Origin of the sequence: Streptomyces sp. NBC_01334 (assembly GCF_035983595.1) — a bacterium.
Lineage (GTDB): Bacteria > Actinomycetota > Actinomycetes > Streptomycetales > Streptomycetaceae > Streptomyces > Streptomyces coriariae.
Genome location: NZ_CP130718.1, coordinates 1,197,315 through 1,253,194 on the forward strand (window position 1 = coordinate 1,197,315; position 55,880 = coordinate 1,253,194).

At 70.7% G+C, this 55,880-nt stretch carries 50 protein-coding genes and 5 pseudogenes (2 of these 55 cut by a window edge); 24 read left to right on the plus strand and 31 right to left on the minus strand.

Annotated features, from left to right (window positions below):
* The 3 genes from OG736_RS05495 to OG736_RS05505 form a co-directional block, all read left to right on the plus strand.
* Window positions 1–40 carry the 3' portion of a LacI family DNA-binding transcriptional regulator gene (locus OG736_RS05495; protein ID WP_054240731.1) on the plus strand. The gene continues 995 nt to the left of window position 1, outside the view, so 40 of the gene's 1,035 nt are visible here — the last part of the coding sequence; its start codon lies beyond the left edge, outside the window; the stop codon is at window positions 38–40.
* A gap of 127 nt (window positions 41–167) precedes the next feature.
* Window positions 168–518 carry a VOC family protein gene (locus OG736_RS05500; protein WP_327181415.1) on the plus strand — a complete coding sequence of 117 codons (351 nt, stop codon included), beginning with the start codon at window positions 168–170 and terminating at the stop codon, window positions 516–518.
* 93 nt (window positions 519–611) lie between these two features.
* The gene (locus OG736_RS05505; RefSeq protein ID WP_327181416.1) at window positions 612–1,004 is read left to right on the plus strand and encodes a MarR family winged helix-turn-helix transcriptional regulator; all 393 of its coding nucleotides are present in this window, start codon (window positions 612–614) and stop codon (window positions 1,002–1,004) included.
* Window positions 1,005–1,057: 53 nt separating this feature from the next.
* On the opposite strand, the gene OG736_RS05510 is transcribed toward OG736_RS05505, so the two are convergent.
* Both OG736_RS05510 and OG736_RS05515 read right to left on the minus strand, forming a co-directional pair.
* Window positions 1,058–1,456, minus strand: coding sequence for an SseB family protein (locus OG736_RS05510; protein WP_171395427.1), 399 nt, complete (start codon window positions 1,454–1,456; stop codon window positions 1,058–1,060).
* Window positions 1,457–1,921: 465 nt separating this feature from the next.
* On the minus strand, window positions 1,922–2,551 hold the full coding sequence (locus tag OG736_RS05515) for a MerR family transcriptional regulator (protein ID WP_327181417.1): 630 nt from the start codon (window positions 2,549–2,551) through the stop codon (window positions 1,922–1,924).
* Window positions 2,552–2,684: 133 nt separating this feature from the next.
* On the opposite strand from OG736_RS05515, the gene OG736_RS05520 reads away from it, so the two are divergent.
* Together OG736_RS05520 and OG736_RS05525 are read left to right on the plus strand one after the other, a co-directional pair.
* Entirely contained in the window at window positions 2,685–3,086 is a 402-nt protein-coding gene (locus tag OG736_RS05520) for a DUF3291 domain-containing protein (protein ID WP_327181418.1), read from the plus strand.
* A 118-nt stretch (window positions 3,087–3,204) separates the two neighbouring features.
* A complete protein-coding gene (locus tag OG736_RS05525; protein ID WP_327181419.1) occupies window positions 3,205–4,650 on the plus strand; it encodes a glyceraldehyde-3-phosphate dehydrogenase in 1,446 nt (481 codons plus the stop codon).
* A 60-nt stretch (window positions 4,651–4,710) separates the two neighbouring features.
* Here the strand turns inward: OG736_RS05525 and gndA are convergent, their stop codons facing one another.
* The 3 genes from gndA to OG736_RS05540 form a co-directional block, all read right to left on the minus strand.
* Entirely contained in the window at window positions 4,711–6,150 is a 1,440-nt protein-coding gene (gndA, locus tag OG736_RS05530; protein ID WP_054240726.1) for an NADP-dependent phosphogluconate dehydrogenase, read from the minus strand.
* A 187-nt stretch (window positions 6,151–6,337) separates the two neighbouring features.
* Window positions 6,338–6,844, minus strand: a complete 507-nt coding sequence (locus tag OG736_RS05535; protein WP_327181420.1) for a MarR family winged helix-turn-helix transcriptional regulator — start codon at window positions 6,842–6,844, stop codon at window positions 6,338–6,340.
* A 245-nt stretch (window positions 6,845–7,089) separates the two neighbouring features.
* A complete protein-coding gene (locus tag OG736_RS05540) occupies window positions 7,090–8,820 on the minus strand; it encodes a cellulase family glycosylhydrolase (protein ID WP_442817003.1) in 1,731 nt (576 codons plus the stop codon).
* Window positions 8,821–9,115: 295 nt separating this feature from the next.
* Between OG736_RS05540 and OG736_RS05545 the strand changes: the two genes are divergently transcribed.
* A complete protein-coding gene (locus tag OG736_RS05545; RefSeq protein WP_327181422.1) occupies window positions 9,116–10,606 on the plus strand; it encodes an aldehyde dehydrogenase in 1,491 nt (496 codons plus the stop codon).
* Window positions 10,603–11,312 (plus strand): annotated as a pseudogene (locus OG736_RS05550) (gamma-glutamyl-gamma-aminobutyrate hydrolase family protein). Before OG736_RS05545 ends, OG736_RS05550 begins: the two are co-directional and overlap by 4 nt.
* A gap of 138 nt (window positions 11,313–11,450) precedes the next feature.
* Here the strand turns inward: OG736_RS05550 and OG736_RS05555 are convergent.
* Both OG736_RS05555 and OG736_RS05560 read right to left on the minus strand, forming a co-directional pair.
* Window positions 11,451–12,023 carry a MarR family winged helix-turn-helix transcriptional regulator gene (locus OG736_RS05555; protein ID WP_327181423.1) on the minus strand — a complete coding sequence of 191 codons (573 nt, stop codon included), beginning with the start codon at window positions 12,021–12,023 and terminating at the stop codon, window positions 11,451–11,453.
* Window positions 12,024–12,115: 92 nt separating this feature from the next.
* A pseudogene (locus OG736_RS05560) lies at window positions 12,116–12,445 on the minus strand (F420-dependent oxidoreductase); the annotation flags it as partial.
* Between the two features lie 60 nt (window positions 12,446–12,505).
* Here OG736_RS05560 and OG736_RS47225 point away from each other — a divergent pair.
* Window positions 12,506–12,760, plus strand: a pseudogene (locus OG736_RS47225) (SDR family NAD(P)-dependent oxidoreductase); the annotation flags it as partial.
* Window positions 12,761–13,027: 267 nt separating this feature from the next.
* Here OG736_RS47225 and OG736_RS05565 read toward each other — a convergent pair.
* Window positions 13,028–13,771: a GntR family transcriptional regulator gene (locus tag OG736_RS05565; RefSeq protein WP_327181424.1), complete on the minus strand. Its 744-nt coding sequence runs from the start codon at window positions 13,769–13,771 to the stop codon at window positions 13,028–13,030.
* Window positions 13,772–14,473: 702 nt separating this feature from the next.
* On the opposite strand from OG736_RS05565, the gene OG736_RS05570 reads away from it, so the two are divergent.
* Window positions 14,474–15,133 (plus strand): YceI family protein, encoded by a 660-nt coding sequence (locus OG736_RS05570; protein WP_327181425.1) that lies wholly within the window; start codon window positions 14,474–14,476, stop codon window positions 15,131–15,133.
* Between the two features lie 16 nt (window positions 15,134–15,149).
* Here the strand turns inward: OG736_RS05570 and OG736_RS05575 are convergent, their stop codons facing one another.
* The 3 genes from OG736_RS05575 to OG736_RS05585 are packed head-to-tail and all read right to left on the minus strand — an operon-like array spanning window position 15,150 to window position 18,314.
* Window positions 15,150–15,929: a carbohydrate ABC transporter permease gene (locus OG736_RS05575; protein ID WP_327187527.1), complete on the minus strand. Its 780-nt coding sequence runs from the start codon at window positions 15,927–15,929 to the stop codon at window positions 15,150–15,152.
* Window positions 15,930–15,979: 50 nt separating this feature from the next.
* Window positions 15,980–17,035 carry a carbohydrate ABC transporter permease gene (locus OG736_RS05580; RefSeq protein ID WP_327181426.1) on the minus strand — a complete coding sequence of 352 codons (1,056 nt, stop codon included), beginning with the start codon at window positions 17,033–17,035 and terminating at the stop codon, window positions 15,980–15,982.
* 1 nt (window position 17,036) lies between these two features.
* Window positions 17,037–18,314 carry an extracellular solute-binding protein gene (locus OG736_RS05585; RefSeq protein ID WP_327181427.1) on the minus strand — a complete coding sequence of 426 codons (1,278 nt, stop codon included), beginning with the start codon at window positions 18,312–18,314 and terminating at the stop codon, window positions 17,037–17,039.
* Between the two features lie 369 nt (window positions 18,315–18,683).
* On the opposite strand from OG736_RS05585, the gene OG736_RS05590 reads away from it, so the two are divergent.
* A complete protein-coding gene (locus OG736_RS05590) occupies window positions 18,684–19,442 on the plus strand; it encodes a DeoR/GlpR family DNA-binding transcription regulator (protein ID WP_327181428.1) in 759 nt (252 codons plus the stop codon).
* Between the two features lie 745 nt (window positions 19,443–20,187).
* Here the strand turns inward: OG736_RS05590 and OG736_RS05600 are convergent.
* Complete coding sequence (locus OG736_RS05600; protein WP_327181429.1) at window positions 20,188–20,748, minus strand: TetR/AcrR family transcriptional regulator; 561 nt, start codon at window positions 20,746–20,748, stop codon at window positions 20,188–20,190.
* A 113-nt stretch (window positions 20,749–20,861) separates the two neighbouring features.
* On the opposite strand from OG736_RS05600, the gene OG736_RS05605 reads away from it, so the two are divergent.
* Window positions 20,862–21,548 (plus strand): SDR family oxidoreductase, encoded by a 687-nt coding sequence (locus OG736_RS05605; protein ID WP_327181430.1) that lies wholly within the window; start codon window positions 20,862–20,864, stop codon window positions 21,546–21,548.
* A gap of 40 nt (window positions 21,549–21,588) precedes the next feature.
* Here OG736_RS05605 and OG736_RS05610 read toward each other — a convergent pair whose 3' ends face one another.
* On the minus strand, window positions 21,589–22,089 hold the full coding sequence (locus OG736_RS05610) for a PaaI family thioesterase (RefSeq protein WP_327181431.1): 501 nt from the start codon (window positions 22,087–22,089) through the stop codon (window positions 21,589–21,591).
* 91 nt (window positions 22,090–22,180) lie between these two features.
* Between OG736_RS05610 and OG736_RS05615 the strand changes: the two genes are divergently transcribed.
* The gene (locus OG736_RS05615; protein ID WP_142268908.1) at window positions 22,181–22,648 is read left to right on the plus strand and encodes a winged helix-turn-helix transcriptional regulator; all 468 of its coding nucleotides are present in this window, start codon (window positions 22,181–22,183) and stop codon (window positions 22,646–22,648) included.
* Here OG736_RS05615 and OG736_RS05620 read toward each other — a convergent pair.
* Together OG736_RS05620 and OG736_RS05625 are read right to left on the minus strand one after the other, a co-directional pair.
* Window positions 22,608–24,137, minus strand: a complete 1,530-nt coding sequence (locus OG736_RS05620; protein WP_327181432.1) for a flavin-containing monooxygenase — start codon at window positions 24,135–24,137, stop codon at window positions 22,608–22,610. The two genes, OG736_RS05615 and OG736_RS05620, sit on opposite strands and share 41 nt — an antisense overlap.
* A 1-nt stretch (window position 24,138) precedes the next feature.
* Window positions 24,139–25,125, minus strand: a complete 987-nt coding sequence (locus tag OG736_RS05625) for a patatin-like phospholipase family protein (protein WP_327181433.1) — start codon at window positions 25,123–25,125, stop codon at window positions 24,139–24,141.
* Window positions 25,126–25,286: 161 nt separating this feature from the next.
* Here OG736_RS05625 and OG736_RS05630 point away from each other — a divergent pair, with 161 nt between their 5' ends.
* Window positions 25,287–25,880, plus strand: coding sequence for a TetR/AcrR family transcriptional regulator (locus OG736_RS05630; RefSeq protein ID WP_327181434.1), 594 nt, complete (start codon window positions 25,287–25,289; stop codon window positions 25,878–25,880).
* Between the two features lie 55 nt (window positions 25,881–25,935).
* Here OG736_RS05630 and OG736_RS05635 read toward each other — a convergent pair whose 3' ends face one another.
* Window positions 25,936–26,655, minus strand: coding sequence for a DinB family protein (locus tag OG736_RS05635; RefSeq protein ID WP_327181435.1), 720 nt, complete (start codon window positions 26,653–26,655; stop codon window positions 25,936–25,938).
* A gap of 235 nt (window positions 26,656–26,890) precedes the next feature.
* Between OG736_RS05635 and OG736_RS05640 the strand changes: the two genes are divergently transcribed.
* The 4 genes from OG736_RS05640 (at window position 26,891) to OG736_RS05655 (ending at window position 30,309) form a co-directional block, all read left to right on the plus strand.
* The gene (locus OG736_RS05640) at window positions 26,891–27,301 is read left to right on the plus strand and encodes a hypothetical protein (protein ID WP_327181436.1); all 411 of its coding nucleotides are present in this window, start codon (window positions 26,891–26,893) and stop codon (window positions 27,299–27,301) included.
* A 126-nt stretch (window positions 27,302–27,427) separates the two neighbouring features.
* Window positions 27,428–28,285, plus strand: a complete 858-nt coding sequence (locus OG736_RS05645; protein WP_327181437.1) for an SDR family oxidoreductase — start codon at window positions 27,428–27,430, stop codon at window positions 28,283–28,285.
* 156 nt (window positions 28,286–28,441) lie between these two features.
* Complete coding sequence (locus OG736_RS05650; RefSeq protein ID WP_327181438.1) at window positions 28,442–29,200, plus strand: nuclear transport factor 2 family protein; 759 nt, start codon at window positions 28,442–28,444, stop codon at window positions 29,198–29,200.
* Window positions 29,201–29,313: 113 nt separating this feature from the next.
* On the plus strand, window positions 29,314–30,309 hold the full coding sequence (locus OG736_RS05655; RefSeq protein ID WP_327181439.1) for a macro domain-containing protein: 996 nt from the start codon (window positions 29,314–29,316) through the stop codon (window positions 30,307–30,309).
* Window positions 30,310–30,339: 30 nt separating this feature from the next.
* Here the strand turns inward: OG736_RS05655 and OG736_RS05660 are convergent, their stop codons facing one another.
* Complete coding sequence (locus OG736_RS05660; protein WP_327181440.1) at window positions 30,340–31,251, minus strand: helix-turn-helix domain-containing protein; 912 nt, start codon at window positions 31,249–31,251, stop codon at window positions 30,340–30,342.
* A 159-nt stretch (window positions 31,252–31,410) separates the two neighbouring features.
* On the opposite strand from OG736_RS05660, the gene OG736_RS05665 reads away from it, so the two are divergent.
* Entirely contained in the window at window positions 31,411–32,277 is an 867-nt protein-coding gene (locus OG736_RS05665) for an SIR2 family NAD-dependent protein deacylase (RefSeq protein ID WP_327181441.1), read from the plus strand.
* A 168-nt stretch (window positions 32,278–32,445) separates the two neighbouring features.
* On the opposite strand, the gene OG736_RS05670 is transcribed toward OG736_RS05665, so the two are convergent.
* From OG736_RS05670 to OG736_RS05680, 3 genes are all read right to left on the minus strand, one after another.
* Window positions 32,446–33,963, minus strand: a complete 1,518-nt coding sequence (locus OG736_RS05670) for a glycoside hydrolase family 43 protein (protein ID WP_327181442.1) — start codon at window positions 33,961–33,963, stop codon at window positions 32,446–32,448.
* A 214-nt stretch (window positions 33,964–34,177) separates the two neighbouring features.
* Entirely contained in the window at window positions 34,178–35,044 is an 867-nt protein-coding gene (locus tag OG736_RS05675) for a GNAT family N-acetyltransferase (RefSeq protein ID WP_327181443.1), read from the minus strand.
* Window positions 35,045–35,160: 116 nt separating this feature from the next.
* Window positions 35,161–35,931 carry a response regulator gene (locus tag OG736_RS05680; RefSeq protein WP_327181444.1) on the minus strand — a complete coding sequence of 257 codons (771 nt, stop codon included), beginning with the start codon at window positions 35,929–35,931 and terminating at the stop codon, window positions 35,161–35,163.
* A 109-nt stretch (window positions 35,932–36,040) separates the two neighbouring features.
* Here OG736_RS05680 and OG736_RS05685 point away from each other — a divergent pair, with 109 nt between their 5' ends.
* Complete coding sequence (locus tag OG736_RS05685) at window positions 36,041–37,648, plus strand: sensor histidine kinase (RefSeq protein WP_327181445.1); 1,608 nt, start codon at window positions 36,041–36,043, stop codon at window positions 37,646–37,648.
* An 8-nt stretch (window positions 37,649–37,656) separates the two neighbouring features.
* On the plus strand, window positions 37,657–38,850 hold the full coding sequence (locus OG736_RS05690) for a PP2C family protein-serine/threonine phosphatase (RefSeq protein WP_327181446.1): 1,194 nt from the start codon (window positions 37,657–37,659) through the stop codon (window positions 38,848–38,850).
* A gap of 30 nt (window positions 38,851–38,880) precedes the next feature.
* On the opposite strand, the gene OG736_RS05695 is transcribed toward OG736_RS05690, so the two are convergent.
* The 3 genes from OG736_RS05695 to OG736_RS05705 all read right to left on the minus strand — a co-directional run bounded on the left by OG736_RS05695 (window position 38,881) and on the right by OG736_RS05705 (window position 41,444).
* Window positions 38,881–39,483, minus strand: a complete 603-nt coding sequence (locus OG736_RS05695; protein ID WP_327181447.1) for a dihydrofolate reductase family protein — start codon at window positions 39,481–39,483, stop codon at window positions 38,881–38,883.
* Complete coding sequence (locus tag OG736_RS05700; RefSeq protein WP_327187528.1) at window positions 39,480–40,424, minus strand: metalloregulator ArsR/SmtB family transcription factor; 945 nt, start codon at window positions 40,422–40,424, stop codon at window positions 39,480–39,482. Before OG736_RS05700 ends, OG736_RS05695 begins: the two co-directional genes overlap by 4 nt.
* A gap of 201 nt (window positions 40,425–40,625) precedes the next feature.
* Window positions 40,626–41,444 (minus strand): VOC family protein, encoded by an 819-nt coding sequence (locus OG736_RS05705; protein ID WP_327181448.1) that lies wholly within the window; start codon window positions 41,442–41,444, stop codon window positions 40,626–40,628.
* Window positions 41,445–41,668: 224 nt separating this feature from the next.
* On the opposite strand from OG736_RS05705, the gene OG736_RS05710 reads away from it, so the two are divergent.
* From OG736_RS05710 to OG736_RS05720, 3 genes and pseudogenes are all read left to right on the plus strand, one after another.
* Window positions 41,669–43,432: an immunity 49 family protein gene (locus tag OG736_RS05710; RefSeq protein WP_327181449.1), complete on the plus strand. Its 1,764-nt coding sequence runs from the start codon at window positions 41,669–41,671 to the stop codon at window positions 43,430–43,432.
* A 220-nt stretch (window positions 43,433–43,652) separates the two neighbouring features.
* Window positions 43,653–44,282 (plus strand): DUF1345 domain-containing protein, encoded by a 630-nt coding sequence (locus tag OG736_RS05715; protein WP_327181450.1) that lies wholly within the window; start codon window positions 43,653–43,655, stop codon window positions 44,280–44,282.
* A 209-nt stretch (window positions 44,283–44,491) separates the two neighbouring features.
* Window positions 44,492–44,842: pseudogene (locus tag OG736_RS05720) on the plus strand (FdhF/YdeP family oxidoreductase); the annotation flags it as partial.
* Between the two features lie 546 nt (window positions 44,843–45,388).
* Here the strand turns inward: OG736_RS05720 and OG736_RS05725 are convergent.
* A complete protein-coding gene (locus OG736_RS05725; RefSeq protein ID WP_327181451.1) occupies window positions 45,389–47,194 on the minus strand; it encodes a RecQ family ATP-dependent DNA helicase in 1,806 nt (601 codons plus the stop codon).
* Window positions 47,195–47,676: 482 nt separating this feature from the next.
* Window positions 47,677–48,915, minus strand: coding sequence for an MFS transporter (locus OG736_RS05730; RefSeq protein WP_327181452.1), 1,239 nt, complete (start codon window positions 48,913–48,915; stop codon window positions 47,677–47,679).
* A 440-nt stretch (window positions 48,916–49,355) separates the two neighbouring features.
* Between OG736_RS05730 and OG736_RS05735 the strand changes: the two genes are divergently transcribed.
* Window positions 49,356–50,138, plus strand: coding sequence for a sulfite exporter TauE/SafE family protein (locus tag OG736_RS05735; RefSeq protein WP_327181453.1), 783 nt, complete (start codon window positions 49,356–49,358; stop codon window positions 50,136–50,138).
* Window positions 50,139–50,871: 733 nt separating this feature from the next.
* Here OG736_RS05735 and OG736_RS05740 read toward each other — a convergent pair.
* From OG736_RS05740 to OG736_RS05765, 6 genes and pseudogenes are all read right to left on the minus strand, one after another.
* A pseudogene (locus OG736_RS05740) lies at window positions 50,872–51,275 on the minus strand (transposase); the annotation flags it as partial.
* A 393-nt stretch (window positions 51,276–51,668) separates the two neighbouring features.
* Window positions 51,669–52,607 carry an ABC transporter substrate-binding protein gene (locus tag OG736_RS05745; protein ID WP_055634690.1) on the minus strand — a complete coding sequence of 313 codons (939 nt, stop codon included), beginning with the start codon at window positions 52,605–52,607 and terminating at the stop codon, window positions 51,669–51,671.
* A 10-nt stretch (window positions 52,608–52,617) separates the two neighbouring features.
* Window positions 52,618–53,361 (minus strand): ABC transporter permease, encoded by a 744-nt coding sequence (locus tag OG736_RS05750; RefSeq protein WP_327181454.1) that lies wholly within the window; start codon window positions 53,359–53,361, stop codon window positions 52,618–52,620.
* Entirely contained in the window at window positions 53,358–54,011 is a 654-nt protein-coding gene (locus tag OG736_RS05755) for an ABC transporter permease (protein WP_327181455.1), read from the minus strand. Before OG736_RS05755 ends, OG736_RS05750 begins: the two co-directional genes overlap by 4 nt.
* Window positions 54,008–55,222: an ABC transporter ATP-binding protein gene (locus OG736_RS05760; protein WP_327181456.1), complete on the minus strand. Its 1,215-nt coding sequence runs from the start codon at window positions 55,220–55,222 to the stop codon at window positions 54,008–54,010. Before OG736_RS05760 ends, OG736_RS05755 begins: the two co-directional genes overlap by 4 nt.
* Window positions 55,219–55,880, minus strand: the 3' portion of a protein-coding gene (locus tag OG736_RS05765; RefSeq protein ID WP_266396734.1) for an IclR family transcriptional regulator. The gene runs 49 nt beyond the window's last position; 662 of the gene's 711 nt are visible here — the last part of the coding sequence; its start codon lies off the right edge, out of view; the stop codon is at window positions 55,219–55,221. The genes OG736_RS05760 and OG736_RS05765 overlap by 4 nt, the downstream gene beginning before the upstream one ends.

Sequence of the window (55,880 nt, forward strand, 5' to 3'; positions counted from 1 at the left end):
GATCCTGCCGACGGAGCTGGTGAAGCGGGAGTCGACGTAGCGGACCGGGCGGTGCGCACCGAACCGGTCAGGATCGGAGAAGCCGTCAGCCGCTCCCCGGCCTAGCGTGGGCGGTGCGGGAACACGGACCCGTTCCCGCACCGCCGCACAGCACCGAGGAGAACGCCATGAGCGCCGGCATGCAGACGATCATCTACCCCGTCAAGGACCTCGCCCGGGCGAAGGCCCTGTTCAGCGCGCTGCTGGAGGTCGAGCCGTACGCCGACGAGGCCTACTACGTCGGCTTCAAGGCCGCGGGGCAGGACGTCGGGCTGGACCCGAACGGACACGCCAAGGGCATGACCGGACCGGTTCCGTACTGGCACGTCACGGACCTGCGCGAGCGGCTCGCGGCGCTGGTCGCGGCGGGGGCGGAGCTGCTCCAGGACGCGCAGGACGTCGGCGGCGGCAGGCTGATCGCCTTCGTGAAGGACGCGGACGGCAACCTGGTGGGGCTGCTCCAGGACCCGGCCGCCTGAGGCGCCCGAGGCGCCCGAGGCACCTGAGCAACCGCTTGCACCCGCACTAGTTGCACACTCAATGAATCGCCGTATCGGTGTTACCGTGCACATATGGCAGCGAAGACGGCCGGGGCGGGCCTCGAAGAGCGGTGGCGGGACATCCTGTCGGTGCACGCGCGCACGATGTGCGAGATCGATCGCGCGCTGCACCCGCACGGTCTCGGGGCGAGCGACTTCGAAGTGCTCGACATCCTCGCCTCCGAGGCGCCCCGGGAGGGCGACCAGTGCCGGGTGCAGAACCTGGTCGGACGGGTGCACCTCAGCCAGAGCGCGCTGTCCCGGCTCATCGGCCGCCTGGAGAAGGAAGGCCTGGTGGAGCGTTCCGTCTGCGTGGAGGACCGGCGCGGGGTATGGGTCGCCCTCACCCGCAAGGGCCGCGACCTGCACACCGAGGTACTGCCGCTCCAGCGGGCGGTGCTGGGGCGGATGCTGGCCGAGGCCTAGGCCTCCCGGCTCCCCCGGTCCGCGGGGGAGCCCGATTCGGAAGCGTCCGTGGGTCAGCGGGCCAGCAGCGTGCGGACCCCCTCCGAGGTGAGCGTCAGCGGGTGGTCGCCGGCCGCGTCGATCGACAGGGACAGCTCGCCTGTCGGCCACTGCGCGGCGAGCGCGCCGAGCGGCACGAGTCGGTAGCGGGCGACCTCGGGCAGCAGGTCCGCCATCTCCGGCTCGGAGGTGAACACCGGCACCACGGGCGCGCCACCTGGCTGTTCGAGGACGGGCAGCGCGACCGTGGCCGGGTTGGTGACGTCCTCGTCGATGGCGTCGTCGGGCACGGGCACCAGGACGTCGCAGTGCGCGAGCGTGTCCAGTGCGGCGGTGTTCTCGGTGTCCCGGGCCAGCGCGTCCAGCGCCAGCGCGGCGGGGTTGTTGATGCGGTCGTGCGCGGGTGTCTCCATGACGGTCTCCCCTGGTAGCGGCGGTCCGGCCACGCGTACCCGACCGTCAGACGCTCAATCCCCCGCCGGTCACCGGGGGGCCGACCACCACATGCCCAGCACAGATCCGGACGATCCGTGCGATCCGTGTGATCCATGGAGAGACGGCCCTGAGCCCGCCGGGAATCGGTTACCCAGGCCGTTCCCGTGAGGGGATCCCCCGCCGTTTCCTGAGGGGTTCCCCCGGCCGGCCCGGAACGGGTTCCCTCGACCGGCCCGGAGACGCCCGAACGCCGACGCCGGCCGCGCGACAGCCCTCGCTGCCCGCCGCCACCCTCGCCGCGCACCTCCCCGCGACTCACGGTCCCGGCGCTTCGAGCACCCGGTGGCGCCCCCGCGGCGACGTCACGCGCTCGTCGCCGGGCGCTCGGCGCGGTGACGCGGACCACGCGGCAGCCCCGCCACCAGGTCGGCGAGGGTCCCCGGTCACAGCAGGTCCCGGGAGGGGTGTCGGCGGGCCGACTCGTTCTCCTGCGCCATGCGCCTGAGCGCCATGAGTGCGGGCTCCAGCAGGACGGTCAGCAGCAGCGCGCGTTCGGCGGCCTCCAACGGATCGGCGAGGCCGTCGAGTTGGTCGAGATCGAGGACGGCGGTGCGCTCGGCGAGCCGCGCGTACGGCAGCAGGGTGCGCCGGTCCAGCGGGACGCCGAGGGAGCGCAGCGAGGACAGGGTCTCGGCGAGGGCGGCCCGGGCGGGCGCCGACTCGTGCACGTCCCAGCCCAACTCCTCGACCAGCGCGGCCACTTCGGCGGCCTCCGGGGTCTCCTCGGCGGGTTCGTCGTCCACCCGGAGCGAACCCAGGGCGAGGCCGAGCAGGCGGTGGGTGTCGCCGGTGTGCTCCGCGAGGGCGTCCAGCACCTCGCGGGTGGTGCTGACGGACAACCCCCGGACGCCGGTCAGGGCGCGGATCAGGCGCAGTCGGCGCAGGTGTTGGTCGTCGTACTCGGCCTGGGTCGCCGCCGTCTGCCGGCCGGGCTGGAGCAGGCCCTCGCGGAGGTAGTACTTGATCGTCGTCACGGAGACGCCACTGCGGCGGCTCAGTTCGGAGATGCGCATGCGGTTCGGCTCCGGTTCCTGCGGTTCGGTTTCGGTTCGGCATGGGCCTTGAAAACTGGATACCTTCACTGTCTAACATAGATAGTAGAGGTATCCAATATTCCTTCGCGTCATCGGAGAGAAGGCAACAGCCATGCCCACCCTGCGCTGGACCACCGTCGACACCCCCGCTCCGGACACCGAGGCGTTCGTCATGGCGTCCCGGTTCGAGGTGCGCTCGCTCAAGGACGTGCCGCGCTTCTTCGCCCAGTCCCTCAGGGCCTGGAAGCAGGTCTCCGGCGCGCCCGGCGCCTATGGGGCCTCACTGATCGCCCAGCCGCTGAAGCGCACCTTCTGGACCCTGTCGGCCTGGGAGGACAAGGCCGCGCTGTACACATACGCGCGGACCGAACCGCACAAGTCGATCATGCAGGGGCTGCGGCCCACGATGAAGGGCTCGGTCTTCACGTTCTGGGAGGCACCGACGGCCGACCTGCCCATCGACTGGACGGAGGCCCGGCGGCGCCTCGCCGACCAGGAGCGGGCCGACACCTGAAAACCCTCCCCACGAGGCCTCCCGCCACGGGGGTGCACAGCTGAGCGCGGGCCCGCTTGAATGATCGAAGAACCGGAGGGTTAGCATATGAGCGCCACCTAGCTCGAAAGATAGGCCCGTGACGCTCAACGACGATTCGTTCACCAACTGGAAGAACCGCGAGGAGATCGCGGAGTCGATGATCCCGATGATCGGGAAGCTGCACCGCGAGCGGGACGTGACCGTCCTGCTGCACAGCCGCTCCCTGGTGAACAAGTCGGTGGTCAGCATCCTCAAGACCCACCGGTTCGCCCGCCAGATCGCGGGCGAGGAACTCTCGGTCACCGAGACGCTGCCGTTCCTCGAGGCCCTCACCGCGCTCGACCTCGGCCCGTCGCAGATCGACCTCGGCATGCTCGCCGCGACCTACCGGACCGACGACCGCGGTCTGTCGGTGGCGGAGTTCACCGCGGAGGCCGTGGCCGGCGCCACCGGCGCGAACAAGATCGACCGGCGCGAGCCGCGCGATGTCGTCCTGTACGGCTTCGGCCGCATCGGCCGGCTCGTCGCCCGTCTGCTCATCGAGAAGTCCGGCTCCGGCAACGGCCTGCGACTGCGCGCCATCGTGGTGCGCGGCGGCGGCGAACAGGATCTCGTCAAGCGCGCGTCCCTGCTGCGCCGCGACTCGGTGCACGGCCAGTTCCAGGGCACGATCACGGTCGACGAGGCCAACAGCAGGATCATCGCCAACGGCAACGAGATCACGGTGATCTACGCCGACGACCCGAGCCAGGTCGACTACACGGCGTACGGCGTGCGCAACGCCATCCTCATCGACAACACCGGCAAGTGGCGCGACCGCGAGGGCCTCGCGAAGCACCTGCGGCCGGGCATCGACAAGGTCGTGCTGACCGCGCCCGGCAAGGGCGATGTGCCGAACATCGTGCACGGCGTCAACCACGACACCATCAAGCCGGACGAGCAGATCCTGTCCTGCGCCTCCTGCACCACCAACGCGATCGTCCCGCCGCTGAAGGCGATGGCCGACGAGTACGGCGTGCTGCGCGGCCACGTGGAGACCGTCCACTCGTTCACCAACGACCAGAACCTGCTGGACAACTACCACAAGGCCGACCGTCGCGGCCGTTCGGCGCCGCTGAACATGGTCATCACCGAGACCGGCGCCGCCTCCGCCGTCGCCAAGGCGCTGCCCGACCTCAAGGCGCCGATCACCGGCAGCTCGATCCGTGTGCCGGTGCCGGACGTCTCGATCGCGATCCTCAGCCTGCGGCTCGGCCGGGAGACGACCCGCGAGGAGGTCCTCGATCACCTCCGTGAGGTGTCACTGACCTCGCCGCTCAAGCGCCAGATCGACTTCACCACGGCGCCGGACGCGGTCTCGATGGACTTCATCGGCTCGCGCCACTCCTCGATCATCGACGCCGGCGCCACCAAGGTCGACGGCGACAACGCGATCCTCTACCTCTGGTACGACAACGAGTTCGGCTACTCCTGCCAGGTCGTCCGTGTCGTCCAGCACGTCTCCGGGGTGGAGTACCCGACGTACCCGGCGACGGGCGTCTGAGACCGACCGCGCGAAGAAGGAGTGGGGCGCCCTGGGCCGAGGGCGCCCCACTCCCGTGTGTCAGGCCGACGTCTCCGGGCGGTCGGCCTCGGCCCAGTGGGTGTGGAAGGCGCCGGGACGGTCGGTGCGCTGGTAGGTGTGGGCGCCGAAGTAGTCGCGCTGGCCCTGGAGAAGGGCGGCGGGCAGGCGCTCCGCGCGCAGGGTGTCGTAGTGGGCGAGCGCGGCCGAGAAGGCGGGCACCGGGATCCCACGGCGTGCGGCGGAGGCCACGGTCTCCCGCCAGGGCACCTGCGCGTCCGTGATCTCCATGGCGAACTCCATCTCGCCGAGCAGGCTGACCAGGTCCGGGTCGGCTGCGTACGCGGCGCGGATGCGGTCCAGGAACGAGGCGCGGATGATGCAGCCACCGCGCCAGATCCGGGCGACCGCACCGAGGTCGATCTTCCAGCCGAACTCGCCGGCCGCGTCCTGGATCATCTTCCAGCCCTGGTCGTAGGCGATGACCTTCGAGGCGTACAGGGCGTGCTCGACCTGCGAGGTGAAGCGGGTGGCCTCGGTACGGCTGAGCGGGGGTGTGGTGCCGCCGGGGAGGCCGGCGTAGGCGGCGCGCAGTGCGCTCTGCCCGGAGGCGGCGCGCGCGAAGGTGGCCTGGGCGATGGCGGTGACCGGGGAGCCCAGGTCCAGGGCGGTCTGCACGGTCCAGCGGCCGGTGCCCTTCTGACCGGCGGCGTCGGCGACGATGTCGACGAAGGCCAGGCCGGTGGTGGCGTCGGTGTGGCCGAGGACGTCGGCGGTGATCTCGATCAGGTAGGAGCCGAGCCGGCCCTCGTTCCAGGTGCGGAAGATGTCGGCGATCTCCGCCGGGGTGTAGCCGGCGACCTGGCGCAGCAGGTCGTACGCCTCGGCGATGAGCTGCATGTCGGCGTACTCGATGCCGTTGTGCACCATCTTGACGAAGTGCCCGGCGCCGTCGGTGCCGATGTGCGTGGCGCAGGGCTCGCCGCCGACCTTCGCGCTGATGGACTCGAACATCGGGCCGAGGACGTCGTACGACTCGGTCGATCCGCCGACCATGACGGCCGGCCCGTTCAGCGCGCCCTCCTCGCCGCCGGAGACGCCGGCGCCGACGAAGTGGAGACCGCGCTCGCGCAGGGCCTCCTCGCGACGGCGGGTGTCGGCGTAGTGGGCGTTGCCACCATCGATGATCATGTCGCCGGGCTCCAGGAGCGGGGCGAACTCGTCGATGACCGCGTCGGTGACCGCACCCGCCTGCACCATGATCATCAGCCGGCGGGGGCGTTCGAGCGCGGCCACGAAGTCCGCGGCCGACTCGGCGGGGACGAAGGCGCCCTCGTGGCCGAACTCCTCGACGAGCGCGCGGGTGCGACCGGCGGAACGGTTGTGGACGGCGACGGTGTAGCCGTTGCGGGCGAAGTTGCGCGCGAGGTTGCGGCCCATCACGCCGAGGCCGGTGACGCCGATGGCGGCGGTTGCGTTCACGAGGTACGTCCCTAGGATCGGTGGCGTGGTCGGAGGGGCGGGCGGCCCCCGGTACCCCCAGGTACGGACCGTCGGCCGGTTCTTCTCGATCCGTCACCGATTCCTTGCGACGATCAGCGATTCCGTGAGCCGGTCAGGCCCCGTCGAGCCGTCCCGACCGGCGGGACCGACCGGGTCGCCCGACTCCCTACCGGCGTCGCCAGGGCAGCCCCGCGGGGTCGGCCTCGGTGTTCTCGGCCCGCACCAGGGCCTCGCTGATGGCCTCGCCGATGTCCGCGAACTGGCGCACCTGTTCGGGGGTGAGGGCGTCGAACACCGCCCGGCGGACGGCCTCCACATGGCCCGGGGCGACCTCCTCCAGCAGGGACCTGCCCTGGTCGGTGAGGAAGGCGAGCTGGCCCCGGCCGTCGGCGGGATCCTCCCGGCGATCCACGAGACCGACCTCGCGCAGCCGGTTCACCGCGTGGGTGAGCCGACTGCGGGTGATCTTCAGACGCTGCGCGAGCTCGGACATGCCGAGGGTGCCGTCCGGGGCCGCGGAGAGGTGGGCGAGCACGCTGTAGTCGGCATGTGTCATACCCGCGTCGCGTCGCAGCTGCCGGTTGAGGTGGTCGGCCAGCAGGGTCGAGAACTCGATGTAGGCCAGCCAGGCTCGTCGTTCGTCGGCGTTGAGCCAGCGGGGCGTCGTGGACATGGGCACACCCTACGGGGTGGGCACCTGACCGCCCGGAGAGCCGGAACGGCCGGACCAGCCGGAGGGCGGAACGGCCGGACGAGCCGAACGGCCGGACCCCTTCGTCGGAGCGCGCCGCAGGCAAACGGGGAGGCCGATCTTCGGCAGACCCTTTCCCTGTACGGAACACCGGTACGGAACACCGGCAAGGAACACCGGCCGGCGGAGGCGCCGAAGCCCTCCGCCGGTCGGCGGGAGCGGGCCGGTCAGGTGGTGGCGCAGGCACTGCCGTTGAGCGTGAACGCGGTCGGTGCGGTGTTGGTGGCGCCCTTGCTGCCGATGAAGCCGACGGTGACCGAGCCGCCGGCGGGGACGGTGGACGTGTACGAGGCGGGGGCGACGCTCACCGAGCCGCCGCTCTGGGTGGCGGTCCCGCCCCACATGTTGGTGACGGTCTGGCCGTCGGCGAAGGCGAAGGCCAGCTTCCAGCCGCTGATGGCGGTGGTGCCGGTGTTGCGCAGGGTGATGTCGCCCTGGAAGCCGCCGGGCCACTCCCCCACGACGCGGTAGCCGACGGAGCAGGCCACGGCGGGCGCGCTGCCGGTGGTGACGTTCACCGAGGCGGAGCGGGCGGAACGGTTCCCGGCGGCGTCACGGGCGTAGACGGCGAAGGTGTACGCGGTGTTCGCGGTGAGGCCGGTCACGGTAGCCGAGTTGGTGGTCGAGGCGGCGACACCGGTCTCGGTGGTACCGCTGATCCGTACGACGTCATAGCCGGCGACGCCGACGTTGTCCGTGGCGGCCGTCCAGGAGAGCGTCGCGGAGGTGGCCGTCACCGAGGCGGCGGTCGGGGTACCCGGAGCGGTCGGGGCCTGGGTGTCGCCCGGGGAGCCGCCGCCGAAGATCGTGGCCTCCTCGGCGGTCTGGGCGATGCCGTTGACGCCGCTGAAGATGCGCTGCCCCCATGAACTGAGCTGCGCGGGATCGAAGTTGATCGTCAAGTCGAGGATCGGGTCGGTGTTCCCGCTCCAGGACCAGGCGAGGTAGCCCAGGTCGAGCTGCTGGGCGGTGGCCATCATGGTGTCCTCGTCGGGGTCGCCCCACTGGTCGGCGGGGCCGCCGAACTCGCCGATGAGAATCGGGAGTCGGGCGGAGACGAAGGCGTTCAGATAGTCGGTGATCTCCGCCGCGGTGTCGAAGACGCTGTACATGTGGATCGAGAAGATCAGGTTGCCGGTGGTGTCGGCGGCGTACACGGACTGGGCGTTGGCGCGCATCACGCCCTGCCAGTCCTGACCCCAGTTGGGCGCGTCCACCATGATCGTGTGCTGGAAACCGGCGTTGCGCAGCTTCTTGATCGCGGCGATGGTCGGATCGGTCCAGCCCGCCGGATCCGTGTTGCCCCAGGGCTCGTTGCCGATGTTCACGATGATGTAGTTCTCCTGGCCGGCCAGGACGTCCTTCAGGCCGATCCAGTAGTCGGCCGCCTGGTCCAGCGTGCCGGCGGCGGTGTCCTCGCCGTACCCGGTGGTGTCGTGCACCTCCAGTACGCAGATGAGCCGGTTGGCCTTGCACTGCGCGACGACGGTCGCCACGTCCGACGCGCTGTTCGCGCTCCAGCGGTGGCCGTCGGCGAGGACGACACGCACCGCGTTGGCGCCCATCGCCTTGATGTCGGCGAGGGACTGCTGCGTCCGGCCCGGGTACCAGGTGTGGGCGTGGTTCACGCCGCGCATGACGAAGTCGTTCCCGTTGCTCTCGACCAGCCGGCCGTCGCTGATGTGCAGGCCCGTGGCGAGAGCGTCGGGCGATCGGGTCTGGGCCTGGGCGGCGGCCGGGCAGAGGGCACCGACGAGGACCAGGCCGAGGAGGGCCGCGAGTCCGGTCGACAGCGTGCCCACGGGGTGCGCTCGCGACGCGCTCCGGGTCGTGCTCCTTGCCGTGCGCGCAACCGCACGCACAGCCGTGCCCGTTGCCGTGCGCACAGCTGCGCGCATTGCCGTGATTCTTCTCGTGCTTGTCTTCGTGCTCCTTGTCGTGCTCGGTGTCGTGCTCCTTGTTGTTCTCACTGCGACTCCAGGAGTGAGGCCAAGAAACTCAGGCGGCAGAGGGGGTGGGGGGTGCGGGGGATGGCATGTGGGAGCGCTCCCATGAAGCCACTGCGTCAAGTACACGTCAAGCCCTCGTGCAGGGTCCCGCCGGATGCGGGGAGGCTCCCGAGCCTTGTGGGGAGACCCGCGAGGGCATATCGTTTGACATCAAATGATGCCTCGCGGAAAGGGAAGACCTGGCGTGCCGGACCTCACCCACGACGAGTGGCTGTGCCGCGCCAAGACCCTTGAGGTGTCCGGCGCCCATCACCTCGACGGCGCAGACGAGAGCAGTGGCGGAGCCACCTTCGCCGCCGTCTCGCCCCGGGACGGCCAGGTACTGGCGCGCGTCGCCGACGGGGGCGCCGCCGAGGTGGACGCCGCCGTGGCCGCGGCTCGCCGGGCCTTCGACACCGGCCCCTGGCCGCGCCTCGCACCCGCCGACCGCGGCCGGACGCTGCTGCGGATCGCCGACCTGCTCGAGGAACAGCGTGCGGAACTCGCGCTCACCGTCACCCTGGAGATGGGCAAGCCCGTCACCGACGCGTACGGGATCGAGCTGCGGGCCCTCATCAACACCTTCCGCTGGTACGGGCAGTTGGCGGACAAGCTCACCGACGAGGCCCCGCACACCGCTCCCGACGCGCTCGCCCTGGTCACGCGGGAGCCGGCCGGGGTCGTCGGCGCGGTCGTGCCCTGGAACTTCCCGCTCACGCTGGCGGGCTGGAAGGTCGCCCCGGCGCTGGCGGCCGGCTGCACGGTCGTGCTCAAGCCGTCGGAGAACTCACCGCTGTCCGCCCTGCTGCCGGGCCGGATCGCGACCGAGGCCGGGCTGCCGGCGGGCGTGCTCAACGTGGTCAACGGCCAGGGGCCGGTGGCGGGCCGTGCCCTCGGGCTGCATCCGGACGTCGATGTCCTGGCCTTCACGGGCTCCACCGCCGTGGGCCGCCAATTCCTGCACTACGCCGCCGACTCCAACCTCAAGCGCGTCTGGCTCGAACTGGGCGGCAAGTCCCCCAACATCATCCTGCCCGACGCCCCCGACCTGGCGAAGGCCGCCGCCACCGCGGCCTGGGGCATCTTTTTCAACCGGGGCGAGATGTGCACCGCGCCCTCTCGCCTGCTGGTGCACTCCTCGATCGCCGAACGCGTCACCGAGGCGGTCGTGGCCCGCGCCCGGGAGCTGCGGGTCGGCGACCCCCTCGACCCCGCCACCGAGATGGGCGCGCTGGTCGGCGAGGCTCATCTCGACCGGGTGCGCGAGCATGTGGGCACCGGACTGGCCGAGGGCGCCCGGCTCCGGGCCGGTGGCGAGCGGGTCCTCGCCGACACCCGCGGCAGCTACGTGGAGCCGACGGTCTTCGACCGGGTGGACCCGGAGATGCGGCTGGCCCGTGAGGAGATCTTCGGACCCGTCCTGACCGTGCTCGCCTTCGACGACGTCGACGAGGCGGTCCGCCTGGCCAACGCCACCGAGTACGGCCTCGCCGCCGGTCTGTGGACCTCCGACCTGTCCACCGCCCACCAGGTCTCGCGCGCGCTCAGGGCGGGCACGGTCTGGGTCAACTGCTACGAGGAGGGCGACCTGACCGTCCCCTTCGGCGGCATGAAGCAGTCCGGCAACGGCCGCGACAAGTCCGCCCACGCCCTGGAGAAGTACACCGAAGTGAAGACCACCTGGATCCAGCTGTGACGACGTCCGTACGCCCGCTCGTCGCGATCCCCGCCCGCTTCTCCGCCACCACCTCCGCGCTCCGGTACGCCGCCGAGGTCAGCGCCCGGGCCCTGATCGAGGCCGTGTGGCGAGCGGGCGGCGAACCGGCGACCATCCACCCCGCGGAGGGCGACGTCGCCTCCCGCCTCGACCGCTTCGACGGCGTCCTGCTGCCCGGCGGCGGCGACCTCGCCCCGCACCGCTACGGCGTCGCGGACACCCACGGCAGCGTCTACGACGTCGACGACCTCCAGGACACCTTCGACTCGAACTCGCCCGGCGGACCCTCGACTCGGGCCTGCCCCTGCTCGCGATCTGCCGAGGCCTCCAGGTCGTCGACGTCGCCCTCGGCGGCACCCTGGAACAGGACATGGGCGGGCCCGGGCGCGAGCACCGGCATGTCGTGCACCCGGTGGGGGTGCGTCGCGGCACGTTGCTGGAGCGGGCCACCGGCGCGCAGAAGGTGGAGGTCTCCTGCTACCACCACCAGCGGGTGAGCGGCATCGCGGCGGGGCTCACGGTCACCGCGCGAGCCGCCGACGGCACCGTGGAAGGACTCGAACTCCCCGGCGCGCGAGGCTGGTTCACGGCCGTCCAGTGGCACCCGGAGGACACCGCGCACAAGGATCCCGCGCAACAGGGACTCTGCGACGCACTGGTCCGGGCCGCCCGCGACAGCCGCTGACACGCCCGCGTCTCCTGGACCGCCCGTGGCGGTCGGGCAGCGCGGGCGGGTGCCCTGGCAGGCCGTGCGGGCGGATGGTCCGGGCGCGCGCGAACCGTGCCGGCGGCTCCAGCGGGCGGGGTCAGGACCTCGGCGAGGTCAGGCTTTCGGGCGGCGGCCGCTGCGGCGGGGGGCCGGGGCGGCTCCGTCGAGCAGGGCCGTGCGGCGCTCCTCGCCCTTCTCCTCGACCTGACGCACGACGCGGCGCAGCCCGTCGGCGACGCTTCGGCACTCGTCGTCGCTGAGCCGGCTCGCGACGAACGCCTCCTCCTCGTTGAAGGCCGGGAACAGGCGCTTCATCAGCGCCTCCCCCTCGTCGGTGAGGCTGAGCAGGACCAGCCTGCCGTCGGCGGGATGTCCGGCCCGCCGCAGCAGCCCTCGGCCTTCGAGCGTCCGCGCGACGCCGGTGAGCGTGCCCTTGGAGATCCCGGCCTCCTCGGCGACGTGCCGGGTCTCCGACTCTCCCCACACCCACACCACCCAGAGCACGACGAACGCCGTCCACGTCAGGTCCGAGCCGCGCAGCACGGAGTTCTCCAGGTGCTGCCGTACCGCCGAGGCGGCGCGGTAGATGTTGGCGACGACGGTCATCTGCTCCCGCCGCAACGGGATGCCGCCGAGCTTGGCCTCGGCGAGCTTCTCGGCTTCGGCGATGGATCGCTGGCCGGGCATCGGCACACTCCTTCGGCCACGTGATGCGTGGGTCGTCGTGTTGTTCGGGCTCAAATTGTACGAAACGACAGGCCCACCGGGAGTGCGCCTCCTCAGGCGGTGAGTGCCTCGACGCGGCGCATCACCTCACGGCAGAACGCGCCGACGGCGGACGCGTCGTCGATGAACTGGTTGGGCTTGACGCAGAAGGTGGTGAAGCCCTGTTCCAGCTGTTCCGGGATGCACGCGAGCGCCGCGCCGAGGTCCGCGGTGGAACGGTCGTCGGGGAAGACCGCCCGGGTGCCGCCGATCATCTCCAGGTCGGCGATGTCCCGGCCGGCCGCGGCCATGGCCTCCCCGAGCGTCCGCAGGTCCTGCGGTGTCGGCCGTCCCAGCGGATGGAAGCCGTGGCCGTACCGTACGAGCCTGCGCAGGACGGGCCCGCCGGCGAATGCCACGGCCGGATCGACGTCCTGGTGACGGCGGGGGCCATCGCCCCGCACATGGCCACGGCCGCCGAGACGGACTTCGGCACGCAGTGGTCGCCGACCCTGCGCGGCGAGGTGGACGTGGTCTTCCTGCCCGTACAGGCCGCGTGGTCGCACATGGCGGCCTCGGGTGGCGGCTGGATCATCAACTTCGCCTCGGTGAACGCCTTCCGGGGCAGCGCAACCTTCGGGATGGTCGCGCACTGCGCGGTCAAGTCGGCCGTGCTCGGCCTGACCCGTCAACTCGCCGTCGAGGGAGGCCCGTCGGGCATCCGCGCCAACACCATCTCGCCCGGCATGGTGCGGACGCCCGCGACCGAGTCCGCCGGGCCCACGACGGCGCGGCCCGGAAGGCACTGCCGGCCCGGATCCAGCCGGCCCGGATCCCGCCGGCCCGGGTCGGGACGCCCGCGGACATCGCCCGGTGCGCGTCTACCCGGCGTCGGAGGAGTCGGCCTGGGTGACGGGTGGCGACTTCCCCGTGGACGGCGGAGTGCCGGCCAAGTGCGGTGCGCTCAGGGGGTGTTGCAGCGGGGGTTACGAAGCGGCGCGACGGCCGCGTGCGGGTTTGCGTCCGCGTGCCCCGACGTCCTGCTCCAACTGCTCCTCCACGACCCGCTGCGCCCGTACGGTCGCCCCCGCGATCAGGGCGGAGGCCAGCTCCCCGTCCCGCTCCTCACAGGCCTGGAGCAGCCGTTCCTGGTCGTCGACGCTGTGCGCGAGCCGGCCGGCCCGGGTCAGGCTCAGGTGCCGCAGCATCAGCGTGCGCAGGGCCAGCGAGTCCAGGATCTGCTTCAGCGTGGGGTTGCCGACGATCTCGGTCATCCGCTCCTGGAGCAGGACGTGGTTCCAGAAGTACCCGTCCACGTCACCGCCGTCGGCGAGCTTGCGCATCCGTTCGACCCGGGTGCGCAGCTCGGCCAGTTGCTCGTCGTCGGCCCGCTCCACCAGCAGCCCCGCCAACATCGACAGGAGGTTCTTGCGCACCTGGTAGATGTCCCGGATGTCCTGCGGGGTCGGCGCGGCCACCCTGGGGCGGCGGCGCGCCTTCATCTCGACCAGGCCCTCCTGCTCGAGGAGCATCAGCGCCTCGCGGACGGGCGTGCGGCTGGTCTCGAACCGGCGTGACAGATCGACGCTGTTGAGGTCCTGTCCGGGCTCCAGCCGGCCCTCGATGATGCCCGCGCCGACCCATTCGGCGATCTGCGCGACCAGCGGTTCACGCCGGTCCCGCAGCCGCAGGAGGCGCTCCAGCACGAGGCGCGTGTCCTGATCGGTCATGCGGCACTTCTCCCTGCCTGTCCGGGCTCACAGCCGACACAACGGTGTCGACACTATCTCAACTCCAGGGTGGCCCCCACCGGAGATCCCCCGCTTGCTGTCGACAGACAGGCCCCATACCGCAGTTCGACCCGGAAGTGAACGGAAACGTCGGCAAAAAGGACGGCAGAAAAGGCGCCGGAAAGGTCGACGAAAACGTCGACCGAACGTCGGCGCAGACCCGAATCACCGGAGAAGCAGTCACCGGAGAAACGGGGAGACATGAGGCGAGTCCGCACGAATCCACCGGCCCTCACCAGACGTTCCGAAGAGCATCGCCTCGGTGCCGGTGAAGGCCGGCCACCGCGGCAGCGCTCCCCCGTTCGGGTCGCCCGCCTCGACGAAGCGCGCCCAGGCGTCCGCCATGGTGCGCGCCGGCTCACGGTCGGTTCCGGGCCACGGCCAGGGCCGGCAGTCCAAGGTGTCGAGGGTCTAGGGGAGTTCGGCGGTGTGATGGACGCCGCACGCGGGCAGTCCGTCGCGCGGTGGCGTCAGGTCCAGGCCGTCCGTGGATTCACTTGACCATCGAGTGGCGGGCATGTGTGGGTTCTGTATCCGCCGGTCATTCCGTGACGGTGTATCAGCCTTTCGGTACGGATTCATCCGCCGCCGCTCCCGAGGAAGGCTTGCGGCGATATCTGCGGTGCAGTAACTACGTGAACCATGAACCTGTTCACCCGCGGCGCATCCTCTCGACGCCCGGCTCCCCCCACAGCTCCGCAACGCCCCGCCGACTCGCCGTCCCGTCCCTCCGCCGGCCTGCCGAATCCCGCCCTCGCGGCGCTGACCGGCGACTGGATGATCGACCCGGCGCACAGCCGTATCGGCTTCTCCGTCCGGCACGCCCTGGTGACCACCGTGCGCGGTGCTTTCACGGAATACCAGAGCCGGCTCTACTTCGACGGGCGCAACCCGGCCCGTTCACGGGCCGAGATCGTGTTGTCCACCGCCAGCGTCGACACCGGCGTGGAGCAACGCGACGCGCATTTGGCCGGCCGTGACTTCCTGGACGCCGCGACCTATCCGCGTATGCGTTTCACCAGTACCGCCGTACAACTCGCGGGCCCCGACGTCTACCGCATGACCGGCGACCTCACCATCAAGGACACCACTCGTCCCGTAGCCCTCGAACTCACCTACATAGGACATGTCACCGACCCGTTCGGCTATGAACGGGCCGGTTTCGACGGGACCACCACCATCGACCGTTCCGAATGGGGCCTGACGTACAACGCGCGACTGGCCGAGGGCGGCGCCATGGTGAGTGAGAAGGTGCGCCTCCAGTTCGACATCGCCGCCATTCGCACCACCCCCGCGGGCTGACCGGCTCGGGGGTAAGTCAGCGCAGGGCCCCCTTGGTCGCGTCGGCGATGAACCCGCGGGCGAAGAAGGTGAACACCAGCACCAGCGGGATGACCGACAGCAGCACCCCGGCCATCACCATGCTGTAGTCGGTGGAGTGTCCGGCGTACAGCTGGGCCAGCGCCACCTGGAGGGTGAGACGGCTCGGGTCGACCAGCATCACCAACGGCAGGATGTAGTCGTTCCAGGCGGCGATGAAGGTGTAGATGCCGAGGAACGCCAGCGCCGGGCGGACGCACGGCAGCACCACGTGCCAGTACAGCCGGAAGAACCCGGCGCCCTCGATACGGGCCGCGTCGAGCAGTTCGTCGGGAACGCTGGTGGTGGTGTACTGGCGCATCCAGAAGATGCCGAAGGCGTTGGCTGCGGCGGGCACGACGAGTGCCTTGAGCGTGCCGAGCCAGCCCAGCTGGACCATGATCTCGTACTGCGGGATGATCGCCAGCTGGGTCGGCAGGATGTACATCGACAGCAGCACGCCGAACAGGAACTTCTTTCCGGGGAAGTCGTACTTGGCGAAGGCGAAGGCGGCCAGCGAGTCGAAGAACAGCACCAGCACCGTCGTGGAGACCGCGACGATCACCGTGTTGGACAGCGAACTGAAGAAGGCCATCCGGTCGAACAGGTGCTGGATGTTGGTGAGCAGATGGTCGCCGAACCACAGCTTCGGCGGATAGCGGTAGATGTCCTGCGAGGTGTTCGTCGCCATGACGACGATCCAGTAGAACGGGAACACCGAGATCACGACGCCCGTCATCAGGACGAGATGGACGCTGAGCCCGCGCAGGCGTTTACGGTTCCGGCTGTTCACGACCGTCGCTCCTTACGCTGCACCAGTCGCCAGTTGACGACGACGATGAGCAGGATCAGCAGGAAGAAGGCCCAGACGATCGCGGCCCCGTAACCGAAGTCGTTGTTGTCGAAGGCCTGGTGGTAGAAGTACAGCAAGGTGGTCAGGCCCGCCTGGCCCGGTCCACCGGAATTGGGGTTGGTGGCCGCCTCGCTGCCGAACAGCACCTGCGGTTCGGTGAAGCTCTGCAGTCCGGTGACCGTGGAGATCACCACGGTGAACAGGATGATCGGCCGCAGCAGCGGGATCGTGATGGAGCGGAAGATCCGCACCGGTCCCGCCCCGTCCATCCTGGCGGCCTCGTAGAGCTCCGAGGGGATCGCCTGAAGGCCGGCCAGGTAGATGATGGCGTTGTAGCCGGTCCACTGCCAGGTCATCAGCGCCGAGATCACCAGCTTGATCGTCCACTCGTTGCTCATCCAGGGCACGGCCGACAGATGCAGCGCCCGCAGAATCGCGTTGATCAGGCCGAAGTTGTTGCTGAAGACCGCTCCGAAGAAGATCGCGATGGCCACCAGCGAGGTGATGCTGGGGATGAACAGGGCGACCCGGTAGAAGGCCGTGAGACGTTTGGTGGAGTTCACCAGCACCGCGAGCACCAGGGCCATGAAGAGCATCGGCACGGTCGACAGCACCCAGATGACCAGGGTGTTGCGGACGGACAGCCAGAACACCGGGTCGTCCCAGAGGAAGCGGAACTGCTGGAACCCGACGAAGTGCATGTCCCCGATGCCGTCCCACTTCTGGAAGGCCAGGAACACGGTGTAGAGCACCGGGAAGAGCATGAAGACCGTGAAGATCACGTAGTACGGCGAGATGGCCAGGTACTGCGGCCAGTACCTGGCGACCCGTCGGCGCGGCCCGCGCCGGGCCCCGGCGGACACCGGCTTGATCCGGGGGGCGCGCCGTCCCGGACCGTTGGGACGGTCCGGAGCGTGCCGTCCGGTGGCGCCGGTGCCGGTTCCGGAGGTCGGTCCGGTGGGTGCCGGGCCGGCTACCGGGCTTGACGACATGTCACTTCACTCCCTGCCGCTGGGCGATCTGCTCGGCCTGGGCGACCGCGTCCTTCCAGGCCTCGTCGGGGTCCTTGCCCTTGGCCTCGATGCTGGTCAGCTCGCTGTAGAAGGGCGCGGAGACCGCCGCGTCGGCGGGTGCCTCGTAGGCCGCGGGGATCTTCTCGGCCGCCGGGCCGAATATCTCGATGGTCCGCTGGCCGCCGAAGAAGGCGTCGCCGCCGGTCAGCGCCGGCAGCTTGTACGCGGCCGGCGCGGTCGGGAACAGGGCGGCGTCGGTGAAACCGCGGGCCTGGTTCTCCGGACCGAGGATCCAGCTGATGATCTTGAAGGCCTCTTCCGGATTGCCGCTGGTCGCGGGAACGGCCAGGAAGGACCCGCCGAGGTTGGACGGCCCGCCGGGCAGGCTCGCCACCCGCCACTTGCCCTTGGTGCCGGGGGCCGCGTTGCTGATGTCCAGCGCGTGCCAGGCGGCGCCGATCTCGGTGCCCAGGGTGCCGCCGCTGACGGCCGCGTTCCAGGTGTTGTCGTTGATCTTGGCGTCGATGCCGAGGGTGTAGGGCTTCACGGCGGTGGTCCAGGCGGTCCGGATGTGGTCCTGGTCGCCGATGAACCTGCCGTCCTCGTCGATGAACCGCTGGGTGCCCTGGCAGACGACCATGGTGAAGACCGAGCCGATGTTGTTGACGAGGAAGGTCTTGGGCACGGCCTTGCGCAGCTCGACGCCGGCCTTGAAGTAGTCGTCCCAGGTGGCGAGTTGCGCGGAGACCTCGGTGGGATCGGTGGGCAGGCCCGCCTGCGCGAAGAGGTCCTCGCGGTAGAACGTGGCGCACGGGCCGATGTCGATCGGGAAGCCGATGAGCTTGCCGTCCTGAGTCGTGGCCTGCTTCAGCTTCCACGACAGGTACTGCGGGACCAGCTTGTCCGCGCCGACGGTCTTCAGGTCGACGAAACGGTCCGCGTTGGGCAGGAAGGAGGCGATGTCCTCGCCCTTGATACCGGTGATGTCCGGGGCGGACTGCGCGGCCCGCAGGCCGGTGAGCAGCTTGGTCTTGAAGTCACCGCCGACCACGGAGGTCTTGAGGCTGATGTCGGAGAAGTGCTTCTTGGCGTCCGCGACGACCTTGTCACTGAGGCCTCCGGACCAGTACCAGAGGGTCAGGTTCTTGCTGTCCTTGGCGCCGCTCGATGCGGAGCCGCCGCCGCACGCCGCGGTGGCGCCGGCCGCGGCGGCCGTCAGCACGGCGGCCTGAAGGAACCGTCTGCGGGAAAGGTCCACGATCTTCTCCTGGGTTTCGGCGGGTTCGGCTGGTGCGATGTGTCCGTCATGTCCGACAGGACCTGTGCGAGTCAGGGCCGCGCAGGGGACGCGGCGGGAGGCCGGGCGGCTGAAGAGCATCGGCGTGAGGGGGAACCCTTCAGCCACCCGGGGTGTGTGACCTGGTCCTCTCAGACGGTGCCGACGCGTCCGTGACGGCGGAATATGCCGTTCATCCGCTTCGGCCGACCGGAGTGGGGTCCGGGCCTGGCTCCGAATTACGCAAGAGAGTGCACCCGGTGCGCAGCTTTGACAAGAGTCAAGCGCGGATCGAGACATCCATGCTCGACTTTGCTTGAGTTTGGCGCGTTGGCGCGTAGGGTCTGCCGCATGCTCGCGGACCGAAGACATCAGCTGATCCTGCGCGCCCTGCGCGCGGACGGGCCCACCACGGTGACCGACCTGGCCGAGAGGGTCGGGGCGAGCCAGGCCACGATCCGGCGCGATCTCGCGCAACTGGAGGACGAGGGACTGCTCAAGCGGGTCTACGGCGGTGCCGCCCCTGTCATGGGTGAGGACGATCCGTTCGCCGACGTGGCCGGCGTCCGGGTCGAGGCGAAGGACGCCCTGGCCGCCTGGTGCGCGGACCTCGTCAGGGACGGCGAGACCGTGCTGCTCGACATCGGCACCACGGCCCACCGGGTGGCCCGCCGTCTGCACGGCCGGCCCCTGACCGTGATCACCAGCAACCTGGCCGTCTACGAGGAACTCCAGGACGACAAGGCCGTTCAGCTGATCCTGCTGGGCGGCGTGGTCCGGCGCGACTACCGGTCCCTGGTCGGCTTCCTCACCGAGGACAACCTGCGCCAGGTCCACGCCGACCGGCTCTTCCTCGGTACCAGCGGGGTCCGCCCCGACGGGCAGGTGCTGGACACCACCGCCGTCGAGGTGCCCGTCAAGAGAGCCATGATCGCCGCCAGCGCCCAGGTGATCCTGGTGGCCGACGCGGGCAAGTTCCCCGGCACCGGAATGGCCCGGGTGTGCGGTCCGGAGGATCTCGACGTGGTGGTGACCAACGCGCCCGGGGACGAGAAGAGCTGCACTCGGCTGCGCGAGGCGGGAGTCGAGGTGGTCGAGGTACGAGCCTGACGGTCCCGGGCGACGGGGGCTTCCGGGTCCCGCTGGCCCACCGACGGGGCCTTCCGCGTCCTGCTGGTCACCGGGCACTGCTGGGTGACCGCGCCACCCGAAGGTCGGCCGGGCGGCGCGCGGTCATCAGGACGGGGCTGGGGGCCGGCCCGGCACGCTCGGCCCGGTCCTCGACACGGCTGCGCTCTGGACGACCCGCTGTCCGGACGCCGTAGTCGAGGAGCTGCGGACACGGCCCGCCGCGGCGTCGACGTGACGCGGTTGGCCGGGGCGACCCAGGTCCCGCGCTCCGTCGCCGTGGCCAGCGCGCCCGCGGCCGCGTACACGAGCTGCCCCTCGGTGTGTGAGTGAGGGTCGAGCCGGTATCCGTGCGGAAACCACGCTGCTCCTTGCAGCGTCGGTTTCCGGGATTCCGAGAGGGCCGTCGGCGCCTGGCCGCCTTCGGCACAAGGCGACAGGTTACCGGTGGCCCGGCAGCGGTCCTGAAGCCGAGAGTGGGCGCATCAGCTTCAGGATCGCCGCTCGCAGCCCGGCGCCCCGGCCCTGCAAGCGGCGGGACAGGCTCCATACGTGGCACGTCGAGTCGGTCGCCCTGCGCCTCGACGCCGTCCGGGCAGGCGTGCGGGCCGCCCGCGGGGAGTCCGGTGCGGGCGGCTCCCACAGCCGTGTCTGCACGCGTCGGGCAGGCACCCCGGCCCGCATGCGCACTCCGTTCGTCACGAGATCCGCCGCGAGCCGGGCGGTATCAGTCCGCTTCGGTCAGGGCCGCCCGCGCGGCGGCGAGGATCTCCTCGGAGAGGGGCGAGTCCTTGGTGGCCCGGGCCAGGACGAGTGCGCCGAGCATCGTGCACAGTCGGGCGATGCCGTCCTCGTCCTCGGTGGCGAGCCACTCGGCGAAGTCGCCCACGCCCTCGGTGTAGACGCGATGAGCGCCGTCGGCGCCGGGTTCACGGGCCATGTCGTGGGCGAGCGCGGCGGTGGGACAGCCCTCCGCCGGGTTGTCGCGGTGCTCGACGGACAGATAGGCGTCGATCAGCGACCGCTGGGCGGCGGCGCGCTGTCCGGTGCCCTGCTCGAGGGCGGCGGCGCGGCGCTGGGCGAGTTCCCCGAAGGCATGGGCGGTGGCTTCGTCGATGAGCGCGTCCTTGGACGCGAACTGCTTGTAGAAGCCGCCGTGCGTCAGCCCGGACGCCTTCATCAGGTCGGCGACGCTGATGTGCGTGCCCTGCTCGCGGAACAGCCGGGAGGCGGTTCGCACGACCCGCTCGCGGTTCTCCCGCGCCTGCGCCTGTGACACACGACCCATCGGCCCTCCTCGGTTGAATGTCGGTTGCCATCTATTCTATGCTCGGTTTAGATTACAAGCGTAATCTAAATACGGAGCCCCTCCCCGGGGTCCGCACAGCACTGGGAGCAGACATGGAACTCAAGGACGCCGTCGTAGTGGTCACCGGCGCCAACCGCGGACTGGGCCGCGAGCTGGCCACCCAGCTCCTGGAGCGCGGCGCGAAGGTGTACGCGGCAGCGCGCCGCCCGGAGACCGTCGACCTGGCCGGCGCGACCCCGCTCCGCCTGGACGTCACGGACGAGGAGTCCATCCTGTCCGCGGCCCGCGTGGCGTCCGACGCGACGCTGCTGGTGAACAACGCCGGCATCTCCACCGGCACCCCGCTCATCGCCGGCGGTCTTGACGCGGTGCGACTGGAGATGGCGACGAACTTCTTCGGACCGCTCGCCGTGACCCGCGCCTTCGCCCCGGTCATCGAGCGCAACGGCGGCGGCGCCGTACTCAACGTCCTGTCCGTGCTCTCCTGGATGCACCCGGCCGGTCTCGGCTCCTACGCGGCGACCAAGGCCGCCGCCTGGGCGCTGACGAACGCGACCCGGGAGGAGCTGGCACCCCGCGGCATCACCGTGTCCGCGCTGCACGTCGGGTACATGGACACCGACATGGCCGCCGCCGTACCCGCCGACCAGAAGGCCGACCCCGCCGACGTCGCCGCCCAGGCGCTCATCGGCCTCGAGCAGGGCCTGCCCGAGATCCTCGCCGACGAGACCACGCGGTACGTCAAGCAGGGACTGGCCGCGGCGCCGAGCGCAGCATGAGGCCGCCCCGCCGGATGGCCCGGTCCCGCACGGAGCCGGGTCATCCCTGAGGGCGAGGCACCGGGAAGAGCAGACAGCTGCTGGTGGCGTGGGCGAGCAGACGGTCCGTCGCGTCGAACAACTGCGCCTGGGCCAGGGCCGTTTGGCGGCCGGCGCTGACCACCGTACCGATGGCACGGACGGTGCCCGTGTCGGCGGTGATCCGTCGCAGGAACTTCACCGTCAGGTCGAGCGAGGTGTAGGCCGTGCCCAGCGGGAGGGTGGACTGGACGGCGCATCCCGCCGCCGAGTCGAGCAGGGTGGCGAAGATGCCGCCGTGGACGCTGCCGATCGGGTTGTAGTGCTCCTCACCGGGCGTCAGGGAGAAGACGGCCCTGCCGGGCTCCACCTCGTCCAGCGTGAAGTCGAGGGTGTGACTGACGGGCGGTCCCGGCAGTCGTCCCGCCTGCAGCTCGCGCAGGAAGTCGAGACCGGCCATGCGTCCGGCGGCGTCCGCCAGGATCTCCGGATCTTCCCACTGATACGTACGTGTTCGTCCCACAGTCCAGTGCCTCCATCTGACTTTTTGAAGTGAAGCTAGCCTCCCCGCCAGCTGACTGTCAATGACGAAGCCAGGGCCCTAGGATGGCGGGATGAAGTGGCTTGAGGCGAGCACGGAGAACTGTCCCGTCCAGCGCACGCTCGACGTGATCGGGGAGAAGTGGACCTTGCTGATCCTGCGCGACGCCGTCAACGGAGTCCGCCGCTTCGACGACTTCCACCGCCATATCGGCCTGTCGGAGGCCGTCCTCAGCGACCGCCTCCGCAAGCTGACCGCGGCCGGCGTCCTGAGGACCGTCCCCTACCAGGAGCCGGGCAGCCGCCCCCGCAACGAGTACCGACTGACCCGCAAGGGCTGGGACCTGTGGCCCGTCCTGATGGCACTGAGCCAGTGGGGCGAGGCGTACACCCTCGACGCCGAGGGTCCCGTGCTGGACGTCCGCCACACCGACTGCGGCGCTCCGCTCCGCGTCGTCGTCGAGTGCTCCGCGGAACACTCCGCCCTCGGCCCCGGGGAGGTCACCGCCCGGCTGGGGCCTGGCGCCCGACCCCGGTCGTGAGCGTGACGTCGTAGGCCTCCGGGTCGAACCCGGCCAGCCGTCGGCGCATCCGGCCCGTCGACCAGGGCCAGCTGAAGCTGTTGCGGCCGTTGTCGTCGAGGTAGTAGCTCGAGCATCCACCCGCGTTGTAGACGGTGGGCGGAAGGGCCTGCTGCACCTCGGCGCTGAAGGCTGCCTGGACTTCGGGACGGACGTCCATGGCCGCCCAGCCGGCCGAACGGAAGTGCCGCACCGCGCCCGCCAGATACTCCAGTTGGGCTTCGAGGACCATGAAGGCCGAGGAGTGCCCGGTTCCGAGATGCGGCCCGAGAAGGATGAACGCGTTCGGGAATCCGCTCACGGTGGTGCCCAGATACGCGTCCGGGCTGCCCTTCCAGTGCTCGTCCAGGCAGACGCCGTCGGCGTCGAACACCCGCTGGGCGATGGGCATGTCCAGGATGTGGAAGCCCGTGCCCAGGATGATCGTGTCGACGTCGGCGCCGGTGCCGTCCGCGCCGACGACCCGGTTGCCGCGGACTGCCTCGACCGCCGTGGCGTGGACGGTGACATTGGGCCGGGTCAGTGCCGGGTAGTACGTGTTCGACAGCAACAGCCGTTTGCAGCCGAGCGTGTAGTCGGGGGTCAGCGCCCGGCGCAGCCGCGGGTCCCTCACCGTGGCTGCGAGGTGGAGGTTGCCCACCTTCTGCACCGCTCGCAGGAGAGCAGGATGCCGGAAGCCGAGGCCCAGGGTCTCCATCGCCGCGTACTCCGCGCTCCGCAGGGCCCGTTGCGCGGCCGGAAAGCGTCGCAGGAGCCGGCGTTCGGCCCCCGGCACATGGTGGTCGGGCTTGGGAAGCACCCACTGCGCGGTCCGCTGGAACAGGTCCAGCCGGGCCACCCGCGGCTGGATGGCGGGCACGAACTGCACAGCCGACGCCCCACTGCCGACGACGGCCACCCGCGCGCCCGCCAGTTCGTGGTCGTGGCGCCAGCGCGAGGAATGGAAGACCTCACCGGGGAAGTCCGCCAGCCCGGGTATCTCGGGAATCAACGGCTCGTGCCAGGGCCCCGCGGCCGAAATGAGGAAGCGCGCCGTGTAACGGTCACGGCTGGTCTCGACGTGCCAGCGCGATTCGTCCGCGTGCCACTGTGCGCGGAGGACCTCGGTGCCGAAGCGGATGAGCGGGGTGATCCCGTACGTGGCCGCCGTGCGGTGCAGATAGGCGCGGATCTCGGGCTGGGCGGCGAAGGCCCGCGTCCACCCGGGGTTGGGCGCGAAGGAGTAGGAGTACAGGGCGGAGGGGACGTCGCAGGCGCAGCCCGGGTAGGAGTTGTCCCGCCAGGTGCCGCCCGGTTCGTCCGCCTTCTCGAGGAGGACGAGGTCGCGCAGACCGGCTTCACGCAGCTTGATCGCCGCTCCGATGCCGGACAGGCCGCTGCCGATGATGAGCGCCTCCACCTCGCGGGTCTCGCGCGTGACGGTCGCGGTGGCGCCTTCGGGTCGGGACATGTCAGCCTCCTGTACGCGGGCGGGGACTCGGCACGGGCTCTGCCAGACGGTCACGGACCGTCGCCCGCGTCGTACGAAGAGAGGTCTCCAGCACGGCCGGACGACGGCGCGGATCCATGAGGTTGCCGCCCATCGCGGCCAGGTCGGCGGCCGTGGGCTCGATGCGGACCACGCGGGTACCCGCGGCCCTCAGCGCGGCGCACTCGGCGCTCAGGATGCGGGTCATGACACGGCGCAGTACCGCTTCGGCCCGGCCGAGTCCGCTGCGCCGCCCGGGAGCCGACGAACTCATCGGCGCCACGACGTACACCTCGTCCAGCGCGCACGGCACCAGCAGGTCGGCCGAGGTCGGGGAGCTGATGCCGCCGTCCGCGTAGCGTCGGCCGCCGATACGCACCGGCGGAAACCAACCCGGGACCGCCCAGGACGCGCGGAGCGCGTCCCGCAGGGCGACCGGCGGGGTGTCGGGATGCCCGAAGGGCGTGCGCCTGCCCGAATCGAAATCGGTCGCCATCAGCCAGGTCGCGGGATGTGGCACCCACTTTCCGTCCGGTGCCAGGACGTCGGCGGCGGCCGCCAGCCAGGTGGCGTCGCCCCGGCCCCGCGGCAACAGGCCGGACAGACCGGTCAGCGCGGGCAGGGCGCCGCCCAGTGCCCGGCGGGCGAGTCGTGGTGATCCGAGGAGGGCCGCCGGTCGTGGCGGTACTCCTCGGGGCGGCGTCGCGAAGTGGCGCGCCAGTTCGGGACGGGAGTCCTCGCTCCCGAGCAGTGCGGCCAGCAGATCCCGCACACCGATGCCGCTCCCCAGCATGGCGGCCAGCTCGGCCCCCGCCGAGGTGCCCACCAGGACGTCCGCCTCGCGCGGATCCCAGTGCAGGGCCTCCTGGAGCGAGTGCAGGGCGCCGATCGTCCAGGCCGCGCCGAGCGTTCCGCCACAGCCCAGCACCAGCCCTCGGGAAGGTGTCGCTCGCCTGCCGGTCGTGGTCAATGCAGTCTCCGCCCCTCTGCGATACCGCCGAGATCCGGATACTAGCGGTATCTGAAATCGAGGAACAGGCCCCGCGGGGATAGGATCCGAGAGCCTCTGAACCTCGCGGGACAGCCGCACGGGACGGACGCCGCACAGGACGGACAAGGGGAACGGAAAACATGGCCCGCCTCAGCCGCGTCGAGAGCCAGGAACGCACTCGTGAACGGCTCGTCACCACCGCCCGGGACCTGTTCCTGCGCAACGGCTACGCCGCCACTTCCCTCACCGACGTCGCGGAAGCAGCCGGGTTCTCCAAAGGAGCCGTCTACTCGAACTTCCGCAACAAGGACCACCTGTGCCTCGCCGCCATCGACGACATCCGCGCCGAGCAGCTGAGGCTGCTGACGGACTCCGTCAGCGGCGACGACCGGTTCGAAGTCCGCCTCGCGGCCTTCTCGGCCTGGGGCGAAGCGCACATCGGCGACGAGGCATGGACCACGCTCGAGGTCGAGTTCCTCACGCGCGCCCGTCACGACGACGAGCTCCGGCGTGAGATCACGGCGCGCGCCACGGCCGTCCGCGAAGTACTGGCCCAGCTCCTGGAGGCGCTGGCCGAGGAACTGGGAACCGGCCTGGCCATGCCCGCCGACCAGGCCGCGATGACCCTGCTCAGCCTGGGTATCGGCCTGGGCATCCAGCGGGTGGCCGACCCGTCGGTTCCCACCACGGTCCTCACGGACACACTGCGGCTCGTTCTGAACCTGCGGCCATGACCTGAACCTGCGGCCAGGACGCCGCGGCGCCCGCACGGGGCGCCGGGCGCCCGGCCTAGCCGGCGGTGGTGAAGCGGGACCGCCACAGGTCGCGGAGCAACGCGATCTCGGCCATGTGGTGGATGAATTCGAGGTTGGCCGACGCGAGCACACCGATGTACGGGTAGTCGCGGTCGTTGCTGTACGGGTACCGCGAGAACCCGACCGTGTCGAGCTGCTCGTCGGTGACGCCGGCGACGCTCTCCCGCCAGCGGTCGATCACCGCCCAGAACCGCTCCAGGGTCGGGGCGGCCGAGGGCGAGAAGTCGACCATCAGCTTCGGGTCCTGCCGCCGTTCACCGAAGGTCCACTCCCACATGCCCGCGAACTCGAAGTGCAGGTGCCCCAGCCGCCACGCGATGGTCGTGATCGGCGTCGCGTCGGGCTCCGGGGCGCCGGTGTGGGCGAGGATCTGCTCGACCCGCTCGACACTCACGCTCCAGTCCTCGGCGATCTTGGCGACGGACATGCCGTCGGCGGCCTGCCGGGCGACCTCGGCGTACTCGTTCGCCGGGACGTCCGCGGCACCCAGGTCGAGCACCCACTCCCCGGGACCGAACGCCCTGGGCGTCGCCGCTTCGCCCCGGCGCCGGAGCGACCAGCAACCGGGCACCGGCTCCCACAGATACTCCTCGTCACCGAGCCCCGTCAGCCGTACCTGGGCCGTCTCCCTGGCCTGGTCGAACTGGTCGAGCAGTGGACCCAGTCGGTTGGGTCGCGCGCCCTCGGTCTCCATGCGTGGCTCCCCTCACGGTCGCGCCTCGTAACTCACCGCGCTCAGGCGGAAGTTAATCTCTCGCCTCACAGGACGCCACCGAATTCCCCGCCCCCCGGGGCGGCAGGTGGTGTAGCGGGCTACACCATGGGTTCGGGAGGCCGGTACCTCGTGGCGGCGGGCGGACGACGGGATCGTGGTCGTCAGAGATCGCAATCGCCAGACAACCACGTCCCCCGGCCTGAAGGAACACCCCGTGAAGACGCTGCTCGCCACCGTGAAGTCGTTCGTCGCCAACCTGCTGCTCTGGTCGTTCTTCGTGGGCGGCCTCGTCGCGAGCACCGCCTCCGGTGCCGTCCTCGACGGCACAGAGAAGAACGTGGCCACCTACACCGGTATCGCCGTCTCGCTGCTGGCGGGCTCACGCATCGCGAAGAAGCCGAAGATCAAGGCGTTCCTGTCGAAATCGTCCACGCTCTGGTTCCTGTTCCTGTTCAACGGCGGCGTGGCCGCGTTCTGCTACCTGACCATCGACGGCGTGAAGGGCGTGGCGACCGCCGCCGGTATGGGCCTGGTGTCACTGGGCGCGGCCGGCGGCCTCGTCGGAAACCTCCGCAGGCCGACCCCGAACCACCCGGAACCGACCGCGGACCGGTTCCGGGCCTGATCATCGGCTTCGCCCCCTTCCGCCGCAACGCGCCCAGGGCGCGCGCCTGCTCGTCGACGGGCTCGACTCCGGTTTCAATACACCGGCGTCAACCACCCGCACCGACCTGAGGGAAGTGATGTCAGCATGACCGGATCACCCCGACCGACCCTGGTGGTCACCGGAGCCACCGGCCGACTCGGCGGTCGCGTCGCCCGTCGCCTGGCCGCGCGGGGAGTGGCCCAGCGGATGCTGGTCCGCAGCCCCGAGCGGGCACCCGAACTGCCCGGCGCCACACCGGTCCAGGGCGGTTACGGCGACCACGACGCAGTCCTTCGCGGTCTGGACGGCGCGAAGACCGTGTTCATGGTGTCCGCCTCGGAGAGCCCCGACCGGCTCGTCCAGCACCGGACCTTCGTGGACGCCGCGGCGGAGGCGGGCATCGAGCACCTCGTGTATCTCTCCTTCTTCGGCGCCGCGCCGGACGCCGGCTTCACCCTCGCCCGCGACCACTTCCACACCGAGGAACACATCCGTGCGCGCGGCCTGTCGTACACGTTCCTGCGCGACAACCTCTACGCGGAGTTCGTCCCCGACCTGGCCGGTGAGGACGGTGTCATCCGTGGTCCGGCCGGGCACGGACGTGCGGCGTTCGTCTCGCAGGACGACGTCGCCGACGCCGCCACCGCCGTGCTGACCCACCCGGCCGAGCACGCCGACAGCGTGTACGACCTGACCGGGCCCGACTCTTTGAGCTTCGCCGAGGTCGCGGCGATCCTGTCCGAGACGCAGGGCCGCACCGTCACCTATCTGCCCGAGACGGTCGAGGAGGCGTACGCCTCCCGCGCCTCCTACGGCGCCCCGCGCTGGCAGCTCGACGCCTGGGTGTCGACCTACACGGCCGTCGCCGCCGGTGAGCTCGACGGGGTCAGCGAGGCCGTGCCCCGCCTCACCGGCCACCCCGCCACCCCGCTCGCCGACGTCGTCCGCGCGAGCCGGGGCTGACCGACGCGCGGCCCTTCCGTCGACGTCGCCCGCGCCGCGGACCGAAGTGATGTCACTTTTTGACCATCCCAGGTCGCCAAAAGGTGACGGCGACCTTTCCATGTCGGCCTAGTTTGAACACATCACCCCGCGCAACCGCCGACAAGAAAGACAGTCATGAGCAACAACAAGAACACGGTCCTCCAGGCCGCCACCGAGCTGTTCGGCGACAAGGACCCCTCCGCCGTGGACCGCTGGGTCGCCGCCGGCTACACGCAGCACAGTTCCCTCGCGGCCGACGGTCCGGAGGCGCTGCGCGGGCTGGTCGCCGGTCTCGGCGCCGACTTCCGCTACGAGAGCGCCCGGGTCATCGCCGACGGCGACCTGGTCGCCCTGCACGGCACCTACCACGGCTTCGGCCCCGACCCGCTCGTCGGCTTCGACATCTTCCGGGTCGCCGACGGCAGGCTCGCCGAGCACTGGGACGCACTGACCCCGTACGTCAGGGACACCGTCTCTGGCCGCTCCCAGACCGACGGTCCCGCCGAGTCCACCGACGCAGACCGGACCGAGGCCAACCGCGCTCTGGTGACGGAGTTCGCGGCGAAGGTGCTCGTCGGCGCCGACTACTCGGTCCTGACCGACTACATCTCCACCGAGACGTACCACCAGCACAACCCGGAGGCCGCCGACGGGCTGGACGGCTTCGGCGCGGCCGCCGCGCGATGGGCCGAGCAGGGCAGGAACCTCGTCTACACCGAGGTCCACCGGGTCATCGCCGAGGGGGACCTCGTCCTGGTGCAGTCCGAGGGCGAGTTCGGGGTGCCGGTCGCCTACTACGACCTCTTCCGCGTCGCCGACGGAAAGATCGTCGAGCACTGGGACGTCATCGCCCCCGTCCCCGCCGAACTCCCCCACGCCAACGGCCTGTTCTGACGGGGGTCCGCACCGACCGCCGGCCTGGGCGCACCGTCGCGCTCATGCCGGGGCCGGGCACTCCCCCGCCGCTGTCCCGCCCACCGATCCGCCGCCCCACCCGGAGCCGTTCCATGACCACTTCCCGGCCGCGGTTCAGCGATCCCAGCGAGGGCCGCCCCTCGGCGTTGCCGCTGGCCGCCTACCGCAAGGCCGTCGCCTTGGACGAACCCTTCCGACCGTCCGCGGCCCCCGTCCCGGCCGATCAGCTGGACGAGCACGTGCGCACGGCGCTGCGCCTGCTCGGCACCGACCCGGCCATGTCACAACCGGTCCTGCGAGCCGGCGCCCTGCGGGATCTCCGGCACGCCGACGCGGCCACTGCGCGCCGGCTCCTGCGTGCCGTGCTGACCGTCCGCCCTCCCGGACCCCTGCCCGCGGGCGCCGAGGAGGCCGTGGACCGGGTCCTCGGTACGGAACGCCGCCTGCGGCCCGGTGTCCCGGCCGGTCATCTGCCCACGATCGCGGAGGAGTTCCCCGGCACGGCCTTTCCCGCGGCCCGGCACACCGCGCTGTGGCGGGGCGACATCACCGCCCTCGCGGCGGACGCCGTCGTCAACGCCGCCAACCATGCCCTGCTCGGCTGCTTCCACCCGCTGCACGCCTGCATCGACAACGCCATCCACCACGCCGCCGGGCCCCGGCTGCGCGACGACTGCCACACCGTCGTCACCCTGCAGGGCGACACCGAGCCGACCGGCGGCGCCAAGATCACTCGCGGCTACCATCTCCCCGCCCGCCACGTCCTGCACACCGTCGGCCCGATCGTCGACGGCCGGCCCCGTGCCGGTGACGCGCGGGCACTGGCCTCGTCCTACCGCGCCTGTCTGGACCTGGCGGCCGAGGTCGGGACGATCCGCACCCTGGCCCTGTGCGCGGTGAGCACCGGCGTCTTCGGTTACCCCAAGGACGAGGCCGCCCTCGTAGCCCTGCGAACGGTCGCCGACTGGCTCGACGAGCGCCCCGGCAGGTTCGACCGCGTCGTGTTCACCGTCTACGAGGACGCCGACGAGACCGCCTACCGCCGCGCCCTCGCCCGACGGACCCCGCCCTCGGACGCACCCCGGTAGGGCGCCGAGCCCGACGGGACGCTTCTCCGCTCATCGCGGCCCGTGCTCCTCGGCACGGCCGCGGACCACGTCACGGAAGTCGATCGGGGACCGACCGACCCGGTGCAGGAAGTACTTGCTGAACTGGGACGGATGGGCGAAGCCCAGCTGATCCGACACCTGGGCCGCGGTCCGGTCGCTGTGCGCGAGCAGCCGTTTGGCCTCCAGGACGACCCGGCGGTCCACGAACTCCTTGGCGCTGAGCCCGGCAGCGGTCAGGGTGGCCCGGGCCAGCGTGCGCGGGGAGTAGCCGAGCATGCGGGCGTAGTCCTCCACGCGGCGGGTCCGCGTGAAGTGCCGCTCGACAGCGTCCCGGAACCGCAGGTAGGTCTCGTCCGGCTCCGGCGCGGGGCTGCCGACCGGGACCGTGAGGTGGGCCAGACGCAGCACGAGGACCGCCAGGAGATGGCGGAGGGCGGCCAGATGGACGTCCAGGGGCAGGTGGCCGAGTGCGCGGAACTCGCGGCTCAGGTGCTCGACCGCGAGGTCGAGCGCCTCGGAGTCCTCGGCGACGGGGGTGCTGACGACGGGTGCGTGCGGGTCGTCGATGCGGGCCGCCGTCGCGGTGGCCGCGTCGAGGAACTCCTGCCGGAAGAGGATCAGGGTGCCCTCCGCCCTGGTCAGGTCGCCCCACTGCTGCACCTGCCCGGGGCGCACCCACAACCAGGAGCCCGGCCGCAGGACATGACCGGCGAAGTCCACCGTGTGCCGGAGGTCTCCCGACGTCAGGGCGAGCAGATGATGGAAGTCGGGGCGCTGCGGCTGGGTGAGGACGCGGTCCGGTACCCGCCCCCGCAGGTCGGCCAGCGACATGACCTCGACACCGGCGGGCGTCCCGGCCGGCGCGGCGAAGGGGACCTCGGGAATCTCTCGCGAGGAACGCTGTCGGTTTTTGGCCATCATGAGTCAGAAGTGTATCCCGATGACACCCTCACTTCCTCGTACGTTGGAGGTGGCCCGCAGGCAGAGATGCCTTCGAGTGACGGAAAAAGACAAGGTCACGAGGAAGGCCGCGAAGCAGGCCACCAAGAAGGCCACGAAGCAGGAAGGAACGCCGCAGTCGTGAGTACCACGAGCAAGCTCCCTCTCTCCGCAGTGCGGGCGGCCGAGACGTTCCGCGCCTGGCTGGGAGAGGCGGACCGGATCCTGGTCGCGGCCGGTGCCGGCCTGAGCGCGGCCGCCGGCTACGACTACGGCGATGCCGAACGCTTCGGACAACTGCTTCCCGCACTGCACCGCCTCGGCCTGCGCTCGCGCTACCTGCTCGGGGTGCCCCTGCCGAGGGACATGATGTGGGGCTACTGGGCCGTCCACATCGACGACATCCGCTACAGCACCGGTCCGAACCCGCTCTACCAGCGGCTGCGGGAGCTGGTCGGCGACCGCGACCACTGGGTGACGACGTCGAACGTCGACGCGCTGTTCGTCCGCAACGGCTTCGCGGCGGACCGCGTCTTCACCCCCCAGGGCGACTACGGCCGTCTCCAGTGCACCGTGCCCTGCACGCGGGAGACCTGGTCCAGCAAGCCGTTCCTCGACGCGGTCCTCGCGGCGTACGACCGGGAGAGCGGTCGCGTGCGCGACGAGGGGGCCCTGCCGCGCTGCCCGCGCTGCGGCGCGGAGGTCTTCCCCAACGTCCGGGTCGGCCCCGAGTTCGTCGACGACGCCCATCTGCCCGCCGGCCGGCACCTGGCCCGCTGGCTCGAGCGGTACGCCGACGACGGCAACCTGCTCGTCGTGGAGATCGGTGCCGGATTCAACACCCCCGGCGTGATCCGCCGCCCCATGGAGAGCCTGGTGCGCCGAACGCCTCGGGCCCGACTCGTCCGGGTCAACCCCGAACACTCCGAGGTCCCCGCCGACCTCGCCGGACGAGCACTGTCCGTCCCTCTGGGCGCGGACCGGCTCCTGCACGAACTCCTCGTCTGAGGCGTCTCGGCCCCGGGGCGGTTCCGGTCCTCGCGGTCAGCCGGTCCGGTCCGGATGTCCGGGGCGGCGGCGGCCATGAAGGCGTTGCCGCCGTCGATGCGTGAAGCCCGCGCCGGCCTCCTGCTCCATACCGCCGACGCCGGCGCCGGCCCCCTCGCACGAGGCGGGTCAGCGATCGACCGGCTCGTACTCGAACCAGTCGAAGTGGACGGTGCCGCCGCCGGCGAACATGCCGATCACCCGGCCGGTGAAGCCGCCGGCGACCTCCGTGGAGAGGTACTTCCCGTCCAGTGAGGCCAGTTCGACGAAGGTGCCGTCCGGCTCCTCGATGCCGAACGTGACGGTGTCCGGGCCGGTGCGGGCATCGTGCACGGCGTGCACCGCGGCCACCTCGACGCGGAGGACCACGGGACCGGGGGGTGTCGACCGGGATGCCACCACGGTGTCCGACGGACCGATGCGGGCCCGCACTCGCACCTCACCGGACGAGGCCTCGATGTCGTAGTGATGCTGCTCGTCGAGGCGGACGGCAAGCCCCCCGCAGCCGTCCGCGACGTCGGCCAGGACGCGCACCCGGCACGACATGTGTTGCTGGCGCCGGCCGACGAACGTCACGTCGGTGTCGTCGAGCGATCCGCCGCGGGCACGCAGGGTGAGCCAGCCGGGCTTCTCCTTCGTCGTGCACGCCTCCACCGGCCGGTGTCGCAACGAGACCCAGAACGGGGCGAGTTCACTCAGCTCGAAGTCGTCCCGGTCCGGCACCGCAGGCTGCGGCACCAACGGCCAGGGGGGTGCGGGCATCGAGGTCGACAGTTCGCCGACGACCGGCCAGCCGTCCACCCAGTCGACCGGCACCAGATACGTCTCCCGGCCCAGTACATGCCACCCCGGGGTGCCACCACCCGGCCGCACGCCGAGCAGCACCATCCACCACGAGCCGTCGGGCGCCTGCACCAGGTCCGCATGACCGGTGTTCTGGATGGGGTGGTCGGTGCCCCGGTGGGTCAGGATCGGGTTGGCCGGGCACGGCTCGAACGGGCCCGTGGGTGTGCGGCCGCGGGCGATCGAGACGCTGTGGCAGCGCTCGGTGCCGCCTTCGGCGATGAGCAGGTACCAGTAGTCGCCGATCCGGTAGAGGTGCGGTGCTTCCGGGGCCTTGGCGCCGGGGCTGCCGGACCAGAGCCGGCGCTGCGGCCCGAACGTCTCCCCGGTGTGGGGATCGATGCGGATCTGCCCGACTCCGGCGGTGGTGCACCAGCAGTTTCCGTCCTCGTCCCAAGCGAGGTCCGGGTCGATGCCGTGCACTCCGGGCAGCCGGACGGGATCGGACCAGGGGCCGGCCGGGTCGGTGGCCGTGAACAGCAGATTGCCGTCGGCGCTCACGTTCGTGACGATCAGCCAGAAGCGGCCGTCGTGGTGGCGGAGCGTGGGGGCGTAGATGCCGCCCGAGGACGGGGTGTCGAGCGGCAGGCGCAGCTGACTCGGCCGGTCGAGGGCGTTCCCGATCTGCGTCCAGTGCACCAGGTCCCGACTGTGGAAGATCGGTACTCCCGGGAAGTACTCGAAGCTGGAGCAGGCCAGGTAGTAGTCCTCCCCGACCCGGCAGACGGACGGATCGGAATGGAAGCCCGGAATCACCGGGTTGTCGATGGTCTCGGCCTTCTCGGGCTTGCTCGACACGCTCATCGAGTCCTTTCACTGGTGTGACCCGCCGGGAACACCGGCGGTGCCGGTCCGGTCGGTTCAGCGGCGGAGCTGGACGATCACGATCGAGTAGGCGTGGCGCGCTGCGTCCTGTCAATTTCTCCGCCGCGTACCGAAAGTTTCCGTCGCCGAGAGAATCGCCGATCTCACCGCCGGGACTCTCCCGATGCCGCGCCGGACGGTCGCGAGACGCGGCTCAGGCGTCCCGGTACAGGTCCCGGGTCTCGGGCAGTTGCCGGAAGCCGGCCGACCTGTAGGTGGCGACGGCGCCCACGTTCGCGCTCGGGGTGCAGACGATCGCGCTCGACGAGCCGAGTTCTCGGAGTGCGGCCGCCGCGGCGACGGTGATCGCCTTGCCGTGGCCGTGACCGCGATGTTCCCGGTGCACGCCCATCGGCTCGAGCAGGCCGGGCTTGCCCGGCCCGGCCGACCACACCGTCACTGCCGCCACCGCGTTGCCCCGGGCGTCGTACCCGACCAGACACCGGGCGTCGGCGTACGGCGATCCGGCCGCCATCGCGTGCCAGTGCGCTTCCGTGAACGTCGACCTGTCGAACGCCGCCCGCTGTACGGCGGCCCGCGCATGTGCCTGCTCCGGCCCGGTCACCTCGATCCGTATGCCTGGATCCTTCACGGGCCGCGCGAGGTCGCGGCGCAGCGGCGTCCACGGTTCGCCGGCGTTCCAGCCGCGCTCGGGCAGCAGATCCTGGAGCAGAGCGTCCAGCGGCGCCTCGACGGACACCTTGCCCGCCGGCAGGACGCCGCGCTCGGGCCCGGTCAGGTCCTCGAGCAGCTGCTGCGCCAGCTCCTCGTCCCGCCGAGCGTCCGGGGCGATCGTCAGCCGCAACAGCCGGGGCTCGTCCAGCAGCCCGACGGCGAGAATCCGTCCGTCCCGGCTCCAGGTCCGGACCGCCGCGGCCGTCGCCTCCGCACCGAACCGCCCGAACCAGCCCAGGTCCCCCGGATGCAGTTGCGTCGGCGCCCCGTCGTACTGCCACTCCCGCAGCACGCCCACGGCCTCGCTCAGCCCGTCGACTTCCGGCTTGCCCAGCACCATCGCCATACCCCGATGACACACCACCGCGCCGACCGCCCGCACCCGAATTCCGGTGGGCGGGGGTGCGGCGCGGGCGGGGGTTCAGAGATTCAGGGGTTCGAGGATTCGGGGGTTCGGGGGCTTCAGGGGCGGGGCCGGGTGGCGGTGTCGAGGTAGAAGGCGTCGATGCTCTGGACGGCCTGCTCGAACTCGTCCAGGTTGACGGGCTTGGTCACGTAGGCGTTGGCGTGGCTGCTGTATGCGTCGGTCACGTCACCGGGGGCGGTGGACGTGGTGAGGACGACGACGGGGATGGTCTGAAGGTCTTCGTCGCTCTTGAGTACCTTCAGCAGCTCGCGGCCGTTCATGCGCGGCATGTTCAGGTCGAGGACGATGAGGTCGGGGCGCGGGTTGCCCGGGGTACGCAGGTGTTCCAGAGCGGCGACTCCGTCGGTGACCTGGACCAGGTTGCGCGCTCCACGCTCGGAGAGGGCTTCCTCGATGAGCATCGCGTCGGCGACGTCGTCCTCGACGAGCAGGACGTCGAACGGGCGGGCGGGGGTGGTCATCATCGGATGCTCCGTGGGTGTCTCGTCAGAGTGGTGATAGAGCCCCGGCCAGCGGCGCCGGGCGCCTTGGCGGGTCAGGCCGCAGGCGGCGCCGAGCTGCGGGTAGCCCGCTCCCGCGCGGGCGGCAGCCACGGCTGCTTCCCGCTGGAGCCGTTCGGCGGCCTGTTGGAGCTGGTCCAGCAGGTGGAGCAGGGCCAGGGCCTGTGCCGGGTCGTCCGGTGCCGGGTCCGGGGGGCTTTCCAGCAGCCGGTGGGCGAGGCGCTGGGCAAGGTTGCCGACCACGGCGTCCGCGATGACGGCCGTCTCCTGCGGACTGGTCCGCAGATCGAAGTTCTTGCCTGGCATACCTGGCACTCTATGGTCCGGGAGGAGCTCGCGACAACAAGCGTTGTCGCCGTCTAGAGTGTGCCGACCGTTGCCTTCGGGCAAGTGTTCGCAGCGAGGAGTCCACAGAATGACCGGCAGCGAGAGACCACCGCGTACGCGGTGGCTTTCCACGTGGACGACCCGGCGGTGGCTTCGCGTGGGGGCGGCCGCGTCCCTGGCGGTTCTGGCTCTTCTCGGGATCACGGGAGCATGGGTCCTGGCGCGGACCGAGTCGATCAGCAGGGACCTCGTGGACGTGCGGTCTCCCGCGCTGACCACGGCGATCCGGCTGGAGTCGGCTCTTCTCGACCAGGAGACCGGGATCCGCGGCTACGGGATCACCGGCACGGCGGAGTTCATCGCTCCTTACCAGGAGGGCCTCACCGAGCAGAAGACGAGCATCGCGCAACTCACCGAGCTGCTCGCCGGCGACCGGGCCGGCCTGGCCGACCTGAAGACCGTGCAGGACACGTTGGCCACGTGGCAGGAGAGGATCGCGCGGCCGATCGCCGCCGCACCGGCCGGATCGCCCTCACCGCTGGCCGCCGAACGGGCCGCGGAGGGCAAGAAGGCCTTCGACGAGGTACGTGCCGCCCTGAGCGCACAGCAGGAACGGCTCCGCGCGGAGCGCGTCCGGGCGAGGGACGACCTGATGTCCACGCTGGCCCTGCGCAACGTCGTGTTCGGCGCCGCCGCCGTGCTCGTCGTCGTCCTCACCGCTTTCGTCTTCGAAGGACTGCGCCGCGGCATCACCCGGCCGCTGGACCAGCTCGGCGCGGACGCCCGCACCATCGCCGACGGCGACTTCGCCCACCCCATCACCCCGACCGGCCCCGCCGACCTGCGGCGCCTCAGCGGTGAGATCGAGTTCATGCGCCGCCGTCTCGTACGGGAACTCGCCTTCAGCGAAGAGGCGCGTCAGCGTCTCGACGCGCAGGCCGCGGACCTTCAGCGCTCCAACGCGGAGTTGGAGCAGTTCGCGTATGTCGCCTCCCACGACCTCCAGGAGCCGCTGCGCAAGGTCTCCAGCTTCACGCAGCTCCTCCAGCGGCGCTACGGAGGGCAACTCGACACCCGGGCCGACCAGTACATCGACTTCGCGGTCGACGGCGCGAACCGCATGCAGGTCCTCATCAACGACCTGCTCGACTTCTCCCGGGTCGGGCGGATGCACAACACCCACCAGAGCGTCGACCTGGACACGGTGCTGGAGCGCACCCTGTCCGCGCTGAGCGTCGGCATCGAGGAGGCCGGAGCGACGGTCACCCACGATCCGCTGCCGACCCTGGTCGCCGACCCCACCCAGATGGGCATGCTCTGGCAGAACCTGATCGGCAACGCCGTCAAGTTCCGCCGCCCCGGCGAAGCGCCGCATATCCATGTCACGGCGGCCCGGGACGACGAACTGTGGCGGTTCACCGTCACCGACAACGGCATCGGCATCGCTCCGGAATACGCCGACAAGGTCTTCGTGATCTTCCAACGGCTGCACACCAAGGACGCCTACTCCGGCAGCGGCATCGGCCTCGCGATGTGCAAGAAGATCGTCGAATTCCACGGCGGCACCATCAGCGTCGACACCGCCTACCAGGACGGCACCCGCATCGCCTTCACCCTGGCACCCGAGCCGCCGGCGAACCCCGGCCCGTCCACCCTGCCGGAGGCCGACCGCGCCGGCACCGAGCAGACACGATGACGACAGCGATGACAACCGGTCCCGAAGCGGCACCCGACGAGCCGATGTACCGCATCCTTCTGATCGAGGACGACAAGGGCGACGCCCTGCTCGTCGAGGAGCTCCTGTACGACACGGGGCTGCGGTTCGAGCTGGCGACCCGCACCACCCTGGCGGAGGCCCGCACCGAACTGGCCGGCGCCCCGATCGACTGCGTCCTCCTCGACCTGCACCTCCCCGACGTGTCGGGCATCGACGCGGTCGCCGCCGTGCGAGCCCTGGCCCCGCACACCGCCGTCATCGTCCTGACCGGGCTGTCCGAGGCCCAGGCGGGCACCGACGCCATGGCCGCCGGAGCCCAGGACTACCTCGTCAAGGGCAAGGTCGAAGCGGACCTGCTGCACCGGACGGTGCGCTACGCCGTCTACCGCAGCCAGACCGAGCGCGCGAGCGCCGAAGCCCAGGCCACCCGGCTGCGGGCGGAGGAGAACGCCCGCCTCGAACGCGGCCTGCTGCCCCAGCCGATGCTCGACACCTCCACCGTGCGGGTGACCTCCCGCTACCTGCCCGGCGCCGCGATGGCCCTGCTCGGCGGGGACTTCCTCGACGTGGTGGAGGGAGACGACGGACTGCTGCACGCCGTCGTCGGTGACGTCAGCGGACACGGCCCCGACGCCGCCGCGCTCGGTGTCTGCCTGCGCATCGCCTGGCGTTCCCTCGTGCTCGGCGGACACCACGGCGAGGACCTGCTGCATCTGATGGAACGCATCCTGATCGCCGAACGCGGCAACCAGCAGCTGTTCGCCACCTGCACCCTCCTCACCCTCGACCAGGACACCGAGACCGCCACGCTCCACCTGGCCGGCCATCACGAGCCCCTCCTCACCACGACCGAGGGAACCCGGGAGCTGACCGCCGCGCACGGCATCGCCCTGGGCATCGTTCCCGGGCTGCGCAGCTGGCCCTCCACCGTCATCCCGCTCCCGGCCACGGGGGCCCTGACCCTCTACACCGACGGCCTCACCGAGGGGCACAACGGGGCGACGAACGAACGGCTCGGCGTCGAGGGACTGCTCACGCTGATCGGAACCCTGCCGTCGGCAGACCCGGCCGCTCATGTCGACCTCCTCATCAAGGAGACCCACGAGCTGAACGCCGGACGCCACTCCGACGACCTCGCCGTGCTCCGCCTCGACTGGGGCGTCCGCCCCGCCCGCTCCTGAGACCTTCCTGAGCGGCGGCGCCGAGGGAACTCAGCGGACCCGGTCGTAGACGAGGGCCAAGGTGCCGTGCTCGCCCGCGGTCTGGCTGACGAGCGTCCACCGGTTCGCGGGCAGGCCGTCGTCGAAGAGACGTGGCCCGCCGCCGAGGAAGACCGGAAAGACCGTGAGCGCCAGGCGGTCGACCTCGTCGGCCGCCAGCAGCGCCTTGACCACGCTCGCGCTGGAGAGCACGAGAATGTCGCCGCCCTCGGTGGCCCTGAGGTCCGCCACGACCTCGGCGGCCGGCTTGTCGACGAGCGTCGTGCGCTCCCACGGCGCCTTGTGGAGGGTGGAGGAGAGGACCACCTTGTCGGCGTCGACGAGCCACTTCGCGAAGCCCTCGTCGCGCGGGTCGGCACCCTCCATACCGATGACGGTGGGCCAGAAACCGAGGAATCCCTCGGCGTTGACCCGCCCGAGCAGGGCCGTCGTGGCCGGCTCCCAGAGGCTGGTCAGGTGGTCGCGGGCGACGTCGGTCACGGCGTACGGCATCACCCAGCCCATGTCCACGGGGTTGTCCGGTGCGGCGTAGCGACCGTCGAGGGAGAGGGCCATGTTGGTGACAACTCGACGGCCGGCGATCTGCTCTGTCATTTCGCGCTCCTTGGGTCGGTGCGGCCTGTGCCGTCTGCACTGTCGGTGTCTGTGCCGCTGGTGTCTGTGCCGCTGGTGTCTGTGCCGCTGGTGTCTGTGCCGTTGGTGTCGGTGTCGCTGTCGTGCGGGTCCGCAGCGAGGGTCGCCGCGAGCTTGTCGAGGCTCTGGCCGAAGCCGATCTCGATGCCCGCGACGAAGTCCGCGGACTCCACGGTGCTGTCGGTCATTCGCCAGTGGACGTCGAGGTCCGTGCCCGCGCCCGTGGGCCGCAGGTCCAACTCGACGTGAGCGGTGAAAGCGAGGCGGCCGTCGGGAAGCAGCGGGGAGAGCCGGTAGGCGAGGCGCTCACCAGGCCTTACGTCGACGACGACGCCCTGCGCGCGCCCGGCGACCGGGTCGGAGTCGCCGGTGTCCTCGGCATCGCGGTACTCCTGGACGATCCGCCCACCGGGCCGTGCCTCGAAGAGGAGTTCCGAGACCCGGAGGTCTTCGGGGGTCCACCAGCGCGCGAGCAGGGCGGCCTCGGTCAGGTGGCGCCAGACGAGCTCGGGGCATTCGGTGAGTGACCGGTGGAACGTGAAGGAGCGGTCGTCGGCCCACCCCGGCTCCTGCGCGGCGAGCCGCTCCGCGTGGACGCTGAGCCCGTAGCGGTCGTACGTCGTGTGCGGGCCGCTGACCTGGTCCGCGGCATCGGCGAGTCGGCTCAGCGCGGCCGCCAGCTCGCGGAGGGGCCCGGGCCGGAGCGCGTAGATCCGCCGCTGCCCGGTGCGCTGGGAGGTGACGACGCCGGCCCGCTCAAGGGTCTGGAGGTGCTTGGTCGTCTGCGGTTGGCGTGCGTCGGCGAGCTGCGCGAGAACGCCCACCGGGCGGGGCCGCTCGGCCAGCAGGCTCACGAGCCGCCGACGGACCGGGTCGGCCAGTGCGGCGAGGAGTGCGTCCATGGCGTCCATGACCACGAGTATTCCTGACGGCGAATATTCGTGTCAAGGAATATGTTCGGTGGAGAGCCGTCACAGCGCTCCGTACGGAACCGGTGTCGCCCTCACCACCGCCCCGGACAGCAGCACAACGGGTCGCGGCGGCACAGCTGCGCGTCCCGCCGCGACCCGCGACCCGAGCGGGGCGCGGGAGAGCGGGAGCGTTCAGCTCGGGGAGGACGGGGTGAGCACCACGAAGTCGGCGTCGGAGCGGTCGAGGCAGACGGCGAGCCGGCCGACGCCCTCCGCGTCCACCGGTCCCATCTGCACCTTGCCGCCGCCCCCGGTGACCGCGGCAACGGCGGCGTCACAGTCGGCGACGGCGAACACCGGGTGCCAGTACGCCTGCCCACCCGCCAGGGCGAGGTCCTCCTCGCGGACCTGCATCAGGCCGCCCTGCATACGTTCCTCGGGAAGCCCGGCCGGCGTGATGAGGGTGTACGTGCCTCCGCCGCCCGGCATTTCCGTGTCGCTGAACTGCCAGCCGAAGACCGCGCCGTAGAACTCCTTGGCGGCCGCGGAGTCGCTCGTGTACAGCTCCGTCCAGGAGAGCGATCCCGGCACGTCCGCCAGCTCGAAGCCCGCGTTCTTCCCTGGCTGCCAGACCGCGAACTGGCCGCCCGACGGATCGGTGTACTGCGCCATCCGCCCCCACTCACCGAGATCTCTCGGGGGCACCCGGACCGTACCGCCCGCGCCCTCCACCGCCTGGGTGGTGGCATCCGCGTCGGTGACGCAGTAGTAGATCATCCAGGCCGAGCGAGCGCCCTCCTCGGACAGCTTGCCCAGACCGGCGACGGTCTTGCCGTCCTTCTGGAACATCCCGCCTTCCATGTCCCCGCCCTCGCCCTCTCCCCCGCCGCCGCCCATGGACTCGTAGTCCCAGCCCAGCACCGAGCCGTAGAAGGCCGCGGCGGCGCGGACGTCGGGCGCCCCGAGGTCGAGCCAGCAGGGGGAGCCGGGAGTGAGGTCGGTCGTGATCACGGCTGTTCCCTTCGCAGGTCCTGTGTCATTTCAGCCTGACACCGGCCACCGACAAACGCGCGTCGGCCGTGTCCGGGGGCTCCCGACCACCCGCACGAGCGTTCCGGGCACGCGGACACAGCCGGCGGTCGACAGGACGCGCCTGCGGTCCACCGCACCTGCCGCAGGGGTGTCGGACCATGCGCCTAGGCTGACCTCCAGACAAGTGATCAAGGAGCGGCGAAGTGCGGATAGAGCGTCACCAGGTGGGCGGGGCAGTGGTTTCGGCGGCGCGCGAGGACTTCGCGAACCGGATCGGAGGACAGGTCCGGTCGATGTCGAAGGCCGGCCGGATGGCCACGTACGAGTGGACGTCGATCGCCGAGGAGTTTCTCGACTACCTGGGTGCCCTCTCTGTCGAAACACCTGACCTCGACACCCCGGAGGCGAAGGCGGCGCTCAAGGACGCGACCGAGGCCGCGGCCGGCGCGGTGGCATTCGCCGCGTACTTCCCGCACTGCTCCTTCCACATCATGCTCGACTACGTGAACTTCGGCATGGGGTACGACGCCGAAGACGAGGAGGCGGCCGAGGAGAGCGTCACCCCGGGCGAATGGATCGACGCGTTCTGTCTCGCCGTCCTCTCGGACAAGGCCAAGTGGCACGGGGAGGCCTTCCACTTCGCCCGCCAGAAGTTCGGCGCAGGCACGGACGGAACGCCCGCCGTCGAGCTCGTCAAGGGCTTCATGGCACAGGTACTCGACGACACGGGAGACGACGACGCGGACTACCCCCCGAGCCCCCGGCAGAAGCTCGCCGCCCTCGACGCCGCGCTGGCCCGCATCCGCAGCCGGGAGGAGCAGACGGGCGAAAGCCTCCTCGACCGGCCGCACAGTGTGGCGCTCACGACCCTGCGCGCCCTGGCCGCCGAGGACCGGGCGGGCTTCGACTCCGGACTGACCGCCCTCCTCCTGCCCCACAGCGCCCTGCCCGGCCCCGGCGCCTCGCCCGGCAGTCTCCTCCCGCTGCTGCCGGTCGCCCTGGCCGCGCTCGCGTACCGGACCCTGGGCTGGGCACCGGCGCTCGAGACCGACTACCTTCCACGCGCCCTGGTCACCGGCTTCGAGACCCGAGGCCCGCGTGTCGAAGGCTTCGGCCGTCGTCGGCGCCCGGAGGCGGTCGCCGCGCTGGCCGCCGGGCCGCTGCTGGTAGGCCGGCCGGCCCTCGAAAGGACCCCGGCCCCGGAGAGCGAGGCCCTGTTCGACCAGTACACCCAAGAGGCCCTCACTCCGGTGGACGGGAAGCCCCTGGCCGTATGGCAGCTCGGGAGCGCCCTGCGCTACCAGGAGCTCCTGTTCAAGTGGCGTGCCTCGGACTCCGGCGACGTCACGGACGCCCAGCTCGCGAACCTGCGCCTGGCCTCCCAGCTGGGTGCGGCCCTGTTCCGCATCGCCCTCGCCGAGCCGGGCACCGAGACCCGGGTGACGGTCGACGGCCGTACCCTCGTTTACCCGGCCACCCGTGGCGAGGACGCGAGCGCGGGCAACTGGCAGACCGCCACCGCCTTCGCCCTGATCACCGGCGTACGCGAAGACCTCGCTCCCCTGGTCCTGACCGGCCCCACCTTCACCGCCGAGGACCGCTCCGCGTTCGCGTCGTACCGCGTGGCCCTCCACGACTACCTGAAGGGCGCGGACCCGGAGCCGGCGACGGAACGGGCGCTGCGGGACGTCGCCAAGGCCAGGGACTGGGGCTTCTTCCCGCCGCCGGGGGCCCTCCTGTCGCAGCTCGTGGAGGGTGACGAGGAGAGCTTCAACCTGGCGCTGGCCGACGCTCTCGAAGCCCACCGCGACCACTACCGGGTCGCCGACCGCGCCGACGACCCGGACGCCCGGTTCGACCTCGACGCCCTGGCCCTGGCCTGCCACGCCCGCCGCAGAGGCTGGAACATCCGGGTCGACTCCCCCTACCTGCCCGAGCGGCTGCTCCAGGCGGCCGAGCCCTTCTAGGGCGTGAACCGAACGTGCACGGTCCCTTCCCGCTCGTCTTGTCGGCGAGTGAACGTCGTCGGCCGTTCCGGTCTTTGAAGGAACGAGGCGATGCCGGATCGGCGTGTCGGGTACATACCCCGTGGTCCTGTCGGGTTGACGCTCGCCTGCGGGGCCGGCGCCGTCTCGGCGGCGTCGGACGGCTCCGGGCTGATCGGCGACAGCGGGACGGTGGTGGAGTATGAGGACCTGGTTGCCCGTGGGCGCCGTGCCCCGCCTTGCCGGCGCGGTGCTCCTCGGAGCCGTGGCCGGCGCGGCCGTCGGGCTGCCGACCGACGCGGCACTGGGTGTGCTGGCCGGGATCGCCGCGATGGAACTGTTCTTCGTGCTGGCGGGATGGGCGGTGCTGTGGCCGATGGATGCCGCGACCACTCACCACAATGCGCGACGTGAGGACTTCCGGCCCGTCACCGAGGAACTCGTGGTGGCCTCGGTGGCTCTGTGCGGACTGGTCGCCATCGTGCTGCTTCTCCTGCACGGCGGCGAGTCCGACACGGGCCACGCCGCGACCGCGCTGTGTGGGGTCTTCACGGCCTGGGCCGCGCTGCACCTGATGTACGCCACCCGCTACGCCTACGTGTACTACGAGTCCGCGGGCGGCATCGACTTCAATTCGGACGATCCTCCGGCGTACCGGGACTTCTTCTACTTCAGCTACAACCTCGGCATGACCTATCAGGTGTCCGACACGGATGTCTCGAGTTCCACGATCCGCGCGATCGTGCTGCGGCACTCGCTGATGTCCTACGTCTTCGGCACGAGCATTCTCGCCACGGCCATCAACCTCGTGGTGGGAATCGTGAGTGGTTGACGGTACCGAGCAGGCCACCGTCGTGAGGCATCCCTCGCCGCCGCGGTCAGCGGGCTCGGTGATCCTGGGGTCAAGCCCGACCGGGCCGCACCGTGTGAGACCGGGACGTGTCTTTGTCAGGACACTTCCTTCACGTCTGCCCTTCCCGGTCTCCGTGCCGTCTGGCTCGACTTCGTGCTCTCCTCCTCAGTGGCCCGTGTCGCCGTCGATGGTGCCTGGGCGTCAGCCAGCACGAACACGGGGTCGACACCGTCGGGGAGATCGTCAACCTCCTTCTCCTGCACGGGAATCTGGGCCGGGAGGGAGCCGGACCGTCACCGGTGCGAGGACACAGCAATGTCCAGGGCAACCGGACGTGCGGCATCGACCATCGGCCCACTGCGGAGTTCTTGGACCGCCTGGCCGAAGTCTGCAAGATCGACCCGCCTCGCGAGCACGGCATGGACACGGTCGCCGCCATCCAGGCGATGCACCGCGGCGATGTGAAGGTGTTCGTCGGCATGGGCGGCAACTTCGCCCTCGCCGCACCCGACACCGCCTACACCTGCGAGAACCTGCGCACACTCGTCTTCATGAACCAGGACGACATGCGGGAACGCGGCCTGTCCGAACTCGACCCGGTCGACATCACCAGCACCGCCAAGGACGGCAGCCACCGTCACCTCAAGGGCTACCTGGCCATTCCCTACGACATCCCCCGCGGCTGCGCGGCCGGTTCCCGCGTTCGGTCGAATCCCCGCGGGAGCGGCTCGATGGCCGGGCAACGGGCCTCTGTTTGCCGGCGGTCACGGTACCCGGGGCTCCCCGCCCGTAGACCTCGCCCTCGTGTCCGTCCTGCCGGACCCGGCCGCGGACGGCGAGGTCCGATGTGCCGGTCCATCTGCTCGGATCGGCCCGGCGCGGCTGCTTGAGACGACGCAGTCGTCACGAAGGAGCGGTCCCGAACCGACAGTTGGCCCGGACGGACAAGTCTGATGCTCAGGTCTTCGCCCGGCGGACGTCCGGCAAACGCCATGGGATGGCGGCGGTATGACGGGGTGAGGTGAGGGGCGCGGCCCGCTACGGGCGGGGCCGCCTCTCGACGCCCCGCACTCGCGGGCCCGGCGTCAGCGCGATGAGTCGGGCAACGTGGCCAGCAGCTGCTTGTCCGTCACCACAGCCAGCGACAGGGTGCGATAGCCGACCGACTCGAACAGGATGGTGATCTTGCCGTCGCCCTCGCTCATGACCTCTCCCTGGCCCCACCGGTCATGGCGCACGCTGACGCCCGGCAGGTAGGGGTGGTCGTCCGCCGCGGGCGGCGCGACGGTCTCCACCGCCCGGACGGCACCCGCGGAGCCGCCCGCACGCGCACCGGCCCGGGTCCACCGGCGCTGCCGCGTGGCCGCCTTGCAGGGCCGTCCGGCGTCCTCGGACCGCTCGCGCCTCAGCCCGGTCGCAGGCTTGGCCACCGGGCCCGTGCAGTTGCCGCACGCCCCGCACGGGACGGGGACGGACTCGCCGAAGTAGCCGAGGAGGAACCGCCGCCGGCAGTCGGTCGTCTCGGCGTACCCGCGCATCATGTCGACCCGGGACTGTTCGAGCTTGCGGTGTGTGGCGTGGACGGCGAGGGCGCTCTGCACGGCGGCGTCGACGTCGTCATCCGCGGAGGCGCCGTCGGTGCCGGTCGCGCCGGTGAAGCGGCTGCCGTCCCGTCCGGTACGGACGGCCCCGGCCTCCTCCAGCAGGTTCAGCACGGCGGACAGCGCCGTCGAGCCGAGGTCGCAGTCGGCCCGGAGCCGGGTCGCGCCCACGGCGCCCTCCTCGCCGCGCAGCCGCTCGGCGACGCGGCGCAACGCGTCGGCGTCGGGAGCGCCGGCGGCGAAGAAGCGTTGCAGGCCCAGATCCTGCGGGCGGTAGGCGAGGATCGCCCTGGCCGGTGCCCCGTCGCGGCCGGCCCGGCCGATCTCCTGGTAGTAGGCGTCGAGCGAGCCGGGGACGGAGGCGTGCAGCACGAACCGTACGTTCGCCTTGTCGATGCCCATCCCGAACGCCGAGGTCGCCACGACCACATCGAGTTCACCGGAGCTGAAGCGGTCCTGGGTCTGGCCGCGCTCGGCGGCAGGACGCCCCGCGTGGTAGCTCGCGGCGGACAGTCCGAGGTCGCTCAACTGCTCGGCGTAGCTGTCCGCGGCCCGCCGCGTTCCCGCGTACACGATTCCCGGCTTCTCCTCGACGGCCGCCCGCTCCACGACGAACCGCTCCTTGGCGGCTCCGTCCTGAAAGGTCGACACCTCCAGGTGGATGTTGGGACGGTCGAAGCCGGCCACTATCTCCACCGGGTCGTTCATGCCGAGACGTTCGGCGATGTCCCGGCGTACCGGGGCCGCCGCGTTCGCGGTCAGGGCGAGCACCGGCGGGTTGCCGAGCCGCTCGCGCGCGTGACGCAGCCGCAGGTAGTCAGGCCGGAAGTCGTGCCCCCAGGACGACACGCAATGTGCCTCGTCCACCACCAGCAGCCGCGGCCGGACAGCGCCGAGCCGGTCCGCGACGTCCGGCTTGGCGAGCTGCTCGGGAGCGAGAAAGACCACGTCGACCGAGGAGGCGCTGATCCGGGCCCACGCCGTCTCGTTGTCGCTTCTGCGCTGCGCAGAGTTGATGGCGGCGGCGCGCAGCGCGCCGGATCCGAGCAGGCTCTGCATCTGGTCCCGCTGGAGCGCGATCAGCGGCGAGACGACGACGACCGGACCGGCGAGCAAGACCGCAGGCACCTGGTACACGGCGGACTTGCCCGCACCGGTCGGCATGACGGCGAGGACGTCACGCCCCTTCATCACGGCCTTCATCGCGGTGAGTTGGGCCGGACGCAACTGCTGCCAGCCGAAGACCCGACGGGCGATGCCGCGCAGGCGACGGGACGTGAGTGCGAACATGGTTCTCCTTGAAGGGTTGGCGTCCAACCGCCGTGTGTCTGGCGGTTACCCCGGCTCGCCGGGATATCGCCTCACGATTCGGTCGCGAACATCCGGAGCCCCACGGCACGTTCACGGCGCCCGGTATCTGACCGATGACGCGATTCCGACGCGTTCACGTTGCGGGCGCCGTGGCCGTCGCCGGTTGATGATTGCGGGCGTGGCTGCCGGCTGTCGCCCCGGTGGTTCAGGGGGCCGGGTGCCGGTGGCGGCGCAGCAGGTCCGCTGTCGCGCAGCGCGGGCAGTCGGTGTCCGTGTCCGCCGCCCGGGCTTGCGCGGTGCGGCACGACGCGCTGCCTGAGCTGTGCTGCTGGCCCGCCTGCTCGCAGCCCTCGGCCGGGACGGCGACCAGTGTCTCCAGTTGCTGAAGGAGCTGCTCGGTTCTTTTCGGTGACCGGGGCGGAGGCGAGGGCGAGGCCGAGTGCGGTCGCTTCGTCGGGCGATCAGGCGGCTTGCGCCTTCTCCGGGGCATCAGGCTGCGCCTGCCGAACGTGCCGGCGGTGTCGTTCTGCCCAGCGGACAGCGAGCGGTGCCGACAGGCCGGTCAGGGCGAACATGGCTCCGACGACGTACCAGCCGGGTCGGCCCCAGGTGATGCAGAGCGCGATGAGCAGACCTGGCCCGAGTGCCTCGGCCAGTCCGGCGCCCAGGCCGAACACTCCCAGGTACTGGCCGGTGGCATGCTTCGGTGCGAGGGCGAAGGACACCTCGAAGCCGGCAGCGGCGTGCCAGAGTTCGCCGACCGTGTGGATCACCACGGCGAGGATGAGCAGGGTTGCGGCAGCCCATGCCGGTACGCCCGCGGACAGGGAGATCAGTGAGCAGGCGATGAGAAAGGCCACTCCTGCCCGGCGGTAGGCGTTGCCGCCGGCCTCGGGGGAATCGATGTTGCGGCTGGCTCGCACCTGGAATGCGACGACGATGACGGTGCCGGTGAGCATGGTGCCCGAGATGAGCCAGTGCGGAGCCGTGGTGGCACCGACCAGCCAGAGCGGGATGGCCACGGTGAGCACCTTGAACTGGACGGCCATGATGCCGTCGAGGACGGTGAGCAGCAGGTAGGGGCGGTCGCGGAGGGCGATCCAGCGAGGGCCGCCGGCGGCCGGGAGCGGCGTGACCGGCGGGAGCATGATCAGCAGCGCCGCGGACACCACGAAGGCGATCGCGTTGCCGACGGCCATGAGCTGATAGGCCGTGAGGGTGCCCACTTGTACGACCCACCCCGCTCCCAGCGCGCCGAGCGAGATACCGACGTTGGTCACCGCGCGGAGGTAGGCCCGGAACTCCTGTGGCCGGTCCCCTCCGTAGTACCTGATGAGCGGGGAGCGGGCGGCCGTTCCGGCCGCCTTCGCCCCGGCAGCCGCGCCGACGGCCAGCACGAACGGCCAGAAGCTGTCCACCAGCACGAAGCCCGCCGTGGCCAGCGCCTGGACCACAAGTGTGGCCGCGTAGACACCACGTGCTCCATGCCGGTCCGCCAGATGACCGACCGCGACGCCGAGCGCCAGTGCGACAAGACCGGCGATGCCGAGCCCGACCCCCACCTGGCCTGCCGGCAGGTGAACCGCCTCGGTGAAATACAGCACCCCGGCGGTCAGATAGAGGCCGCTGCCGACGGTGTAGACGAAGTTCGAAGCCGCGAGGACGCGCTGCGGTCCGGCATCCGGCATCAAGCGAGGCATGACAGGACTCCACGTCACAGGCAGGCGGTAAGGGTCCACCAAGCTTGTTGCACATTACTTGCAATAGCAAGACTGCGCGCTCGACGAACTCGCGGTCCGTCCGGCCCTCGACGACACGGACTTGGCGGTCGACCCACCGGAAGGGGCCCGCCCGAAGGAGCCGCAACGCGCCGCGGTCGGCGTTGCACCCGGGGACCTGATCGCCCCTGTCGCCGCATAGCCACCACCCTCACCGAAGTGTGGACTGCCGATGTGCAGCGTCAAGCAGATCACACCCATGCGATGCGACCCGGCTACGGCTTGAGCCGCTCAGGCAGCAGTTGTTCATTGCCTCGCGAGGCGGTTGGATCAGGCCGGGTCGATGTTCACGAGAACGAGGCATCCCGGTCCGGAGCCTGCTCGACGGCGCATCGGGACGGTGGCCTCTCAAGGGGGCTGTGATGGCGTGGTCAACGGGGTTGTTCGGGTTCGTCGCCGGGCTCCTGATCTCGGTGGCCACCTCGCCCGCCGGAGTCTCCGGAGCGGTCTTTCTGCTGCCCGTTCAGGTCAGCGTCCTGGGTGTGCCGAGTCCGGCGGTGACACCGACGAACCTGCTGTACAACGTCGTGGCCGGTCCGGGCGCCCTCCTGCGCCACTGGCGAGCCGGACGTCTGGGAGGACCGCTGACCCGCCTGCTCATCGTGGGTACCGTGCCCGGCGTCGTCATCGGCGCGGTGATCCGTGTCTTCGCCGTTCCGGGACCACGGGTCTTCCGCCTCCTCATCGCCGCGCTGCTGCTGCCGCTCGGCCTGTGGCTGTGGCTGCGGACCGTGCGCCCGGCACCAGCCCGCGCCACCCGCCCGCCATCGCCTCGCGCAACGAGGGCGCTCGCCTTGTCCGTCGGCGTCGCCGGAGGCATCTATGGAATCGGGGGCGGCTCTTTGCTCGGCCCGATCCTCGTCGGCCGCGGAACACCGGTCGCCACGGTCGCGCCCGCGGCCCTGGCTTCCACGTTCGCGACGTCCGTCGTCGGCGCGGCCACCTACGCGCTGCTCTCTCTGGCCGCCGCGGGTGACGTCGCTCCCGACTGGCCGCTGGGCCTGTCCTGCGGTGCCGGAGGCCTGGTCGGCGGCTACCTCGGCGCCCACCTCCAACCACTCCTGCCCGAGACCGCACTTCGGCTCCTGCTGGGCATCCTCGCCACAGGCATCGGCACGCTCTACGCCATCCAGATTTTGCGTTGACCGCAGCACGGCGCTGAGCGACTGCGGCCCTGTAGGCAAGCAGCTCGCGGACCTCACCAAAATCCTGCGTCCCAGTGAGCGATAGTTGACGCTCCGACACCCAACGAGGAACCTCTCCGCGGGTGAGAAGCCTGCACAGGTGGGGCGGGTGGGACTCGAACCCACGGCCGACGGACCATGAGTCCTTTGAGGATCTTGGCGGCCCTTGCCGATCATTGCCGATACACGCCGTTCTTGCAGGTCAGACGTGTCGATCTGTGTCAGCCCTGTGCAGTGCTTGTCGGTCTGTTCCTGTCCTTGTGGCCCCTCAGTAGCCCCTGGAGGTCGATGAGTTGGACGCTTACCACAGCAGCAGCCGCGTCCGCCCAGTTCAGCCAAAGGGATGGAAACCCTCGTACAGCGGATTTCCTTTCCAACGCGCAGAGGCTCCGCCTCGGGACGGAGCCTCTGTGGCCGTAGTCGCAGGCCAGGACATCTGCGGGCATAGTGCGGTCGCACAAGACTCGGGATACGTCAGCGGCCCTCTGGTGTCGCGTGTCATAGCCGATAGGAGAAGCGCAGCGCGCCGCCCTCCTCGCGGTAGCGGCCGCGTCCTTGTTTGCCGAAGGGGTTCGGGAGCATGTGGATGTCTACTCGCTCAGGATCGAGGACGGAGGTGACCACGTGGAGCCGCCAGCGTTCATTGCCTGCGTGCGGGTCTGTCAAACGAGCGGTCTAACTCGGGTTGTTGGAGCTACTGACGGGCTGCGTAGAGGCGTCCGTCGAAGGTGATGTCGAAGGCGTTCAGTGCGGTCTTCCAGCGCATGGTCCAGCGGGCCTGTCCCTTGCCGGTGGGGTCGAGGGACATGATCGCCATGCAGACGCATTTCAGGGCGGCCTGCTCGTGGGGAAGTGTCCGCGGGCCTTGACCGCCCGGCGGATAAGGGCGTTCACCGACTCGATCGCGTTCGTCGTGCAGACGATGCGGCGGATCTCGGTGTCGAACCGCAGGAACGGGGTGAACTCCTCCCAGGCGTTCTCCCACAGTTTCACGATCGCCGGATACTTTCGGCCCCAGGCATCTGCGAACTCGGCGAACCGGTCCAGGGCGGCCTCTTCGGTGGGAGCGGTGTAGATGGGCTTGAGAAGCCTGGCGATCTTGCCGGCCGCATCGTGCTTGTCATAGCCGAGGTGGTCGGTGATCTCGCCCTCCAGGGCGGACTCCAGCAGCCGCTTGGTCAGTTGCTGCAGCAGCCCGCCCTCGCCTGCCAACTGCAGGCCCTCGGCCTGGGCCCGGTGCACCAGCTCGTCGATCAACTGGTCGTCCACGGCCTTCGCCGACACCGCCTCTGCCGACTCGACCGGTCACGTTCTCACTGGTCATCGATGCATCTTCCATGATCGGGAGTTACACCGAACGTCTTACAGTCCCACAGCCCACCCACCACCATGCAGTGACTGTCAGTCAGCGCACACGAAGGGCACACCGCTCAAGTTCGAAGACCCAGATCAGCGAGAGAACGTGAGACGAGGCTGAGAAGGCGATGGAGATCAGCTCAGACCGGCGGACGTGAGCCAGGCCTTGGCGACGTCGCTCATGTCGTCGAGCTTGGCGACCTTGCTGTTCAGCTCCATGAGTCCCTCGGTGGTCAGCGCCGCGGACACGGCGTTGAGGGTGCTGGTGACGGTGGGGGTGACCTTGTCCTTGTTGATGACGGGCAGGATGTTCTCGGCCAGGAAGAGGTTCTTGTCGTCCTTGAGGGTGACGAGCTTGTTCTTGGCGATGGCGGGGTCCGTGCTGGTCAGGTCACCGACCTGCACCTGGTTGTTGGTGATGGCGGCGAGGGTCAGCGGGCCTCCGGCGTCCAACGAGACGAACTTCTTGAAGGACAACCCGTAGACGCTCTTCAGCCCGACCACGCCGTTGACCCGGGTCTTCCACTCCGGCGGTGCGCCCAGTGCCATCGTGCCGGCCACCGGGGCGAGGTCGGAGATGGTGGTGAGGTCGTGGGCGGTCGCCGTCTTCTGGGTGACGGCCAGCACGTCCTTGTCCTCCGCCGTGGACTGCTTGAGCGCGGAGATGCCAGAGGGCAGCGCCTTGGTCAGCGCGGCGGAGACCTCGGCCGGGCTGCTGGCCTTCGTCTTCGGGTCGAAGTACTGGAGCAGCGCGCCCGTGTACTCCGGGAGGAGATCGATCGAGCCGTCCTTGAGCGCGGGGATGTACGTCTCCCGGCTGCCGATGTTCAGCCGGGTCTTGACCTTGACACCCTTGGCCTTCAGCGCCTCCGCGTAGATGGTGGCGAGGAGTTGGCTCTCCGTGAAGTTCGCCGACCCGACGGTGATGGTGTCGGCGGCGGACGAGGCGCCGGCCGTGGCGCTGGTGCTCATCGGGTCACCGCCGCTGCCGCACGCGGTGAGGACGAGGGCGCCGGTGGCGGTCAAGGCCGCGAGGCCGAGGAGCTTCTTGCTTCTTGTGGACGCGCTGTTCATGGGACTCTCTTCACTGTGCGGTGGCGGTGGCGGTGGCGGATGCCGGTACTGCGGGAGGGGAAGTGCGGCGGGAGACCCTGCGGGTGAGGCCGGGCGAGACGAGGAGCCTGGCCAGCCCGAGCAGGAGGAGTTCGACGGCCAGGGCGAGCGCGGCGACGAGGATCGCTCCGCCCGCCATCTGCGCGTAGTCGCTCTGGGCGAGGCCGTCGATGAGGAACCGGCCGAGACCGCCGAGCGAGACGTAAGCAGCCACGGTCGCGGTCGCGATGATCTGCAGCGCCGCGGCCCGGATCCCGGACAGGATCAGCGGCAGCGCGCACGGCAGTTGAACGCGCAGCAGGATGTCCCGGCCACGCCAGCCCATGCCGCGCGCGGCGTCGACGGCGGCGGCGTCCACCGCGAAGACACCCGCGTAGGTGTTGGTCAGGATCGGCGGCACCGCAAGCAGGACGAGCACGATCAGGCTCGGAATGGTGAACGCCAGGTCGGAGGCGATGTGCGGGGTGATCAGCAGCACCGCGATCATCAGCACACCCAGCGTCGGCAGGGCACGCAGCGCGTTGGCGAGGCCGCCGACCAGGAAGGCGCCGCGCCCGGTGTGACCGATCAGGAGGCCGACGGGCACGCCGATGACGAGGGCGATGGCCAGCGCCATGCCGGACAGTTCGAGGTGGGCCAGGGTCTGGGCGGGGATGCCGTCGGGACCGCTCCAGTTGACGGGACTGGTGAGCCAGCCGGTGATGCTCGTGCTCATCGGGCGGACCTCCTGGGCTGCCAAGGGGTGAGCGAGTGGCCGGCGAGCAGGATCAGCCCGTCCAGCACCAGCGCGATGACCAGGCTCAGTACGACGCCGGTGACGATCGGGGTGAAGAAGTGCAGCTGGAATCCCTGCGTGAACAGCGAGCCGAGCTGCGGCACACCGAGCAGCGCAGCCATCGACACGATGCTGACGTTGGAGACCGCCGCGACCCGCAGCCCGGCGGCGATGACCGGTACGGCGATGGGCAGTTCGATCCGTATCAGCCGCTGGTGCGACCGGTAGCCCATGGCGTGGGCGGACTGGATGACGTCGGCGGGTACGGCCGCCAGCCCGTCGGCCACGACCCGCACCAGGAGCGCCGTTGTGTAGACGCTCAGCGCGATGACCACGTTGACCGGGTCGAGGATCCGGGTGCCGAGCAACTTCGGCAGCAGGATGAACAGAGCGAGGGAGGGCACCGTGTAGACCAGCCCGGCCAGCGCCACCAGTATCGGGTAGAGCCGGCGGCTGCGGTGGGCCAGCCGGCCCAGCGGCAGCGCGACCAGCAGGCCGATGAGCAGCGGCAGTATGGACAGCCAGAGGTGCCATGCGGTGAGGTCGGCGATCTCTCCGGCGTTGTGGCGGAGCCATTCCGCGGCGGTCACAGGTGGCTCCCGGCGGGGGCCTCGACGGCGGACCCGGCGGCGGGCTCGACGGACCCAGCGGTGGCCCCCGCGGCGGACTCGACGGCGGACCCAGCGATGGCCCCCGCAGGGGCGGTCACCGACGCGGCCTCTTCGATCGCGCGGGCCACGGCTGTCGGCGACACGGTCCCGGCCAGGTGTCCTTCGGCGTCGACCAGGACACCGCGACCGCTGGGAGAGGACAGTGCCGCGTCCAGCAGTTCGCGGAGGGTGCCGTCCGTACGGGCCGTGGTGGCGCTGAGGTTGAGGTCCTGCTCGGTGACCCGGTCGCCGTCGAGCCGGTCGAGCGCGGCCCAGCCGACCGGCTCACCGCCGGGGGCGGTGACCAGGATCCAGCCGTCCAGCGCCGCCGCCTCGGCCTCGGCGCGCGTCGCGCCGAGCACGACGGCAGGCTCGGCGGCGGGAATCACGCCGTCTCCCGTACCGGCGAAGCCCAGCGCCCGGTAGCCCCGGTCACGGCCGACGAAGCCCGCGACGAAGGCGTCGGCGGGCCGGGCCAGCAGCTCGGCCGGGGCCGCGGCCTGTGCGAGCCGCCCGCCCTCGCGGAGCACCGCGACCTGGTCGCCGAGCTTGAGCGCCTCGTCGATGTCATGGGTGACCAGCACGATCGTCTTGCCGATCTCGCGCTGGAGGCGGAGGAACTCCTCCTGCAACTGGGCGCGTACGACCGGGTCGACGGCGCTGAACGGCTCGTCCATCAGCAGGTAGGGCGGGTCGGCGGCCAGCGCGCGGGCGACACCGACGCGCTGCTGCTGGCCGCCGGACAACTGCCAGGGGTAGCGGTCGGCGAACTGCGGGCCGAGGCCGACCCGTTCCAGCAGTTCCAGGGCCCGGGTCCGGGCCTCGCGGCGGCCGAGCCCGAGGAGCCGGGGCAGCGCCATGACGTTGTCGGCGACGTTCTTGTGCGGGAAGAGGCCGGCGTGCTGGATGACGTAACCGATCTTCCGTCGCAGCTCGGTGGCGTCGGTCCCGGAGACCGGCTGTCCGCCCAGCGTGATGGTGCCGGAGGTGGGCTCGATCAGGCGGTTGACCATGCGCATGGAGGTGGTCTTGCCGCAGCCGGACGGCCCCACCAGAACGGTGATCTTCCCGGTCGGTGCCTCCAGGCTGAGCCGGTCGACGGCGACCGTACCGTCCGGATATGCCTTGGTGACGTTGTCGAATCGGATCATGACATTCTCTCCGTTACGGTGCCGTATGTCGGCTGTGCCAGCTGTGCCGGCGGCGGTAGCTGCCCGCCGAGCGAACGCGACAGGTCGTGGGCCTCACCGGCGAGCCGGACCCCGATCCGTACGACCTTGTCGCCGCGCAGCCGGTAGTCGGGGACCACCACGCTCAGGGCGGCGATCACCCTGGACCCGGTGAGCAGTGGTGCCGCGATCGCGGTGACGTCGTTCTCGACGCCGTCCTCCACGACGACGTAACCCCGGGCCGGCGTCTCCCCCGCGAACACCGCCCCGACCGCGCTGGCGCGCCGGGGGATCGTCCGGCCCACCCAACTGGTGTGCCGGACCGAGTGAGTGCCCTCGGTGATCGCGATGTACAGGGCGGTGTCCTCGTGCGAGGGGATGCTCAGGTACACCGACTCCCGGGTCACCGCGACGATCCGTTCCATCGCCTCGCGGCAGTACGGCACCAGGGACTCGTGACTCAGGGCCCGTGCCCCGAACTGCACGATCCGGGTGCCGGGGCGGAACGATCCGTCGGCCTCGCGTCGTACGAAACCGCCGTTCTCCAGCGCGCGCAAGAGGCGCAGCGCGGTGCTGGCCGCCAGCCCGGTCTCCCGGGCGCTCTCCGCCAGGGTGATGGCCCCGTGCTCGCAGACCACGC

Excerpts from the sequence above, each read along its gene's own strand:
- OG736_RS05535 (WP_327181420.1), bottom strand. The coding sequence starts at position 6,844 with ATGTCCACGACGCCCCGCTGGCTCAACGCCGACGAACGACGAGCCTGG.
- OG736_RS05515 (WP_327181417.1), bottom strand. The coding sequence starts at position 2,551 with ATGCGCATCTCCGAACTGAGCCGCCGCAGTGGCGTCTCCGTGACGACG.
- OG736_RS05650 (WP_327181438.1), top strand. The coding sequence starts at position 28,442 with ATGAGCAACAACAAGAACACGGTCCTCCAGGCCGCCACCGAGCTGTTC.
- OG736_RS05745 (WP_055634690.1), bottom strand. The coding sequence starts at position 52,607 with ATGAACAGCGCGTCCACAAGAAGCAAGAAGCTCCTCGGCCTCGCGGCC.
- OG736_RS05725 (WP_327181451.1), bottom strand. The coding sequence starts at position 47,194 with ATGTTCGCACTCACGTCCCGTCGCCTGCGCGGCATCGCCCGTCGGGTC.
- OG736_RS05580 (WP_327181426.1), bottom strand. The coding sequence starts at position 17,035 with ATGTCGTCAAGCCCGGTAGCCGGCCCGGCACCCACCGGACCGACCTCC.
- OG736_RS05660 (WP_327181440.1), bottom strand. The coding sequence starts at position 31,251 with ATGATGGCCAAAAACCGACAGCGTTCCTCGCGAGAGATTCCCGAGGTC.
- OG736_RS05605 (WP_327181430.1), top strand. The coding sequence starts at position 20,862 with ATGGAACTCAAGGACGCCGTCGTAGTGGTCACCGGCGCCAACCGCGGA.
- OG736_RS05570 (WP_327181425.1), top strand. The coding sequence starts at position 14,474 with ATGAACCTGTTCACCCGCGGCGCATCCTCTCGACGCCCGGCTCCCCCC.
- OG736_RS05730 (WP_327181452.1), bottom strand. The coding sequence starts at position 48,915 with ATGCCTCGCTTGATGCCGGATGCCGGACCGCAGCGCGTCCTCGCGGCT.
- OG736_RS05590 (WP_327181428.1), top strand. The coding sequence starts at position 18,684 with ATGCTCGCGGACCGAAGACATCAGCTGATCCTGCGCGCCCTGCGCGCG.
- OG736_RS05520 (WP_327181418.1), top strand. The coding sequence starts at position 2,685 with ATGCCCACCCTGCGCTGGACCACCGTCGACACCCCCGCTCCGGACACC.
- OG736_RS05505 (WP_327181416.1), top strand. The coding sequence starts at position 612 with ATGGCAGCGAAGACGGCCGGGGCGGGCCTCGAAGAGCGGTGGCGGGAC.
- OG736_RS05715 (WP_327181450.1), top strand. The coding sequence starts at position 43,653 with ATGAGGACCTGGTTGCCCGTGGGCGCCGTGCCCCGCCTTGCCGGCGCG.
- OG736_RS05635 (WP_327181435.1), bottom strand. The coding sequence starts at position 26,655 with ATGGAGACCGAGGGCGCGCGACCCAACCGACTGGGTCCACTGCTCGAC.
- OG736_RS05655 (WP_327181439.1), top strand. The coding sequence starts at position 29,314 with ATGACCACTTCCCGGCCGCGGTTCAGCGATCCCAGCGAGGGCCGCCCC.
- OG736_RS05575 (WP_327187527.1), bottom strand. The coding sequence starts at position 15,929 with ATGACGGGCGTCGTGATCTCGGTGTTCCCGTTCTACTGGATCGTCGTC.
- OG736_RS05680 (WP_327181444.1), bottom strand. The coding sequence starts at position 35,931 with ATGCCAGGCAAGAACTTCGATCTGCGGACCAGTCCGCAGGAGACGGCC.
- OG736_RS05735 (WP_327181453.1), top strand. The coding sequence starts at position 49,356 with ATGGCGTGGTCAACGGGGTTGTTCGGGTTCGTCGCCGGGCTCCTGATC.
- OG736_RS05565 (WP_327181424.1), bottom strand. The coding sequence starts at position 13,771 with ATGACCGATCAGGACACGCGCCTCGTGCTGGAGCGCCTCCTGCGGCTG.
- OG736_RS05510 (WP_171395427.1), bottom strand. The coding sequence starts at position 1,456 with ATGGAGACACCCGCGCACGACCGCATCAACAACCCCGCCGCGCTGGCG.
- OG736_RS05555 (WP_327181423.1), bottom strand. The coding sequence starts at position 12,023 with ATGCCCGGCCAGCGATCCATCGCCGAAGCCGAGAAGCTCGCCGAGGCC.
- OG736_RS05675 (WP_327181443.1), bottom strand. The coding sequence starts at position 35,044 with ATGGCGATGGTGCTGGGCAAGCCGGAAGTCGACGGGCTGAGCGAGGCC.
- OG736_RS05695 (WP_327181447.1), bottom strand. The coding sequence starts at position 39,483 with ATGACAGAGCAGATCGCCGGCCGTCGAGTTGTCACCAACATGGCCCTC.
- OG736_RS05540 (WP_442817003.1), bottom strand. The coding sequence starts at position 8,820 with ATGCGCGCAGCTGTGCGCACGGCAACGGGCACGGCTGTGCGTGCGGTT.
- OG736_RS05750 (WP_327181454.1), bottom strand. The coding sequence starts at position 53,361 with ATGAGCACGAGCATCACCGGCTGGCTCACCAGTCCCGTCAACTGGAGC.
- OG736_RS05615 (WP_142268908.1), top strand. The coding sequence starts at position 22,181 with ATGAAGTGGCTTGAGGCGAGCACGGAGAACTGTCCCGTCCAGCGCACG.
- OG736_RS05645 (WP_327181437.1), top strand. The coding sequence starts at position 27,428 with ATGACCGGATCACCCCGACCGACCCTGGTGGTCACCGGAGCCACCGGC.
- OG736_RS05500 (WP_327181415.1), top strand. The coding sequence starts at position 168 with ATGAGCGCCGGCATGCAGACGATCATCTACCCCGTCAAGGACCTCGCC.
- OG736_RS05760 (WP_327181456.1), bottom strand. The coding sequence starts at position 55,222 with ATGATCCGATTCGACAACGTCACCAAGGCATATCCGGACGGTACGGTC.
- OG736_RS05600 (WP_327181429.1), bottom strand. The coding sequence starts at position 20,748 with ATGGGTCGTGTGTCACAGGCGCAGGCGCGGGAGAACCGCGAGCGGGTC.
- OG736_RS05620 (WP_327181432.1), bottom strand. The coding sequence starts at position 24,137 with ATGTCCCGACCCGAAGGCGCCACCGCGACCGTCACGCGCGAGACCCGC.
- OG736_RS05685 (WP_327181445.1), top strand. The coding sequence starts at position 36,041 with ATGACCGGCAGCGAGAGACCACCGCGTACGCGGTGGCTTTCCACGTGG.
- OG736_RS05670 (WP_327181442.1), bottom strand. The coding sequence starts at position 33,963 with ATGAGCGTGTCGAGCAAGCCCGAGAAGGCCGAGACCATCGACAACCCG.
- OG736_RS05630 (WP_327181434.1), top strand. The coding sequence starts at position 25,287 with ATGGCCCGCCTCAGCCGCGTCGAGAGCCAGGAACGCACTCGTGAACGG.
- OG736_RS05690 (WP_327181446.1), top strand. The coding sequence starts at position 37,657 with ATGACAACCGGTCCCGAAGCGGCACCCGACGAGCCGATGTACCGCATC.
- OG736_RS05700 (WP_327187528.1), bottom strand. The coding sequence starts at position 40,424 with ATGGACGCACTCCTCGCCGCACTGGCCGACCCGGTCCGTCGGCGGCTC.